Genomic DNA, 57362 nt, shown 5'->3' with positions numbered 1-57362 from the left:
CAGGTCGTGGAGTGATCCTCCTCCCGAAGCGATCTCGACCCGAGCCCAGTCCGCTTTTGCGACCGTGTTTGCGAGGATGTCGACAATATCGTCGCACGCGCGCTGGTCGGTGACGTCCCCCATAAACAGATTGACACGGTATCCTTCCGCGACAAGCCAATTCGTGAAAGCGGAGATCTTGCGGATGTAGTTTTCATAGATCGCGTCGGCATGAGACTCGCCGGGCTGCCATCCGCGATAACGCATGATGCCGACTCCAACGCACAAACCTTCACCGGCCGACTTTTCAGGGCCGCATGCGGGAAGTGGAAGGCTGAAGGCAATGTCCGGGTAGCGGTGATCGCGGGAAACGTCGACACCGAGTGACCGCATATATTCCAAAGAGTAATCGTCGCGATATGACCGGTATGAGGCCATCTTTGCCGCAGACACAAGAAACCATCGGCTGAGGCGGCCCTTTATCGGTCCCGCACCGATGCTGACGAAAGCGATCTCAGTTCGGCATAGCCGGGCGACGAGGCACCAGCAGAAGATCACGAACGGCCAGCCAAACGCTTTCTCCTGGAAATCATCGAGGATCCCGGTTCCTGGGATGATCATCAAATCAAACCCGTTCAGTTGTGCAATCGCGATGCCGAGCAACGCCAGCCGACGGGGCAGTTTCAGGAGGAGCCTGTCCAGCCTTCTGGCCCATGGAGCGGAAAGGGCGGGGCCGCCAACGCTCATACACCGTATATTATAACGTGCTTCAATGACGGCCGGGTTGGAGCAGATACATAAAAATTCAGCGTCAGGCCGCAACTTGCGCAAATAGATGAGCATCGCCTCCAATGACCCGTCATTGCCGGAGTTGCCGGATCCGAATTGCCCGAGCAGGCTGATCTTCATCTGGTCTTCCATGAGCGCGAGACTGCAGCCGGTGATACCGTCGCTTCTAAAGACACTGATATCGGCTCGACGAGTGCCTACACACATCGTAATTCGGCTGGAATCATCCCCCAAACGAATACCTGCTCTTGCAGCCATCCTTCTAAGGACGATGCGACTTAACCCAGCATTCGACTACCTCCAGACAGTCGGGGCCCTAGTATCCTCGAACTGAGCGGAAACGGTGCTTTCGATCATCCGGATGGATCGACCGTCGCTTCGCCTGCGATGAGAGAGGCCGTAGATGAAGCTTGCTTATTTCGTGCTTCCGCATGTCGGCGGAACCTATTCCGTTTTTAAACATCTGCGGGCTGGTCTGGCGGTATACGGGATCGATGTTCGGTGGTTCGGTACGTGCCGGCACGGATATGAGCTGCCGGCCGCGATGCGAGAGGAAGGCCCACTTGGATTGTTGCTGGAAATGCCAGCTTCTCTCACGGAAGGCGCCTGTGCCAAGCGAATGGCGGAAGCCATCGAAAGCGAGGGGTTTGACGGAGTCGTCATCAATGTCCTCGGCGACAGGCTGCAGACGAATATCGCCCGATACCTGCCGGAACACATCCTGCGCATTCTGGTCGTCCACAGCATCACCCCGGGCACCTATGCTGCCGCAAGGTCGATCCGCGATTTCGCGCATGCAACGATCGGCGTATCGGAGCGATGCCGCACCGACTTGGTTGAACGTCACGGCTTTCCGGCCGACCGAACCTACGCAATTCCGAATGCGGTCGATACGGCCGCCTTTCGCGAGCAGGAGGGCCGTCGTGTGCGTGCTGGACCGGAATTGCGTGCTCTCTTTGTCGGACGGATCGAAGATACATCCAAAGGCGTCCTGTGGCTCCGTGAGATTCTCGATGGGTTGCCGGAGACGGTATCCCTGACGGTGGTCGGTGACGGACCAGATATGCCGAAGCTCAAGCGACGTCTTGCCGGGCATGCGGATCGCGTGCGCTATACCGGAACGATGCCGCTTGCTCTGATTCCGTTGGCGATGGCGGAACATGACGTTCTCATCATGCCCTCCCGTTTCGAAGGCTTCGGACTGACTTTGATCGAAGCAATGGCGGGAGGATGCGTCCCGGTCGTGTCCCATATCCGAGGTGTCACGGATACGATCGTCGAGAATGGCAAGAACGGTATGCTTTTTCCCGTCGGAGACTATACCGCGGCTGCGAATGCCGTAACACGCCTCCATCAAGATCGCGATCTGCTTGAGCGCATGTCGTTTTCGGCGCGCGCAATAGTCCCGGAGCGTTATAGCATCGAAAGAATGGCGGATCGCTATTACGACGTCATAAGCTCGGCGATGACCGGCTGGCCGAAGCTGTCGCCTGTGCTGGATATTGACGGCTGGTCGATCCCTCCCGGACTGCGGCCAGGGTTGCGCACTTATATCCCCCTGCCGATCAAGAATTGGCTGCGTGTCGTACGTGAGCGGCTGTGATACAATGAAACGCCATCTCCTATCCTCCGGGCGCCGCCTTCAGAAAAGACCGGCGAACGACGGCCGAATGCGCTCCTTGATAAGGATGTCCATCAGCTCCTGTCTGCTGTTCATGCTCACGTCTTCCTCCTTTGCCGAGGGGGTCGAATTTCCGCTGCGAACGGCACAGGGTCGTCATTATCTGGAAGACAGCCAGGGCCGGCCATTTCTTATCTCGGGTGACAGCGCTTGGTCGCTGATTGCGGATCTCTCCCTGAACGACGCGGAATTCTATCTCGATACGCGAAAGCGGCAGGGCTTCAACACCGTCCTGGCATCACTGATCGAGCACAGGTTCGCGCATAATGCGCCGGCAAATTTTTACGGTGAAGCGCCATTTCTCGGCCCCGCCTTCGAAGTGCCGAACGAGGCCTATTTCCGAAGGGCCGAGATGGTCATCCAGGCCGCCGCCGACAGAAATCTCCTCGTCCTCCTGTGCCCGGCCTATCTCGGGGCCGGCGGCGGGCCGGACGGCTGGTATCTGGAAATGGTTGCCGCAGGGCCGGAGAAGTTGAAAGCCTACGGGCGGTACATCGCCCGCCGCTTCACCAAGTTTTCAAATATCGTTTGGGTACAGGGCGGTGATTACGATCCCGCCGACAAAGCTCTGGTGACGGCGATAGCCGAAGGGATAACCGATGTCGCTCCCGATGCGCTTCAGACCATTCACGCCAATCGCGACACGGTCAGCAGCGTCTATTGGCAAGGGGCGGATTGGCTCGATATCGATACTGTCTACACATACGACGATGTCGCCGAGGCAGTTTCCGCACGCCATCGATCCGGGCCTCGGAGGCCTTTCTTCTTTATGGAGGGAAAGTACGAGGGGGAGCATGGCGTTGACGAGCGTGAAGTCCGTTTGATTGCCTACAGCGCACTCCTTTCAGGCGCTGGCGGCCAGATGTTCGGGAACAATCCCGTTTGGCATTTTTCCGGCCCCGGTCTCTACGGCTCCTCGGAAACCTGGCAGCAGGCGATTTCGAGCCGTGGTGCTGAAAGCCTGAAGCATCTCAATACATTCTTCGACGGACTGGAATGGTGGAAGCTGACGCCGGATCAGGGTTCCTTGCTAAAAGGCGCGGAAGGCATGGGCCACCGCAAGATATCGGCGGCGCGCAGCGTGGATGGCTCCTTTGCCGTGATCTACGTCAGCGACGCCACCACGTTGACGATCGATCTCGGCAGCCTGGCGAGAGGTGACAAGCTACTTCGATGGTATGATCCATCCAGCGGTGTTTTCATAGAGGGTGATGAGCGGCTTGGCGCGGATGGCGTGAAAGAAATCGCCGTCCCCGGGATGCCAAACGATTCCGGCTTCCACGACTGGGTGGCTGTCTTGTCTGACGACGAGGACGTCGCTCGTCCTGCTCAGCATTTGATGCAAACACCTCCAAAATCTCTCGCGGACTAGGTGCCAGGGGGGCGCCAGAAGCTCGCTCGCCTACGCCTTTCGAGACTGGCACCGCCATAGGGGTTAGAGGGGTAGGTATCCGCGGCAATACCACCTTCCTATGTCGGAGAGCTTTGCTCCCTTTGCTCGCGTACCGCCCTCTGCCGAGGTTTTTTAGAATCATGTCGAAGGTCGGCGTAATCGCTCGACCAAAGCTTACGCTCCTCCGTGGCAAGGGAATTCGAGATGTCCGGACTATTTGTCAATACGATCGCAACATTCATCCTGAGCGTCTCATTGATCGTTGGTCTGCGCCGTCTGGCCGTGGCCTTTCAGCTTGTCGATCGCCCGGATACCGTCAGGAAGCGCCATAGCGGTGCCATTCCGCTTTGCGGGGGGATCGCCGTATTCTCCGCCTTCGCCATTGCCACCTTCTTCGGAGGAAGGCCCGATCTACTCGGATTGAATTTCTGGCTGGGACTGCTGATCATCACGTTCATTGGTGTCGTTGACGACCGCCTGCCGCTTCCCGCCATCGGCCGTCTCGTTCTGCAGCTGTCGATAGCGGTTGCCCTCGTTGGCGGTACCGATATCGGTTCATTATCGGTGGGGGCTCTGCTTTCCGAAGATACCGCACTGTTCCTGCCATTCTTTTTCTTTATTGGCGTTCTGTTCGTCGCAGGGCTTGTGAATTCGTGGAACATGCTCGACGGGGTCGATGGGCTTGCGGGTGGCGTGGCGGCTGTTTCCCTGATCTGGTTGATCGTCATCGCCGGATCGGCAGAAATGACGGAGTTCATTGCGTCGATCGAGACGCTTTTGATCTGCCTCTGCGCGTTCCTGGTGTTTAACATGAGAAGCCCCTGGCGCATGCGTGCCAGCGTGTTCCTCGGCGATGCGGGCAGTACGGCTCTCGGCGCGACAATCGCCTATGTCATCCTTCTACTGGCGACCAGAAGCAGTGCGGTTTCCTTTCCCGCATTGTTGTGGGTCGTGATCGTTCCGATCGTCGATACGCTGAGCCTGATCGCTCGCCGGCTGCTTGCCCATCGCAGTCCGATGTCGGCCGATCGCTGGCATCTCCATCATCTGCTGCTCGACCATGGCCTGGGTCATGCTGCGACAACCAACACCGTGATATTGGCGTCGGCGATCTGCGGCGGGATCGGCTATGCAGGAATTCGGGCAGATGTGCCTGGCGAGATCATGGCAATCGGGCTCATCGTGCCGATTGCCATTCACACGATGTTCGTTCTTGCCGCAAGTGGCTACCGAGTCAAAGTGCAGCCCGACGGAAACGGGGCGGGATTGCGATCAAGCAGAACGGACGTGCTCGGCGGCGCCACGAGCAGTATGGTTTTCAAGGGGGCGGCAAAGCCGGTCTTGAAAGATGAGTGATTGTTCCTCGGTGACGCTGCACCTTCGGCCGAAACCTGCCGGGACATATGTGCCGCCCCTCATCAGGGCTCAGCCCTTTGGGCGGTTGGCTCGCATCTTGGCCCATCTAGGTGCCGTGGTCGCCGGTATCCTTGTGCTTTATGGCCTGGCGCTCATTTCCGCAGGTTCGTTGCTGATGGCGCGGGACGTTCTCGCGAACGCCGATATCATCGTGGTGCTGGGAGGCGACGGGCCGCCACGAGCAGCGCGAGCGGCGGCACTCTGGCATCAGAGAAGGGCACCACTTGTGCTGGTCACGGGCCGCGGCGACTGCAATTTCATTCGCCAGCTGCTGATTGAGGCCGGCGTGAAGCCCGAGGTGATCACGACGGAGTGCCAGTCCGCCAGCACATGGGAGAACGCCACGTTCTCGCAGCCTATACTCATCGGCATGCAAGTCCGCAGCGCGATCCTGGTGACGAGCTGGTTTCACTCGGGCCGCGCGGTAAAGCGTTTCCGCTCTCTAATGCCGGACATCCGCTGGATCTCGGTACCTGCTGAAAGGGAGAAGTCTTATTGGAGGCTCGTTTTTGATATCGACGGCGTCCAGATCGTCAAGGAATATATCAAGACCATTGCCTACGACGTAAGGGGCCAAATCTCCGCTGCCGCTGCTCCCAAAGCGCTGCTGCTGGCCAACACGGATGCCGGGCGATGAACATCTTCCTGGTCTTCTGTCTGATCGGCGTCGTGCTCCTGCTTCTCGGATGGGGAATGTTGCGTCCTGAAAGGATCTACGAGTTCCCATTTCTCACCGGAGTCATCACATTCAGCTTCATCCTTCCGCAGGTTCCGGGTCTGGCGACGGACAGCTTTCTGCCGGAGACGGCATTCGCCAGGACGATCGCGTTCACGATAGTCTGTCTTTTCATGTGCTGGTGGGGGTGGAGCCAGAAGGCACGGCCGTTGGCATTTTTCCGTCTCGACTTTGATGAAGGCCGCCTCCTGATCATAGCGGCTCTGCTTTCCATTGTCGGTGCCTATTTTTATTTCAAGCTCAGCCGTCTTCCCGGTGAACTCACCATTGCAGTGCAGATGACCGGTACTCCGGTCATGTATATCTTCTTCTCGCGTCTGTTGAGTTATGGACTGGTCATCGCCGCACTCTGCTTCGCGCGACGTTTCTCCTGGTGGGCCGCCACCATCATCGCTTTCGATCTTGTCTTCTATCTCGATCGGATCGTGATCACCGGCAAACGCGCAGAGACGATCGAACTGATCATGATCTTCATGCTTGCATGGTGGTGGTACAAAGGCCTGGCCATTCCACGCACCCTCATCATCGTCGGGGTTTTACTTGGCACGCTGCTGATGAACAGCATGGGGGACTATCGCACGATAACCAAAGCGAATTCTGCGCCTGTGTGGGATGAAATCAAGAGAATCGACGTGGTGGATAATCTGTCGAAAGTCTTGAGAGATGGCGGAGAAGAAATGCGCAACGCCATCGTTCGGATCCATCATGCCGCCACGACCATGCAATTCGATTACGGCAAATTCCATTGGAACAGGCTCGTTTTCAGTTTCGTGCCGGCTCAGGTTGTTGGCGTTGAGGTCAAACAGTCTTTTATGTTGCCCGTGCCGCCACAGGCTCGGGACTTTAATCCGGTCGTCGGCACGACCGAAACCGGCATGGCAGATGCGTTCGAATCCTTCTGGTATCTTGGCGCGTTCAAGTTCTTCATTCTCGCTTACCTTCTCCGCCGCATCTGGGTCACGGCCAATAGTGGGGAATTCGCCGCGCAATTTACCTATGCGCTTTCGATCATTCCTTCGATGCATGCGATTTCCCATCAAACCGACTGGGTGCTGATGGTCTGGGTGCACATGCTGATGTTTGCTGCGCCGGCTTTGGCTTTTGCGATCATCCCTTACCGTCGCCGCAACCGGTATGAGATGCATCCTCCCTCGCTTGCGGCCAATGGATAGGTCATGCTGTCAAGATACGACGATCCGACCTTCAAGCACGCCGCCATCCCTTTGCCGCGGTTTGGAGGGCCGACATTCGCCCTGCGTTTCCGGCTGAAGCGACTGGTCTGGATGACGGCTTGGCGTTTTCTCGCCTCTTGGACACCGCCGCCATTGCGACGCTGGCGCAATCTTCTTTTGCGTATGTTCGGGGCAGACATTCACTCGACCGCGATCGTCCACGCAAAGGCAGTGATCTGGTGGCCGGGACATCTCGTCATGGAACGTTACGCCTCGATGGGACCGGGCGTCATCTGCTACAACGTCGACAAAATTACAATTGGTGAGTTTGCCTCCGTCTCGCAGCGGTCGCATCTATGCACTGGTTCGCACGACATCCAGGACAGCGCCTTTCCGCTGATTACCCAACCCATTACGATAGAGGCTAACGCCTGGATCGCGGCGGAAGCCTTCGTAGGCCCAGGTGTCGTGATTGGAGAAGGGGCTGTTTTGGGGGCGCGGGGCGTTGCCGCTAAATCGCTGGCGCCATGGACGATCTATGTCGGCAACCCGGCAAAACCGGTCGGACGGCGGCGATTGGAAGCTGCGGCTTCCTATGCGCTCAAGCGGTAGCTGCGCAATGTCGTGTCGGCAATTGCCGGCCAGGTGAATTTCTCCAGAACCAGCCGCCGTCCATTCTGCCCCATCGATTGCGCTCGCGCGCGATCATCAAGGATCGCCGCCAGAGCTTTTGCAACCTCTCCCTGGTCGAGCGAGACGATGATCCCGGCGTCGGCCGCGGCAACCTCCGGAAAATGGCATTGATCGGTGATCACGACAGGGGTGCCGCAGGCGAGCGCTTCCGTGATCGCCATGCTGAAACCTTCCTGCCTGCTCGGCAGACAGAAGCAGTCGGCATCCACCATCGCCTCGACCTTGGTCTTGCCATAGAGCGGGCCTGTAAGATGTACCCGATCCTCGATGCCGAACTGCCGGACCAGGGATATGAAATCCCCTTCCGCCCCTCCCGCCGGGCCTGCGACGACCAGATCGACATCGGGATACGTTTCACAGATTTCGGCGAAAGCTTTGGCGAGAATATCCAGGCCTTTCTTGAAGTGCAGGCGGGAGAGAAACAGGATGTAGCGTCGGTTCGCCGGAAGGGCAATTTGGGGGCGGAAAAGCCCTTTGGGTGGAAGGGGATCAAATTCCTCGGCAAATACCCCGTTCGGGATGATGAAGTTCGGGGCCTTGAATTCAAGCGGCTTGATTGCCGATGCCTCGTCCACGTTCAGGAGATGGAGGAAGGCCGCATCATTCAGCATCCTTCTGTAGCAAAGGCCCAAGGCGATCTTCTTTTTCCATGATTTTTGCTGGAGGCTCCAATGGTCGAGCATTCCGGCCGGGCAGACGCAATAGGGGATGCCGTCCGCTTTCGCCAATTTCGCAGCATACAGGAGGAACGGTTCCCAAATACCATGAATGTGCATGAAGGATGCTTGTTCAAGGACCCTGCGAAGCATTCTTCGGCCCTTGAAGCAAAAGAGCCTCTCAATCCTGTTTGCGTCCGGGAGGATATGCCAGTGGATCTTGGAAAAGCCTGGTATGCTCTGCCCGATCTCCATTACCTGCGTGTTCACCGCTGTGTTCCCATAGGTGACGATGTGGACGTCGAGGCCCATGGCCCCTTGCGCAGCGGCGATGCGCATCGCGACTGCCTGCAAGCCGCCGTTTTTGGGGTCGATCGACGCGATTACGTGCACGATCTTCATCGGAAAAATTGCCGTTGAACTTGCGTTTCAGGAACAGTTCTTGTTCCGGTTGGAACGTCTGGCTGGTTTCCATCCGAAATCGACAAGGCCGCAAGCAGTCGCTTTCCGTAAGCTTCCACAGTGAAATCAGCCGCGCGATGCAGTGCGTTGGCGGACATCAATGCCCGCAGCCCGTCATTTGCGGCGAGACGCTCCACCGCCAATGCGATTGCCTCGGCATCGCAAACAGGCACGATGAACCCTTCTATGCCATCGCGCACGACAGTACCGCTATTCTCTGTCGTGATGACGGGCAGGCCGGCGGCGAGCGCCTCATAGGCTGCGGTGGCCGATCCTTCGCAGAGCGACGGAAGGAGGAAGACATCGGCCCAGCGAAATTCATCGGCGACCTGGGACCGGGGAATGATGCCGCGAAGTTCCACCCATCGCGAGATGTCCTGCCGGACGGTTTCGGAGATACTGAGGCGGCCGGCCATCCGGAATGTCGCGGCCCCTCCTACCAGTCGCGCGGCCTCGGCAACATAGGGGGAGCCCTTACGTAGCCCGACTTCTCCGACCGTCAGAACCCGTAGAGGTCCGGGCGATCGTCTTCTCCGGTCGATAGTGAAAGCCGAATTGACGCCGTAGGGCACGACGATGCAGCGTTCACCGGGACCTCCGCAGGCGATGACATGTTGTCGGACGAAATCCGAAGGACAGACGATGTAGTCGGCGAGAGCCCACTCTGCCCTTTCCCGGTTGGCGAATATGCGGGCATAAGGGTTGTGGCGAGGCAGCCCGGCCCACTCCGGAAAGCGATGCATCTCGCGATCCACGAGTGTTTCCACCACGTCGCGCGGCGCAATCATCTGTTCGACTGCGGTCCATAGCCCCCGCCGCTTTGCGGCGTGCATCTGTTCGAGCGCATCGCCGCTGAAGGCATAAAGTCCTGCGGCATCATGGAATCCATTTCTCGCAACCATCCGCGAGAATGTCGATCCTGCCCATACCGCGTGGCCGGTCTCCTCGATGGCATCCTTGATCCGCATCCGGCGCAGTGCCGAGCCGATTCCGAAGCCTGAAAAGACCGTGGTGAGCTCTGCTGGAACGCCCCTGGGGTGGCGACCGGCAAGGCGTTTGAGGGGCGCAGGAAAAAGACCGGAGGGCAAATAGTTGACTAATCTTGGCCAGCCCTTCGTCGCGCAGATGTCGGTGTAGAAATGGGCCAGCCGATCCTGCGATGCGAATATCCTGGGCACGGCATAGTGCATCCGGGCGCCGAGTTGGCTGACGACGACCTTTCCGTTCATGGCGAAACACCCTGCGCGATGGGAGAGACGGACGGACTGGCATTCCGGATCCGCGTGATCAGCGCGCACCAGGCATCGATCGCTTTCTCGCGCGAATATTCTTTCAACAGGAGCTGACGAGCCCTTTGCCCCATCTCCGTGCGGAGTTCGGGACTATTTCGCATGTCGCATATGGTTGCCGTGAGGTCATCGACTGCGCCGATCTCGACACTTCTTCCGCACCCGGTGGAAGCGAGCACGCGGGGTACTTCGCCATCCGGATCCCCGATGAAGATTGTCGGGCGACCGGCCGCGAGGATGCCGTAGAACTTGCTCGGTACGATGCAATGCTCGAGTTCGGGCAGCAGCGACACGAGGTGCACATCTGCAGCGTTCAGGCTTTCGGACAGATTTGCGATAGGCTGCAACGGCTTGAAGATCATGTTGTCCAGCTGGAGCTGCCGTGCGGCCTCCATGACGGCAGCATGCTGATATCCGCCTCCGATCAGAAGAAAGCGGATGTCGTCCCGGTCTTTCAGTCGCCGTGCGGCATCGATGATCGTCTGGAATTCATGCGCTCTTCCAAAATTACCGGAATAGCCGACCACGAATGTGCCGTTTAATCCCCATTGGCTGCGGAGCCTGTTTCGGGACGGTGGGATCGGATAGATCTCCTCGCCATCCGACCAGTGGTGCATGACGACCAGCTGATCTCGCGGAAGTCCCTGTTGTTCGATATAGGCCGCCATCCTGCTCGTAGAACAGACTGCAATTCCGGGCGAGTTCAGTGACCAGTTGCGCGCCTTGCGAGCCAATTGCATGGGTAGCCGCCAACGCCGGAAAAACCCGAGTTCGACTGCGGTTTCCGGAAATAGATCCATGATCCAGTTTACCATGATCCCGCCCTTCAGGCGCAGCGCAACGGCACTCGTCACAGACAGGAATGGAGGGTCGGTGCATACCACCGCCATATCGCCCGCCGAAACATTACGCAGAAGCCAGAAGAACGCGAGGACGTGAAAGCAAAGATAGTCGATCGCCCTGCCGACCACCGTGTGCCGGCCAAAGCGGAATGTGGCAAGGCGCTTGACCTGCACACCCGCAATGACCTCGTCTGCAGGCAGGTCGGTGGTGCGCTGGTTGTGGATTTCGCGGCTGGCGACAGCCATCACATCGAATCCACGTTGCACCAGTGCGAGCGCAATCGAAGTGGTCATGCGGCTGGTGGCCGACTGATCCGGGAAGAAATAGCGGTTGATGAAAATGATCTTCATGCCGTGCCCCCGCAAGCCACCCAGGGCTTACCGGAGCAATCTTGGCAAGCCGGAGCAAGACCGCAAGCTGATCGAAGGTGATAGGGCCGTCGGAATCATACCTACTGCGATCAGTCAGGCGTATGTCGCAGAGCGTAAAAAGCGGCCCGCCGGCTTGCCCCAAATATTGTTCGAGGGGGTGAAGTGGGCGGCGACTGACCGTCGACGAGTGGCGCTCAGGAGACATGGTCACTTAAGGCATTGCGCAGGTCGCAACGCGGATGTCTCGTCGAAAATCGGAAGGTGACATTCCAGCAATATGCCGGAAGGATTTATTGAAGGCGCTGATCGAACCGAAGCCGCTGTCCATCGCAACCTGCAGCACGTTGGCTCCCTCCTGCATGAGAAGGGCCTGGGCACGCGATAGCCGCAGCAGATTGACGTATTTGCCGAGCGTCATCCCGGTGGATTTCCGAAAGATGTTCATCGCATATTTGGGGTGAAGTTCGGCGGCACGGGCGATGTCGATCGTGTCGATATCCTGCATGAAGTTTGCCGCGATGAAATCGCACATGCGTGCGACGCTTCTCGCTGATTGCGCATAGGGCTGGTCGGAGCTGATCGGATCGGCTCCCGATAGCGCATCAGGGACCATGCAATAGGAATCGAGGACAATACGCTCTATCCGCAAGAGCAGTTCATCGACGGCATGTTGCCGTTTGAGGGGATTGCCTGAGGTCACATATTCGAACCAGCGCGCGAAATTCTCCCTGTCCGCCGCGTCTGTGGCGGATGTCAGCAACGTCGCGCCGTGCATCAGTTGCCTGGAAACGTCGCCTGGCAACCTCAAACGGAAGAAATGCACCAGCGGCAGATGGGCGCCGGCATAAAGCGAATCGTCGGAGGACTCGTCCATGCGATGCGGCTGGCCTCCCCAGAAGAGGCACATCTGCCCGGCGTCGAGACGGATGTCGTGTTCCCCCATGCGGTAGCGAACCGTACCCCGGATCACGTAATTTACCTCCACCTGTGCGTGCCAGTGCGGCATCAGCATGATCGGCGGATGGGTGAAGAACATCTGCAAGGCAGTCGGCAAGCCCTCGATGCTGCTTGCCCCGGGTTGATAGATCGCTCTCGTGGCCACCTTACTTTCCGCCAAATTCATGTTCCCTTTGTCGGAGACAGACGTTTCGCAGACGATAATTTAGGCACGTTTCCGAAGGGACAGCAATTGAAAAGGGAGGATTTTCAATGCGCTTCAAACTTGCAGGGGCGACGGCTGTTGTCGCGTCGCTCATGTCCGGTACTGCTTTTGCGCAATCTGGCGAAGTGACCATCTGGAGCTGGAATGTCGCCGCCTCGGCGCTCAAGGCCACGCTCGAAGGTTTCAACAAGAAATACCCGGACATCAAGGTCACGGTGGAGGACCTTGGCAACGATCAGGTTTACGACAAGACGCTGGCAGCCTGTGCGGCAGGAGGAGAGGGCCTGCCCGATATCGTTTCGATCGAGAACTTCGAGGCAGAGGTCTTCTGGAACCGTTTTCCGGATTGCTTCGCCGATCTGAGCGAAGTGGGATATACACCGGAAATTCAAGCCCTGTTCCCGGAATTCAAGCGGACGGAACTCGAGGTGGATGGCGTATCCTATGCCGTACCATGGGATTCCGGCCCCGTTGCCGTCTTTTATCGACGCGACTTCTACGAAAAGGCGGGCGTCGACCCTGCAGCTATCAAGACGTGGGACGATTTTATCGCTGCCGGCAAGAAGATCATGGAAGCCAATCCGGGAACGGTGATGGCCCAGGCCGATTTCAACGGAGACAGCGAATGGTTCCGCATGATCTCCAATGAACAGGGATGCGGGTATTTCTCGACCGACGGCCAGACCATCACCATCAATCAGCCGGCCTGCGTTGCAACGCTCGAGAAGATCAAGGAGATGAAGGATGCGGGGCTGATCACGGCCGCGATCTGGGACGAAAAGATTCAGTCCAACACTGCAGGCAAGGCCGCCAGCCAGATGTACGGCGCCTGGTTCGAAGGTTCGATCCGCTCCAACTCGCCCGATCTCGCAGGAAAATGGGGCATTTATCGCATGCCGAGCCTGACGTTCGACGGGCCGCGTGCCGCAAATCTCGGTGGTTCTTCGTTGGCGATCAGTGCGGCTTCGGAAAACAAGGAGGCAGCCTGGAAGTTCGTTGAATATGCGCTCACCACCAACGAGGGCCAGGTCACCATGCTGAAATCCTTCGGGCTGGTTCCGTCGCTGCTGTCGGCGGTGCAGGACCCGTTCGTAAAGGAGCCGCAGCCCTATTGGGGCGGCCAGGCGGTCTGGGCGGATATCCTTGCCACTTTGCCCCAGATCGTGCCGAGCCGAGGCACGGCTTTCCAGAGCGATGCGGATGCGATCTACCAGGCGACGCAGACGAAGTATTTCGCCGGCGGCTATCCGGATGCCAAAGCCGCGCTCGATGATGCCGCAAAGCAGATAGCGACTGCAACGGACCTGCCGGTTGCTGAATGAGAAGATATCCGGGGAAGGTCTGGCGCTGCCCGGCCTTCCCCGGTCGGCAATCCCTGACAGGAGTACGAAATGCCTTCGAGGAATAGGATGGCCTATGCCTTCCTTGCTCCCTATCTGCTGATCTTCGCGACGTTTTGGCTCTGGCCGATCATCAACTCGCTGCTGATCTCGTTCCAGAATACCCGCGTCAATCCGTGGCGTTTCAGTCTTTCCACCAACTGGGGACGCCTGTTCGGCGATCCGGCATTCTATAACGCGCTCTACAATACGCTGATCATACTGGTGATCCAGGTCCCGGCGATGATCGCGCTTGCCACCGTCATGGCAGTTCTTCTCAATTCACCGCTTTTGAAGGCGCGCCCCCTCTACAGGTTTGCCTTCTTCGCCCCGGTGGTTGTGGGCGAAGTAGCCTATGCAGCAGTCTTCCGGCTCATGTTCAGCGCCGACTTCGGCATCATCAACAAGTTGATTACATCGATCGGACTGGCCCCAGTCTCCTGGTTCGACAATGCCAATGCGGCGATGGCGCTGGTGATCATCGCGATCACCTGGCGATGGGCAGGCTATAACGCCATCATCCTTCTTGCCGGACTGCAATCGATCCCGGACGATGTCTATGAAGCCGCGACACTCGATCGGGTCGGCAAGTTCCAGCAGTTCATTCACATCACGCTGCCGCTGCTCAAGCCGATCATCAGTTTCTGCGTCGTGCTTTCGGTCATCGGCACCATGCAACTCTTCACCGAACCCTTCCTGATCACCAATCGTGGGGGGCCGGGCGGCGGGACGGAAACACTCGGTCTGCTTCTCTACCGGCAGGGCTTCACCTCGCTCAACTTCGGCTATGCCTCGGCAATAGCCTACACGATCGCGGGTCTGGCTGTGGCGATTTCGCTCCTCAACCTGTTCTTCGGGAGAGAAAGGAAATGAAATCGAAATCCCGCTCGTTCCTGATGCGGAAGATCGCGCTGCACGCAGCGTTGACGCCGCTTGCGATCCTCTGGCTCTTCCCGCTCTGGATGATGTTTGTCTTCTCGACGATGCCGGATCATGGGATATTCAGCCCCGAGATCGTGCTCTGGCCATCCACGGACTTTGCCGCCAATTTTTACAACCTGCAGGCGGACACGAATTTCGTCCGGGCAATGTTCATCTCTATCATCGTCGCGGTCATCTACACCGTCTTGTCGGTCATGTTGACTTCAATGGCAGGCTGGGCACTGGCACGTTATCGCTTCGCGGGCAGATCTCTCGTGATTGCGATTATCCTGGGCACGATCACCTTGCCTTTCGCCGTGGTGGTCATTCCGCAATTCATCATGGTCGCGCGCGAGTTCAAGCTTGCCAACACCTGGGTGGCACTGATTGTTCCGCCTCTGTTCAATTCGCTCGGTGTGTTGTTCATGCGTCAGGCGTTCTCGATGATGCCGACGGAGCTTTTCGACGCGGCCAGGGTGGAAGGCGTGAAGGAGTGGCGGATATTCCTCCACATCGCCTTGCCGTTGGCGCGCCCGACAATGGCAGCACTTGCGATCATTCTGTTCCTCGCGTCCTGGAACAACTACCTGTGGCCGCTGATGATCAATTCGCGGCCGAACATGATGACGGCGCCGGTGGCACTGGGTACCCTGATCGGTCTCACGAAGGTCTCCTGGGGAGGAATCATGGCCGGTGCGGTGCTGCTCACGGCACCGGTCCTCGTTGTCTTCATTTTCCTGCAGCGCCATTTCATCGCCGGTATCTCGGCCGGTGCCGTCAAATAGTCGGGGAGGTCCATGGCAGAAATCGCTCTCGAAAATGTCGTCAAACGCTTCGGTGCATATGAGGTGGTTCATGGCGCCAGCCTGGAGATCGTGGATGGCGAATTCGTCGTCTTCGTCGGGCCGTCCGGATGCGGAAAGTCAACCCTCCTGCGTATGATCGCCGGGCTGGAGGAAATTTCCGCAGGCACGATCAGCATCGGCGGAAAAGTCGTCAACGACACGGAGCCGTCGGATCGCGGTATTGCGATGGTTTTTCAGTCCTATGCACTCTATCCTCACATGACCGTCCGCCGGAACCTTTCCTTCGGGTTGGAAATGAACGGCAATCCGAAAGACGACACGGCCCGGCGTGTCGCGCGGGCTGCCGATATATTGCAGATCAACGAACTCCTGGAGCGACGCCCCGGCCAGCTTTCCGGCGGCCAACGTCAGCGTGTCGCCATCGGACGGGCGATCGTCCGCGAGCCGCAGGTGTTCCTTTTCGACGAACCTCTATCGAACCTCGACGCCGAACTCCGCGTCCAGATGCGTGTCGAGATTTCCAAGCTGCACAAGCAGCTTGGCACGACCATGATCTACGTGACCCATGATCAGACCGAAGCCATGACGCTTGCCGATAAAATCGTCGTATTGCGGGCGGGGCGCATCGAGCAGGTGGGAGCGCCGCTCGACCTTTATGACGACCCCGCCAATCAGTTCGTCGCAGGTTTCGTGGGGTCGCCCAAGATGAACTTCCTGAGAGCCGAGGTGATGGACCGCAGCCCGAACGGGATCACCGTGGCCCTGGCCTCAGAAGGTCAGATAAACCTTACCATTCCAATTTCGTCCGGCGTCGCGCCCGGCAGTCCTGTAATCCTCGGCATCCGGCCGGAGCACTTCGTCAAGGCGGGAGAAGGTGACGCCGATTTGAGGGTTGCTGTCGAGGTGGCCGAGCATCTCGGCAATACCAGCTATGTCCATGCAAGTCTTTCCGGCGAGACGATCGTCATCGAGCAGCCGGAATCCCGCCACAACGGCGATAGCGAGCACCTGACCGTGGGCGTGTCCGCCCGACGCGTCTTTCTTTTCGACGAGACAGGCAATCGTCTCCGCTGAGCAATTTCATCATCCAAGGGAAAAGTCATGACCATAGAAAACAAAATCCGCTGGGGCATTATCGGGCCTGGCACGATTGCGCGCGCCTTCGCCGAAGGGATTACACATTCACAAACCGGCAAGCTCGTTGCCATCGCCACGCGCAATCCGGACAAACCCGGGCTTTCAGAGGCCTTTCCGGGTGCGAGGATCGTCGCCGGTTATGAGGCGCTGCTTGGTGATCCGGAGATAGACGCAGTCTATATCGCGGTTCCCCATACGGGACACGCGGAATGGGCGATCAAGTCCATCCGCGCCGGCAAACATGTGCTGGTCGAAAAGCCGATTGCGCTTTCCGCCTATGATGCCGACGTCGTCTTCTATGAAGCCGGAAAAGCGAAAGTTTTCGCCGGCGAGGCCTATATGTACCGTCTTCATCCGCAGACGGCGAAGCTCGTAGAACTGGTGAAGAGCGGCGTAATCGGAGACGTCAGGATCATCCGCTCGAGCTTCGGCTTCAACATGGGAGGCTTCAAGCCTGAACATCGCCTTTTTAACAACGACACGGCGGGTGGCGGAATTCTGGATGTCGGAGGCTATCCGGTCTCCATGGTCCGTCTGATTGCAGGAGCCGTCGAGGGCAAGGATTTTCTGGAGCCAAAGACAGTCGCCGGCGTAGCCCATCTCGGTCAATCAGGTGTTGACGAATGGGCTTCCGCCGTTCTCAAATTTGACAACGGCATCGTCGCAGAGGTCTCCTGCTCGATCATGGCTCAGCAGGACAACACGCTGCGTATCATCGGCTCCGAAGGACGGATCGAAGTCAAGGATTTCTGGTTCGCTTCGGGCCGACAAGGGGGTGTCGGGCGGATCGAGATCTTCAGAGGGAACGAGCGCGAGACGATTGAGCTTGAGGAGAGGCGGTATCTCTATTCCTTCGAGGTGGATGCGGCCGGCGCAGCTATCCGGGAAGGCCGGACCGAATTCGCCTGGCCCGGCATGAGCGCTGCGGATTCACTTGGAAATTTGCGCGTGCTCGATCAATGGCGGGCTTCGGTCGGCCTGGAATATGGCGTGGAGAAGGCTGCAAAGCGTCTCACGAACCTCGCCGGAGGGACCGTTCGTGCCGGCCGCAATGTGCCCAAGCGGCAGATTCCCGGCTTAGCGAAACCGGTTTCCGTCGTCAGCCTGGGGTTTGAGTTCTTCCCGAACTTCGCTGCGGCATCTTTGACCATGGATGCCTTCTATGAAGCGGGAGGAAATGTTTTCGATACCGCCTATGTTTACGGCGCCGGCAAGACGGAGAAGATTTTCGGCGACTGGCATACGAGCCGAAGGCTGCCTCGCGAGGATTTCATCCTGATCGGCAAGGGCGCTCACTCGCCGCTCTGCTATCCCGATGTGATTGCCAGGCAACTGGATCAATCGCTCGACCGCCTCAAGACCGACTATGTGGATGTCTATTTCATGCATCGCGACAATCCGGATGTTCCGGTCGGTGAGTTCGTCGATGCCATGGATGCGGAAGTGAAACGTGGCAGGATCCGCGGCATCTTCGGCGGGTCGAACTGGAGCCGCGAACGCATGGACGAAGCAATCGCCTATGCCCGCAAGAACGGCAAGGCAGTTCCCGGCGCCCTCTCAAACAATTTCTCGCTTGCCGAAATGCTCGACCCGATCTGGGCAGGATGTGTTGCCGCATCTGACGATGATTGGAAGAGATGGTTGATGGAGAGGCAGATCCCGAACTTTGCCTGGTCGAGCCAGGGGCGCGGCTTCTTCACAAGCCGGGCGGGTCGTGACAAACGCGATGACGAGGAACTCGTTCGCGTCTGGTATTCCGAACGCAATTTCCAACGTCGCGACCGGGCAATAGAGCTTGCTGAAAAGCTTGGGCGTCACCCGATCCACGTCGCATTGGCTTATGTCATCGCACAACCTTTCCCTGTCATACCTCTGATCGGGCCGCGGACCGTGGGCGAGCTCGAGGACAGTCTTTCGGCCCTCGATATCCAGCTATCGCCGGGGCAGGTGGCATGGTTGGAAAACGGATCATAATATCGAGCGCCAAACGGCTGGGCTTTCGGCTCGGCCGTTGCAAACTCGGGTCATGGTCATGAATGAAAGTCAGCGCCGCTTTGGTGGCTGTGTTTCCGTTCGCATATTCCGCTCATCCTGAGCAAGCTTACCTGCCGTGCTGCAGTTCGCCGGACGGCTAAATCCTAGAGCAGTCTCGTCTCCTGGATAGGCTATATCGATCTCTCTGATATCGATAACTTCTCGTCAACCAAAAAATCCTTGACGCGACTCGGAGAGGCGTTCAGCTTCCGTAACGGAATTGAGCGAATATTTTTCATTTCAGCGTAACCGGTGGTGGCCTCTGTTAGTTCGGTTGCTCAGCGTATAAAATCAGACGGGAATCACGTGCCCGGTCAAGCCGGCTTCATATCGGAGGTTTATCCTGCCTCTGGTCATCGAAGGGAGCAAGGCATGGCGGACACGAAGGGGAACAAACGCATGGCTGTATCGGCGAAGAAATCGGGAGCGGAGAGCACAGGAGCTGTGGTCGAGCCGCGCGTGCTCGCCGACGAGGCGATCGCCAGGGATGCGCGGGCGCTTTCCGAACAGCTGAAGGCGATGCGCGAGCGGCTCTTTCCCCCGGCCTCGATGAAATCGCTGCGTGCCTTTTCGTCCGGAGAGGCGGCAAAGCTAATCGGCGTATCCGATGGCTATCTCCGCCAGCTTTCGCTGGCAGGAGAAGGGCCACAGCCGGAGACGGGCGCCGGCGGCCGGCGCTTCTATTCGCTTGCCGACATCAATGCGCTCCGCCGCCATCTTGCCGAACAGGCGCTTGCCAAGGGGAACATCGCCAAGGCGCGGTCCTACCTGCCGCGTCGCGACGCGGTGCGCGGGGAACACCTGCAGGTGATTTCGGTCACCAACTTCAAGGGCGGCTCGGGCAAGACGACGTCTGCCGTGCATCTCGCCCAGTATCTGGCGTTGACCGGTCACCGGGTTCTGGCCATCGACCTCGATCCGCAGGCCTCGCTTTCGGCCCTCTTCGGCTATCAACCGGAGCTCGATCTCACCGGCAACGACACGCTCTACGGCGCGATCCGCTATGACGACGAGCAGCGTCCCTTGGCGGACATCATCCGGAGCACCTATTTTCCCGGCCTCGATCTCGTGCCGGGCAATATCGAGCTGCAGGAATTCGAGCACGTGACGCCACAAGCGTTGTCTCGCCGCCAGAACGGCGAAGACGCTGGGCCGCTTTTCTTCGCACGTATCCAGGCAGCACTGCAGACGGTGGAAGCCGACTACGACGTTGTCGTGATCGACTGCCCGCCGCAGCTCGGCTACCTGACACTCTCGGCGCTGTGTGCCTCCACCTCGGTCATCGTTACCGTGCACCCGCAGATGCTCGACGTCGCCTCGATGAACCAGTTTCTCTTCATGACGTCCGATCTGCTTGCAGTCGTACGCGAAGCGGGTGGTACGTTGAATTTTGATTTCCTGCGTTATCTCGTCACCCGATATGAACCGAATGACGGGCCGCAGGCACAGATCGTCGGTTTTATGCGCTCGCTCTTCGGGGATCGCGTGTTGACGGCTCCGATGCTGAAATCAACGGCGGTCTCGGACGCTGGGCTCACCAAGCAGACACTTTATGAGGTGGGCCGCGAGAATTTCACCCGCACCACCTATGACCGCGCTCTCGAGGCGATGAATGCCGTCAACGATGAGGTCAAAGCGCTGATACACACTGCCTGGGGTCGATAGAGGACGGAACTGAAGGAAGGTTTTGGGAATGGCGGGAAGCCGCAAGAATGAGTTGAGGGCATTGTTCGGGGGAGGGCTGGCACCGACCGAACCTGCCCGTGCGCCTGAGACGAAATCCATGCCCGAGGCTGAGGCCAAACCTGCGCCGGCGGGAGAGGGTGCCCTGCCGCCCCGCAGCGCATCGGGCGCCGTCAAGGCGATGGGGCTTTCCCTGGGAGCCATGACTCGCGAGGTCGAAGAGGCGCGCGCGCTTCGACAGGCATTGAGCGAAGGAGAGCGCGTCGTCACCATCTATCCAGACAGGATCGATTCCTCCTTCATCGAGGATCGGCTGATGCTCGATGGGCATGAGGATGGGGATTTCGCGGCGCTGGTGGACAGCATCCGCGAGAGCGGCCAGCAGGTGCCGGTGCTGCTGCGTCCGCATCCGGAAAAGCAGGGCCGCTACCAGACCGCCTACGGCCATCGCCGCGTCAAGGCCGCTGCTCGTCTCGGCATCGAGGTAAAGGCGATCGTCAGGCCGCTCTCCGACGACGAGTTGGTGTTGGCGCAGGGTAAGGAGAATGCCGAACGCCGTAACCTCTCCTTCATCGAGCGCGGGTTGTTTGCCAGGAATCTCGTGAGCCTCGGTTTCGACCGCAAGGTGGTCGGCGATGCACTGGCCGTGCAGAAAAGCGAGTTGTCACGCCTCCTGCAGGTGGTGGAAAGTGTGCCCGAACGATTCATCCGGGCTGTCGGGCCGGCACCGAAGGTCGGGCGCGAGCGCTGGATGAAGCTCGGCGAAATCCTCTCGCGGGAGGCCAAGCAGCATATCGCGACCGACGTGATCCATACCGAACGGTTCAAGGTGGCCGACAGCGACAGCCGTTTCCAGATATTGTTCGGACGGCTCGATGCGAGCATGAAGCCTGAGCCTGCCAAGCCGCAGGAGTTGAAGGATAGGAACGGTCAGGTCTTCGCCCGCGTGAGGCGCGAAGGGAAGACGAAGCGTATCGAATTTGCGGCGGATGTCGACGCGGCCTTTGTCGACGAGGCGGCGGCATTGCTCGTCGCCCGTTACGAGGAGTTTCTGACAGGTCGATCGGCCGGAAAGAGCTGAAAGTTGTCTTGCATGTTGCCGAAAGCGGAAATCGATTCTGGGCAATGGCATGCATAAACGGAAGTAGAAATGCCTTAACGGGCGTACAGGAACACACGGAAAGGAAGCTACGAGAGCAAGAAAAAGGCCCCCAAAACGTCACCGTCCTGGAAGCCCTCTTCAATCTAAGCAGTTCAAGAGAATCACTTCCATAGTCCAAAGTCAAGAGTCGGCGGCAGAAATGCCGTGTCCGAGCGTGGAAGATTTTGGCTGATTACGACGTTTCCGCGGGCGCTTGCCTCCGAACGGAGACGGATATGGTGGAAAGACTGGCAACGACGCCTTTTGGCGGCGCGCAATTTTCTGCGCGCAATTTTGCCCTCCGAGCCGAAATGGAGCGCCGGCAGGAACGTCTGCGCGCGGGCGAGGGTGGCAATCACACCGGTAAGGCCGAGAAATGGCAGCTTATCAGGGCGCTCACCGAGGCGAGGGAGGCCTATGGCCTCTCGGACCGCTCGATCACGGTGCTTGAAGCGCTGACGAGCTTTCATCAGGAACGCGAACTCGATGGCAGTGCGCCACTCATCGTCTTTCCATCGAACGTGGAACTGTCAATCCGCTCCCGCGGCATGTCGCCTGCGACGCTGAGGCGGCATCTGGCAGCTCTGGTCGAGGCAGGGCTGATCTTCCGCCGCGACAGCGCCAACGGCAAGCGTTTCTGCCGCCGTGATGGGAGCGGTCAGGTTGAGAGCGCCTTCGGGTTTGACCTGGCGCCCTTGGCGCTGCGGGCCGACGAGATCTTTTCACGCGCAGAAGCCGCACGGGCGGAGGCGAAGCGGATCGCCCGGGTCCGTTCGGAGATCACGTTGCATCTGCGCGACATTGCCAAGACCGTGGAAGCGGCGCTCAACGAAAGCAGGGCAGGGGACTGGATAGCCTACCTGGAGCGACTGCAGGCACTTTCCGGCCGTGTGCCGAGGCAGGCAGAGTTCGTGGAACTGGAAATCCGCTGCGACGCGCTGATCCGGTTGAGGGCTGAGGTGGAGACCGCTTACCTTAATAGCCTCACAGAACTGGAAATGAGCGCCAATGAGTCTGTTTTTGAGCATCATATTCAGAATTCAAACACAGACCCAAATCTTGAATTAGACGGCAATGAACATAATACCCCGGCGCCGCGAATGCCGGAGATCGCCCCGGAACGCAAATCTGTCGGGATTGGGCTGAAGGAATTCCTGAAAACTTGCCCGCAGATTGCCGATTATGCTCGCAGCGGGGTGAAGAACTGGCGGGATGTGGTGGCGGCGGCCGATCTTGTCCGCTCGATGCTGGGCATCAGCCCGAGTGCGTGGGCGGCGGCACGGGCTGCAATGGGAGACATTTCCACCGCAATCGTCGTCGCGGCAATCCTGGAAAGGGCGGAAGATATCCGCTCGCCGGGCGGTTACCTGCGCGATTTGACACGGAAGGCGGAAAAGGGCCGCTTCTCTGTTCATCCAATGCTGAACGCGCTGAAGGGATAGCGGCGGGTCGCTCGGGATGGAATTGAGGAGCGTCAGGATTCGCATGCCTTCCTTTGATGACTTTGATCCGAAAGGCTAATATTGACAGTGAATGTATACAGACTTATTGCTTCTGTAACGTCGCGATGGAGGATGGGAAAACTGACGGTTTCCGGAGTGGGGTCTGTAATTCCTTTTTTACGAATACCTTTTCTGCGCTTGTTATATCGCGCCATAGATTGGCCAGGTGCCGGATGAAATGTTCGGGAAATAGGGAGGCAGGGGCGGTGGTGTATACACGGTTTCGTGAGACCATCTCAGAAAGAGTCCCCAGATGATCAGAAAGCAGCGACCCAGGATATCGCGTCAATGAAAAAGGGAAATTGTGGGCCGGCAGATCATTTCAACTGGTTGACTGCTTGTTCTGCTGAACCTGATATGCTCTGCAAGCCGTGACGGGCCATGGCCGCAAGGAGGATGCGGCCTGTCACGCAAGCTTTGGAAATGATCATCTTTTTGAGGAGGAAAAGAAATGATTACCAGAAGGACACTGATGGCTGCGACCGGGATCGCTTTGAGCGGTCTTGTGGCTCTGCCGGCGGTTGCACAGGAGACAGTCAAGATCGGCCTCGTTCTGCCGATGACCGGTCCGTTTGCGTCCACCGGTCGCCAGGTCGAGGCCGGCGTGAAGGCTTACATGGCGCTGAACGGCGATACCGTCGCCGGCAAGAAGATCGAAGTTGTCCTTCGCGACGACGCCGGTGTTGCTGACCAGACTCGCCGTATAGCCCAGGAACTCGTCGTCAACGATGGGGTCAAGATGCTGATGGGCTTCGGCCTGACGCCGCTTGCCATGTCGGTCGCTCCGGTCCTTAACCAGGCGAAGATCCCGGCGATCATCACGTCGGCCACGACATCTGCGATCATGCCGCAATCGCAATATTTTGCCCGCACTTCGATGGCCGGCCCGCAGTCGGCTGTTCCGGTCGCCACTTGGGCGGTGCAGAACAACCTGAAACGCGTCGTCACCCTCGTTTCCGACTACGGTCCAGGTATCGACATCGAGCAGGGGTTCACCAACCAGTTCAAGAAGGAAGGCGGCACGATCGTCGAAGCTGTCCGTGTTCCGCTCGCCAACCCGGATTTTGCACCCTTCCTGCAGCGCGTGCGCGATGCCAAACCCGATGCGGTCTTCGCCTTCGTGCCGTCGGGTGTCGGCTCGCTGTTCATGAAGCAGTTCATCGAACGCGGACTGGCGGATGCGGGCATCAAGCTGATCGGTACCGGCGATATCACCGACGATGATCTTCTGAACGGCATTGGTCCGGCAGCCAAGGGGGTCATAACCGGCCATTTCTATTCGGCCCTGCACGACAGCCCGGAAAACAAGGCCTTCGTTGAGCAGGTGAAGAAAGACAACAAGGGCATGCGTCCGAACTTTATGTCGGTCGGTGGTTATGATGCCATGACGCTGGCCTATGCAGCCCTCAAGAAGACTGACGGCGACACGGATGGCAGCAAACTCATTGAAGCCATGAAGGGGGCATCGTGGGTAAGCCCGCGCGGCCCGATCACCATTGACCCGGCGACCCGGGACATCGTGCAGGACATCTACATGCGCGAGGTCAAGGAAGTGGATGGCGAACTCTACAATGTCGAGTTTGCAACCTATCCAAAGATCAAGGATCCGAATGTCAAATAAGGTGTAGCGAAACCCTCGGCAGGGGGTGGCGGGCGCGTGCCCGCCATTCTTGTTTTGTTGGGAGGCTTCTCCGATTTCTTCCGGTGGGAACATCCGGCAGCTTTCGCTTGAGCCTGCATTTCAGTTTCCGTACAAGGCAGCGCAATGAGCCTCTTGCCGACCGCACCCACGCCCAGGATACTGCAGCACAGCCTGCGGCACCTGAGGGCGTTTCTTGCGGTCGTTGATACCGGCTCGGTCACCAAGGCAGCGGAATTGTGCTTCGTATCGCAGCCCGCCGTGACGCAGGCGCTGTCGAAAATTGAGAAAACGGCTGGCATGCTGCTCTTTTCCCGCACGCCGCAACGCGTCTTTGCCAATACCGCCGGAGAAATGCTGGCGCGGCGCATCAGGCGCGCCTTCGGTTATCTCGACCCGTCCCTTTCCGAGCTCTCGCCAAGGCTCAAGGTGACGGCTACGACGGCACAGCTGAAATCTCTGATCGCCGTCCGGGAGACCGAGAACTTCACGCTCGCCGCGCGGCGGCTTGGCTTGAGCCAGCCCGCCGTATACCGCGCGGTCAGTCAGCTCGAACAAGAAGCAGCGCGGCCGCTCTTCGAACGCACGTCCTATGGGATTGTCGCGACCCGCCCGGCGCAGGTGCTTGCCCAGGCAGCAAAGCTCGCCTTCCTTGAACTCGAACAGGCGGATGCCGACATGGCCGAGCTCACGGCGGCTGAAGCCGGCCAGATCGTCATCGGTGCCACGCCTCTTGCAAAATCCTATGTGCTGCCGAAGGCGATCGCGAGCTTCCGAAAATTCCGTCCAAACCTTCCCATCCACATCCAGGAAGGTCCTTATCCTGACCTGCTCGGAGCTTTGCGCCGGGGCGAGATCGATTTCCTGCTCGGCGCATTGCGGGAGCCTGCGCCGATCGGGGACGTCGAGCAGAGGGTCCTGTTCTACGACACCGTCGTTCTGGTTGCGGGCAACGATCACCCCTTGGCCGGAAAGTCAGAAATCATGGTCGAGGAACTTGCCGCCTATCCCTGGGTCGTCGGCCAGAGCGGCACGCCAATCCGCCGCTACTTCGATGGCATATTCGCCAATGCAGCCAGCGGGTCGCCCAAAAGCATCGTCGAATCCGGGTCGCTCATCCTGATGCGCGAACTTTTGGACACGAGCGAGCATCTTGGGTGCACGTCAAGGCTTCAGGCGGAAGCGGAAATAGCGCGGGGGTTGATGCGCGCCTTGCCTTTCGATCTGAGCTACACGTCGAGACCGATCGGGGTGACGCTTCGCAAGGACTGGCTGCCGACCGCCGCCCAGCAGACGTTTCTGGAACTTCTGCCGACACGGCCCGATCGGCCGCTATAACGAGAACTTATGAGCACGGCAGACGATCTGATAAACATCTGGTCCGCGTCCGGTCTAATAGTGGGAGCTGGAGCATGCCCCGGGAGAGATTGCAGCTTGAAGCTTACGCCACAGGCGGAAACGAAAGCGAAAATAATGGGGCATCAAAGTACCGTAGCCGGTTGACGACTATGTATACATTCATCGATATAGGCGACAGATCGTGAGGATTTGCCGCTTCGGTTGAAAAATCGGCTGGCTGGCAAGAGGCCGATAGACATAATCCGCACCCTGAGGAGGAGACTCATGCTGAAGAGAAGAACATTGGTGGCTGCCGCAGGCGCGGCGCTTGGCTGCCTTGCCGCATTTCCGGTGGCCGCGCAGGAAGTTGTGAAAGTTGGCCTTATCCTGCCGATGACGGGACCGTTTGCTTCCACCGGACGCCAGGTCTCGGCCGGTGCAAAGACCTTCATCGAAACCCATGGCGATACCGTCGCCGGCAAGAAGATCGAGCTCATCATCCGTGACGACGCAGGTGTTGCCGATCAGACCCGCCGCATTGCGCAGGAACTGGTGGTCAACGACGGCGCCAAGGTTCTCGCGGGCTTCGGTCTCACTCCTCTTGCCATGTCGGTCGCGCCGGTCGCGACCCAGGCGAAGGTTCCGGCGATCGTGATGGCTGCCGGCACGGCATCGATCACCAAAGCCTCGCCGTTCATTACCCGTACCTCTGGTACGCTGCCGCAATATTCGCTTCCGGTTGGTACCTGGGCTGCCCAGAATGGTATCAAGAACGTCGTAACGCTCGTATCCGACTACGGACCGGGCATCGACGCCGAAAAATGGTTCACCAAGGAGTTCAAGGCCAAAGGCGGCGAGGTCACCGAGGCCGTGCGCGTTCCATTGCAGAACCCCGACTTTGCACCTTTCCTGCAGCGCGTGCGCGACGCCAAGCCGGATGCGGTCTTCGTTTTCCTTCCGTCGGGCGTCGGTTCGCTGTTCATGAAGCAGTTCTCCGAACGCGGGCTTGCCGATGCCGGTATCAAGCTGATCGCCACCGGTGACGTCACCGACGACGACATCCTCAACAGCATGGGCAAGCCGTCGATCGGCACCATCACCGGTCATTTCTACGCAACCGCGCACGACAGCCCGGAAAACAAGGCCTATGTCGAGGCTTTCAAGAAAGCCAACGATAACATGCGCCCGAACTTCATGTCGGTTGGCGGCTATGACGGCATGGCGCTGATCTATGCCGCGCTTGAAAAGACCAAGGGCGATGCGAGCGGTCCCGCCTTCATGGAAGCCGTCAAAGGGCTCTCCTGGACGAGCCCGCGCGGTCCAGTCTCCATTGATCCCGAGACCCGCGACATCATCCAGAACATCTATATGCGCGAGGTCAAGGAAGTGGACGGTGAGTTGCAGAACGTCGAGTTCCAGACGTTCGAGGCACTCAAGGATCCGGAAAAGGCAGAAGCCAAGTAAAGACTGGATACCCCCTTACCCCGCCTCGCAAGCCGGCAGCAGCTCCTCGCTAGCGGAGAGTTGGTGCCGGCAGCCGGGTGAGGAGTTATCTGGCAGCGCCCCTTAGTCACAGGAAACTCGGGGCTTGAGCCGCCTCGGTTTCGAGGCAACAATGCCGGGAGGCATCATGGGTGCAGTAACCAGGAATTCAGGGCCCTCTAGAGAAGATTTCGCATGCTGACCATTCTGTTTGACGGCGTAGCTTACGGCATGTTGCTGTTCATCCTCGCCTGCGGGCTGACGGTGACGCTTGGCCTCATGAACTTCATCAACCTGGCGCATGGCGCTTTCGCCATGGCCGGCGGCTATGTGACCGTCATCATGATGAACCGCTACGGCATTTCCTTTTACTGGTGTCTGCCAGCGGCCTTCCTCGCGTCGGCGCTGATCGGCCTCGTCTTGGAGCGCACGCTCTATCGGTGGCTATACCAGGCGCCGCACCTCGACCAGGTTCTCTTCTCGATCGGTATCGTCTTTATGGCAATCGCCGCGACGGACTATTTCATGGGCGGTCAGCAGCAACTCATTAATCTGCCCCCGGAACTTTCGGGTCGGATGGATGTCTTCGGTGTGGGTGTCGGCCGTTACCGGCTCTTCACCATCGTCGTCTGCGCCCTGCTTGCGGTCGCGCTGCAACTCATCCTGTCGAAAACCCGCTTCGGCAGCCGGCTGCGCGCCGCAGTCGATGACCGGCGTGTGGCAATGGGGCTCGGCATCAATGTGCCTGTCGTCTTCGCACTGACCTTCGCCTTCGGTTCGGGTCTTGCCGGCCTCGGCGGGGCGATGGGCGCGGAAATCCTCGGGCTTGATCCGAACTTCCCGCTGAAGTTCATGATCTACTTCCTGATCGTGGTATCCGTGGGTGGCACTTCGACTGTTTCGGGCCCGTTCCTCGCCGCCCTGCTGCTCGGTATCGCCGATGTCGCGGGTAAGTATTATGTTCCCGCCATCGGCCCCTTCGTCATCTATGCGCTGATGATCGTCATGCTGATCGTGCGCCCGAACGGACTGTTCGCAAGGGGTGGCCGATGAGCGCTGTTCAACAGGAAACCACAGTGACGGCAAACCCGACCGCCGACGCCGAAAGCCGCGCGACCAGGCTGATGAAGCGCAGAAGCCGCGTTCGTTTCTACGAGATCGTCATCTGGCTTGCCGCGATCGCAGCTTATTTCGTGTTGCCATCGAAGATGCTGATCCTCACCGAGATTGCCATCCTGGCATTGTTTGCCGTCTCGCTCGACCTGGTACTCGGGTTTGCAGGGATCGTCTCGCTCGGTCACACCGCCTTCTTCGGATTCGGCGCCTATGTCGCCGGCCTGCTGGCCCTGCATTATATCGCCGAGCCGGTGATCGGGCTGATCGTGGCCGGCATTCTGTCCGGTGTGCTGGGCCTGCTGACCAGCTTCCTCATCCTGCGCGGTTCGGACCTGACCCGCCTGATGACCACGCTCGGCATCGGCCTGATGATGGCGGAACTGGCCAACCAGATGGCCTGGCTCACTGGCGGTGCCGACGGGCTGAGCGGTTTCTCGCTCAATCCGGTCCTCGGACTCTTCGAGTTCGATCTTTTCGGCAAGACCGGCTACCTTTATTGCCTTGCCGTGCTCTTCATCGGAACGATGATCATGCGCCGCATCGCCTTTTCGCCTTTCGGCCTGTCGCTGAAGGCGATCAAGGGCAATCCGATGCGAGCCGCCATGATCGCGGTACCAGCGCGCAAACGCATCGTCACAGCCTATACGATTGCCGCTGTCTTCGCCGGTATGGCGGGCGCCCTGCTCGCCCAGACGACGAGTTTCGTCTCGCCGGACGTGCTCGCCTTCCACCGCTCGGCCGACGTGCTTCTCGTGCTCGTCATCGGCGGTACGGGCTATCTCTACGGCGGCATTTTAGGGGCCGTGCTGTTCACGCTGGTGAAGGACTGGCTCTCGGTCGTCACGCCGCAATACTGGATGTTCTATATCGGTCTGATCCTGGTCGTGCTCGTGTTGATCGGCCGTGACCGGCTGGCGCGCTGGATCGAATATCTGCCGGAACGCTTCTCGAAGTCGAAGGAGGAGGGCCGATGAGTGACATCGTTCTTGAAACCAGGAACCTGAAGCGCCATTTCGGCGCCTTCCTTGCCACCAATGACGTGAGCCTGAAAGTGGAGCGCGGCGCCCGCCATGCGCTGATCGGCCCGAATGGCGCAGGCAAAACGACGCTGATCAACCTTCTCACCGGCGTTTTGCCTCCTTCGGAAGGCAAGGTCTTCCTGGAAGGGGAGGACATCACCTCGATGGCGTCCTTCCGGCGCGTCAAGCGCGGGCTTACCCGCACCTTTCAGATCAATCAGCTCTTCAGCGACTTCACGCCGCTCGAAACCGTGGCGCTGGCGATTGCCGAACGAGAAGGCGTTGGCCACAATCTGTGGCGGTCGATCGCCGGCTACGGGAGGGTCGTCGACGAAGCGGCAGCCCTTCTTGCCCGCTTTGGGCTTGCTTCGGTGATGGCCGAGCGCACCGTCATCCTGCCTTATGGCAAACAGCGTTTGTTGGAGATCGCACTCGCCTTCGCGTCCAAGCCTCGCGTGCTTTTGCTCGATGAGCCGGCCGCCGGCGTCCCGGAAGACGAGCGGCACGAAGTGCTGTCGATCGTCTCGGACCTGCCTGCGGATGTAACTGTGCTGTTGATTGAGCACGACATGGATCTGGTCTTTTCGTTTGCAAATCGGATCTCGGTTCTTGTGGCCGGCGCGCTCTTTACCGAAGGCACGGTTGCCGAGATTTCCGCCGATCCGCGCGTAAAGGCCGTCTATCTCGGAGAAAATGCATGAATACCCCGGTTCTGGTCACCGAAAAGCTGGTGGCGGGCTACGGCGAGGCGAGTGTATTGTCCGGTATCAGCCTGACTATTCAGGAAGGCCGGACGCTGGCTCTGCTTGGCCGCAACGGCACGGGCAAGACGACCTTCGTGAATACCCTGGCCGGCGTGACAACCTACCACGCCGGTTCGATCCATCTGATGGGCCGCGATATCACCAGGCTGAGGGCCGACCGCCGTGCGGCGGCGGGTATCGGCTGGGTGCCGCAGGAGCGCAACATCTTCAAATCGCTGACCGTCGAGGAGAACCTCACCGCTATCGCGCGGCCGGGCGTCTGGAACCTGGAACGCGTCTATGGCATGTTTCCGCGCCTTCAGGAGCGGCGGAAGAACCTCGGCAATCAACTCTCGGGCGGCGAACAGCAGATGCTGGCGGTCGGACGTGCGCTGATGGTGAACCCCAAGTTGCTGTTGCTCGATGAGCCGACTGAAGGTCTCGCGCCGATCATCGTCGACGAACTGCTTGCGGCAATCCGCCGGATCGTCGAGGGTGAGGGTATGTCGGCGATCATCATCGAGCAGAAGGCGCGGAAAGTCCTGCCGTTGACCGATGATGCCGTGATCCTTGACCGAGGTGCGGTGGTTTATCAGGGGAGCAGCGCGGAGCTTCTTGCCGACGAGGCGATCCTTGGCCAGCATCTTGGAGTGGAGAAAGGCGCGCGGCACTGACGCGACTTGCTACAGATTTGGCCTCACCGACTTCGCACCGATAGGGTGGGTGAGGGGCGTCGGGACGCAATGTCCTTCCCGCACGGATGAAACGGAGGGAGGGATGGGGCACCATCCCTCCCTCTTTCGTTCATTGCTTCGGAATTCCAGCCTTCTCGATCACATCCGACCATTTCCTGATGTCGTCCGAAAGCCGCTTGCCGATCTCCTCCGGCGTGCTTGAACGAGCTTCGACACCGAGGTCCGCAAATCGCTTCTGGATCGCCGGATCGGCGAGCACTTCGACGAGTGCGGCATTGAGTTTCTTCACCACCTCCGGCGGCGTGCCGGTCGGTGCGAAGATGCCGTTCCATGACGTCACGTCGAAACCGGTGACGCCCTGCTCCTGTGCGGTGGGTACGTCGGGCAGCAACATTGAGCGCGTCGGGCCGGAGGAGGCGACTGCAGTCGCCTGTCCCTGGGTGAGGGCCGCCTTCAGCGCAGTCTGGCTGTCTACGATCACGTCGAGTTCGTCGCCAAGCAGGGCAACGAGAAGATCGGGCGTCGCCTTGTAGGGCACGATGGTGAAATCGATCCCCGAGGTCGACCTGAAGAGTTCGGCGGCGAGATTCTGGCTGCTGCCGACATTGATCGTGCCGACATTCAGTGCCCCCGGATCGGCCTTCGCCGCATCCAGCACATCCTTGAGTGTCTTATATTTGCCGCCAGCCTTGGTGACGAACACGAAGTCGAAATAGGCAAGGCTTGATATCGGCACGAAATCCTTGACCGGATCGAACTGCAGGTTCTTGAAGAGCGGCACGCTGATAGCCGTCCCGTTCGAAAGCAGGGCAAGCGTGTATCCGTCGGCTTCGGCGTTAAGTGCGGCCCGCGCAGCGGTGGCGCCGCCGGCGCCCGGCTGGTTCATGATGACGATCTGCCTGCCAAGCTTCTTGCCGAGCGCATCTGCCACCACGCGCGACGTGATGTCGGCAATTCCGCCAGGACCGAACGGCAGCACAAGGGTGATATCCCGCGAGGGGTAATCCTCCTGCGCAGCGGCGGCAGCGGGCGCGACGATCGCCAGGGCGAGCGCGGGCGCCAACCATTTCATGAATTTGCCGGCCCGCCGAAACAGCCCCGGCGGTTTCTGTGCAACATCGAATGACATTCTCTCCTCCTCTTTTTGAGACCGTTCAGGCCACGAAACCGTAAAGACGCGCGGGATTGTCGACGAGCAGTCGCTGCCGATCCTCCGCACGGATCGCAAGGCGCGGGACCAGATCCACGAGATCGGCCTCGTCCACCGGCTCCTTGAGATTGGGATGCGGGAAATCCGTGCCCCACAAGGTCCGTTCGGGGCTCGCTTCCACAAGCGCCCGAGCGAACGGCACCGCTGCATCGAACGGGAACCGCGAGATGCGCTCCGAGCCACAGACCTTGATCCAGCAATTTTCCCGCCGGACGAGTTCGAGAAGTGCCTGGAAGGCCGGCTGCTCAGTGCCGAGTGCGGTATCGACACGGCCCATGTGGTCGATAACGAAGGGAAGCGGCAGGCTACGGATCATGTCGGAAAGCGGGACGATATCAGCGCCGTCGAGATGCAGAACGACATGCCAGCCGCGGCCCTTGATCCGGTCGATCACGCGGTTGAAGGCGTCCATGTCCGGCGCCCCGCCGAGATGGCGAACGAAGTTGAAGCGCACGCCACGCACGCCGCCGTCATCGAGCGCCTGGTAGGCCCCATCGTCGAATGTGTCGTCGACGATGGCGACGCCGCGATAGCGGTCCGGACGCCAGGCGATCGCGTCCAGCATGGCGCGGTTGTCGGTCCCATGGCAGCTCGCCTGCACGATCACGGCGCGATCGATGCCGAGCCGGTCATGAAGGGCGGCCAGCGCCTCCCTGGGCGCATCGTCAGGTGTATAGCGGCGGTCCGGTGCGTAAGGGAAAACGGCACCCGGACCGAAGACATGGCAATGGGCATCGCAACTGCCGGCAGGCAGTATGAAATCGGGCTTGCGCCGCTTTTCGCCTGCATGGAGGGCAGGGGTCATCAGTTCTTACCTTTCATGATCGATGATTCAGGTGCGGCAGCTTCCGCGGGGAGACTGCGGAAGCTGGCATAGCTCGCCTCGACGATCTGGTTGACGGCAGCCTCCCGGTCTTCTCCGTCGACCGCTCCTCCCGAAAGACGCGTCACGCGCTCCGGGTTGATCAAGGCATAATAGAGTGCCCCGAGCAGGAATTGGCTGCGCCAGACAACGCCTTCCAGTGGCGCGCCGGGCACGCAGTCCGCCAGGGCTTCGATGAAGACGCGGCTCGTTTCGTCGAAGGCGTCGGCGATGATCTTACGAGCATCAGGATTGCCCTCTGCCGAAAGCACGGCGCGCATGCGCGTGAACTCGGCCCCTCCGCCGTCACTTTCGGTGGAGGACGTGAAGGCCGGAACGACATAGGCTCTCAGAACCGCCATCAGCCGCTCGTCCGGATTGCTGATCCGCCGCGCTTCGCCGAGCAGTTCGAGGCGGCGCGCATTCATCGGCTTCGTGTGGCGCTCATAGATTTCTCTGAGGAGATTGGCCTTTGAGCCGAAGTGATAAGTGAGGCTGCCGACATTCGCACCGGAAGCCTTGGCAATGTCCCGGAGCGACACGGCGTTGTAGCCGCTGCGGGAAAACAGCGTCACGGCATTGAGGAGAAGCGTTTCCCGCAGGCTTGGGCGCATACCGGTCCGAAAGTCGATTGTCCTTATAATTTGTACAAGTGTACAAATTGGCATCCGAAGTCAACTGAAAAAGCAAGGAGGGGCAAGCTGGCTCGTAGCTGGCTGGAGAGTAAAGTGGTAAGCCGGCTTCTGCGGGAGGGAGGCCGGAAACGATATGAATAGTTTCATTTTTAACACCACGCCGTCGCTGATTTTCAAGGCAGGTGCTGCGCGCGAGTTGGCAGATCATGTGAGGTCGCGGCTCGGCAACGCCGTTCTGTTCGTCACGGATCCGGGACTGAGAAAGCTCGGGCTCTGCGATCCGGCACTTGTGTCGCTTTCCGACTCCGGTGTGAAAGTCGAAGTGTTCGGGGAGGTGGAGGCCGATCCGTCGCTCTCTACTGTCATGAGGGCAGTGGAGGCTGGAAGGACCGCCGGCGTGACCGGGGTAATCGGCTTCGGCGGCGGCTCTTCGCTGGATGTGGCGAAACTCGCGGCACTTCTGCTCGGTTCTGGCGAGGATATCGATAGCGTCTGGGGTGTCGGAAATGCAAAAGGGCCACGTCTGCCCCTGGCGCTGGTGCCGACCACCGCCGGCACAGGTTCGGAAGTGACGCCTGTCTCCATTATCACCGTGGGTGAAGAGGAAAAGCGTGGCGTCTCCTCGTCCATCAACCTTCCTGATGTCGCGGTGCTTGACCCGGAGCTCACGCTTGGCCTCCCGCCGGCGATCACCGCTGCGACGGGGATCGACGCCATGGTACATGCGATCGAGGCCTATGCCTCGAAGAGTGCCAACAACAACCCGCTCTCGAAAATGCTGGCGAGACAGGCGCTGCAATTGCTGGGCGCAAACATCGAGGCGGCAGTGTCCGATGGGCGCAACATGGAGGCGCGGGGCGCGATGCTGCTCGGGTCTATGCTGGCCGGGCAGGCTTTTGCGAACTCGCCCGTCGCGGCAGTACATGCGCTCGCCTATCCGATCGGCGGCACATTCCATGTTCCGCACGGACTATCCAATGCTCTGGTGCTGCCGCATGTTCTGCGTTTCAACATGTCCGACGCGGCGGATCTCTATGCCGAAATAGCCGCTGATGCCTTCCCACATCTTGTCCGGGAGGAGCAGGTACCGATACGGTGCGCGGCCTTTATCGAAGAACTGGCCGCACTTTCGGAGCGGCTCGGCCTGCCTTTACGACTGCGTGATGTCGGGATCGGCGAAGCCGACCTGCCGAAGCTTGCCGCCGCCGCGATGAAGCAGCAGCGATTGCTGGTCAACAACCCGAGGCGCATGGCCGAAGAGGATGCGCTGATGATCTACAGCACCGCATGGTGACGCCTTGAGATTACTTCATTGCAGAGAGGAATGAATTGTTTTCATTATCCGATGGACAGCGACCAAATGTCTGCGGGAGATTTCCGGATTTGACGTCGGTCAATGAGGGGCATAGACCCTCCGCTTAAGCGGGTTCGTCTGAAAACGCTGCAGCATCACCTCTTCAATGGTTAGAATGTTCCCCATGCTCGAAACCCGTATTCGTCGCCCATCGCTCCTTGATCGCATCACCACCCCCCAGCAGGCTGCCGCTCTAATCAAGGATGGCATGATTATCGGCATGAGCGGCTTCACCCGTGCCGGTGATGCCAAGGCGGTGCCGATCGCCATGGCGGAGCGGGCGAAGACCGATCCGTTCAAGATCACGCTGATCACCGGCGCCTCGCTCGGCCACGACATCGACCGCATGCTGACTGAAGCCCATGTGCTCTCCAGGCGCATTCCCTTTCAGTCGGATGCGACGCTGCGCGCCGCGATCAACCGCGGCGAGGTGATGTTCGTCGACCAGCATCTTTCGGAGACCGTGGAGCATCTGCGTTCCAACCAGCTCGGCCCGATCGACTACGCCGTCATCGAGGCGGCGGCGATCACCGAGGATGGCGGCATCGTACCCTCCACCTCGATCGGCAATTCCGCGAGCTTCGCCATTCTTGCGAAGAAGATCATCGTCGAGATCAACCTCAGCCAGCCGGCCGAGCTCGAGGGCCTCCACGACATCTACATACCCACGAAGCGCCCGTCGCGTGTGCCGATTCCGGTTGTCGCCTGCGACAGCCGCGTCGGCTTTCCCTATGTGCCGATCGACCCCGAAAAGATCGCTGCCATCGTCGTGACCGATGTGAAGGACAGTTTCTCAACCGTCGAGCCGGCGGATGTCGACACGAAGGCCATTGCCAGCCATCTCATCCACTTCCTGGAGCAGGAGGTCGAAAAAGGTCGGCTCGATCTGACGCTGCAGCCCCTGCAAGCGGGGATCGGCACGATCGCCAATTCCGTGCTGACCGGGCTCTCGGATGGGCCTTTCCATCATCTGCGCATGTACAGCGAGGTGCTGCAGGACAGCACGTTCGATCTCTTCGATGCCGGGAAGCTAACCTTTGCCTCGGGTTCCTCGATCACGCTTTCGGCCGCCTGCGCTGAGCGGGTTTTTGGCCAGTTCGACAAGTACAAGGAAAAGCTGGTCCTCCGTCCGCAGGAGATCAGCAATCATCCGGAGGTCATCCGCAGGCTGGGCGTGATCGGCATCAACACTGCTCTGGAAGTCGACATTTACGGCAACGTCAATTCCACCCATGTGAACGGCACGCATATGATGAACGGTATCGGCGGCTCGGGCGATTTCGCCCGCAACGCCTATCTGTCTATCTTCGTCACCAAGTCGGTCGCCAAGGGCGGCAAACTTTCCTCGGTGGTTCCCATGGTTCCGCATGTGGATCACACCGAACATGATGTGGACATCATCGTCACCGAAAACGGGCTTGCGGACCTGCGGGAGCTTGCACCCCGCGAGCGCGCCGGGCAGATCATTGCCAACTGCGCCCATCCCGACTTCCGCGATCGTCTGGCCGACTATTTCCAACGTGCCTCAGTCCGCGGCGGGCAGACGCCTCATCTGCTCGAAGAGGCATTTTCCTGGCATGAGCGGAGCCGGCAGACCGGCACCATGCGGCTTGGCTGAGCGAACGACTGTTCCTACCACCATTTGTGAAAATGCTGCACGGGACCGTGGCCGGTTCCCACGGTGAGCGTGCCGGCAGCCGCGATGGCGCCGGAGAGATAGGCTTTGGCGATCGCGACGGCCTCGGCCGGTGAGGCGCCCTTGGCGAGTTCCGCGGCGATCGCGCTGGAAAGCGTACACCCGGTGCCGTGTGTGTTCTTCGTCGCCACGCGATTTCCCTCGAACCAATGGATGCCGGAGGCATCGGCCAGGACATCCGGGCTGTCACTACTTTCAAGGTGACCGCCCTTCACCAGTACCGCCTTCGGACCGATTTTACGCAGGCGTTCGGCCTGATCGGCCATTATCTGGCGGGTGGTGGCGAGGGGTTCGCCGAGCAGGGCGGCTGTTTCCGGCAGATTGGGTGTGACGACGGTGGCAACCGGCATCAGCCGATAGGTGACGGCATCCATCGCCTCCGAAGCAAGCAGCGGGGAGCCTCCCTTGGCGATCATTACCGGGTCGAGCACGATCGGCAGGCTATCGCGATAGGGCTTGAGCACATCCGCAACCGTTTCGGCAATCTCGGTATTGGCAATCATGCCGATCTTTACCGCATCCACCCGCACATCCGCGAAAATGGTGCGGATCTGCTCCGCGACGAACTCGGCAGGCACCGGATGCACACCCGTGACCCCTTGCGTGTTCTGCGCGGTCAGCGCCGTCAGCACGGCCATGCCATAGGTGCCGCGTGCCGAAAACGTCTTGAGGTCGGCCTGAATGCCGGCGCCGCCGGAGGGATCGGAACCGGCGATGGAAAGAATATTGCGGATCATGCGCGTGCCCTTTCGATTTCCTCGGCAATCCTGCGGGTGGCGGCTTTGGGGTCCGGCTGGCCGCAGATCGCGGAGACGACGGCGATGCCTCTCGCGCCGGCGGCAAGTGCTGGGCCAGCATGCTCCGCCTTGATTCCGCCTATCGCAACAGCCGGCACGGGGGCTGCTGCGACGATGCGGGCAAGTCCGTCGAAGCCGATCGGCTGCTTGTGGTCCGGCTTGGTGACGGTCGCAAAGACCGGGCCGATGCCGACATAGTCCACGACGGAGGTATCGATGCGTTGCGCCAGTTCCTCGGTTTCGACCGAGAGACCGAGGATCATGTCCCGGCCAATGCGCTCGCGGGCGATAGCCGCGACCATGTCGCTCTGACCGACATGCAGGCCTGCGGCACCGATTGCGATCGCCGCCTCGACATCGTCATTGACGATCAGTGGCACTCTGGCGCCGGCAAGCGCTGCCTTCAGGGCACGGCCGGTCTCGATGATCTGCGCCGTATCCGCGTGCTTGTCGCGGAGCTGCACGATCGTAGCGCCGCCCTCGACGGCAAGCCGGGCAGTCTCCACCATGCCGATTTCGCGGCAGAGATCGGGATCGAGGACGAGATAGACGGAAAGGTCGAAATTCTTCATGCGCTGACGATCCTGGCTTTGGTATCGAGCGTCTCGGGCGAAAGTGTTGCAAGGCGATCGAGAAAGAGGGGCAAGAAGGAGCCTGGTCCGGCGGCACTGATAGCCGCTTCCTCGCCAGCGACCGCGAACATGGCGAGTGCCGCCGCCGTCGCCTCGAACGGTCCTTCCGGGTTTGCCGCCGCAAAGGCGCCAACGAGGCAGGTGAGCGAGCAGCCGAGGGCAGTGACGCGTGGCATCAGCGCTGAACCGCCCATGATGCGAACCGAGTGCTGGCCGTCGGTGACGAAATCCACTTCACCGGTAACCGCGACGATGGAGCCGCTCTGCCGGGCAAGCGCGATCGCCGAACCTTCCGCCGCCTCGGTCGGATCGCCGCTGTCAACGCCGTGGCCGCTCGACTGGCTGCCTGCCTGCGCAATGATCTCGGAGGCATTGCCACGCACGATCGTGGGTTTCAGCTTCATGAGTTCGGCGACAGCAGCGCGGCGGTAGGCGGTGGCGAAATGGGCGACCGGATCGAGCACCCAGGGCTTGCCGGTTTCGCCAGCGGCTTTCGCAGCTTCCTTCATGCCAGCCAGGAAATCCGGCGAAAGCGTTCCGATATTGATCGTCAGCGCAGATGCGATACTGGCAAATTCGCCGGCCTCCTCTTTCGTATGCACCATGGCGGGCGAGGCGCCGGCAGCGAGCATCACATTCGCCGCGATATTCATCGCCACGAAATTGGTGATGTTCTGGACAAGCGGATTTTTCGCACGCATCGCAGTCAGCAATTGGCCTGGAGTCTGTGTGGTCTGCATTCTCGCCTCGTTCGGCGGGGCAGACGCATGGGTTCTTCTGATCGAAGAACCGAACGACTCCCTCCGCCAGCATGATCTGGTTCAGGTTCAAAGGGTACTTCTCAGCCCAGCTTTACGCCGGACGCCCCTGTCTGGGACAAGGCTTACCGCAGATCGGCCTGCGACCGCCAGCGAATTTTTCTGAAAAATACCCTTGAAGCTCTAGTGGCTGGAGGTTGTAAGGAAGTGCTCGATCCCGAAAGGAAAGAGAAATGGCAGCGACAAATCAGGCTCGGTACAAGGTTGGCGGCATGGATTGCGCAAGCTGTGCGACCAAGATCGACACGGCAGTGCGTCGCATGCCGGGCGTCGAGGATGTGTCAGTATCCGTCGGCGCCGGCACGATGACAGTGAGCCATGACGAAACGAGCGATCTGGGCGCGATCGAGAAAAAGGTGACCGGGCTTGGTTATTCGCTGCGGGCGCTCGGCAGGAAGACGCCATCCGCGACGGTGCATGAGCATGATCACAATGGCGGGCACGATCACAGCCATGACCATAACGACCGCAGCCACTCCACACATGGCGCCAGGGAGATTGAAGGCCTTCATGGTCACGACCACGGGCCGACGGAAGGACCGTGGTGGAAGAGCGCCAAAGGCCGGCTGACCATCGTTGCCGGTGCGGCGCTCGCAATTGCCTACGGGCTCGGCCATGTGGTGCCGGCCTATGACACCTATATATTCACTGCTGCGATGCTGATCGGCCTCGTGCCGATCGCCCGTCGCGCCGTCATGGCAGCCCTTGCCGGCACGCCGTTTTCGATCGAGATGCTGATGACCATTGCCGCCGTCGGAGCGGTCGTCATCAATGCCTCGGAAGAGGCTGCCGCCGTCGTCTTCCTCTTCCTCGTCGGCGAGCTTCTGGAAGGGGTCGCAGCCGGCAAGGCGCGCCAGAGCATCCGCAGCCTCACGGCGCTGGTCCCGAAGAACGCGTTGCTGGAGGTGAACGGGCAGACCCGTGAGGTGCCGGCCGAGAACCTGGCGGTTGGCTCCGTCATCCTCGTGCGGCCAGGCGACCGGATTTCGGCGGATGGCGTCATCGTCGCCGGCACGAGCGCGGTCGACCAGGCGCCGGTGACGGGGGAAAGCACGCCGGTCGTGAAGGGCGTCGGCGATAAGGTTTTCGCCGGCACGATCAACGGCGATGCGGCGTTGCGCGTGCGGGTGACGGCTGCCGCGGAGGACAACACGATCGCCCGCATTGTCCGGATGGTCGAGGAGGCGCAGGAGAAGAAGGCGCCGACCGAGCGTTTCATCGACCGTTTTTCACGCTATTACACACCCGGCGTCGTGGTGGTCGCCGCTCTGGTTGCCATCCTGCCGCCGCTTGTGGCCGGTGCCGCCTGGGGGGTGTGGATCTACAAGGGCCTGGCGATCCTGCTGATCGGCTGCCCCTGCGCGCTGGTCATCTCGACGCCGGCTGCGATCGCTGCTTCGCTTTCCTCCGGTGCCCGTCGCGGCTTGCTGATGAAGGGCGGTGCCGTTCTGGAAACGCTCGGCAAGCTGACGGCCGTGGCGCTCGACAAGACCGGAACGCTGACCGCCGGCAAGCCGCAGGTGACCGATGTGATCGCCTTCGGCCACAATGCCGAAGACGTGCTGCGTTACGCCGCGGCGCTTGAAACCGGCTCGAGCCATCCGCTGGCCGTCGCGATCCTCGCCAAGACGGCGGAGGATGAAGTGGATATGCCGGCTGCGACGGATGCCAAATCCCTGAATGGCAAGGGCGTCGCCGCCACGGTCGAAGGCCAGGAAGTCTTTCTGTGTTCGCCAAAGGCGGCGGCCGAACGGGTATCGCTGCCGATGGCCCATTCCCGGCGGATCGCCGGCCTCAACGACGAAGGCAAGACCGTGTCCGTGCTGATCGTCGGTGGCGTCCTGGCCGGCGCGATCGCCATGCGCGACCAGCCACGCCCCGACGCCATGGCGGGACTGAAAGCACTCTCTGACGCCGGCGTGAAAACCGTAATGCTGACGGGCGACAATGCCCGCACGGCGTCTGCAATCGGCAAGGAACTCAACGTCGAGGTGCGAGCCGAGCTGATGCCGGAAGACAAGAGCCGCATCGTCGGCGAACTGAAGCGTGAGGGTTTCGTGGTCGGCAAGGTCGGTGACGGCATCAACGATGCACCGGCGCTTGCTGCTGCGGATGTGGGGATTGCGATCGGCGGCGGCACGGATGTCGCGCTTGAGACTGCCGGTGCGGCCGCGCTGCATGGGCGGGTCCTGGACATCGCCGACATGATCGAACTCTCGAAGCGGACGATGCGCAACATCTACCAGAACATCACCATTGCGCTCGGCCTGAAGGCGGTGTTCCTGATGACCACGATCCTCGGCGTCACCGGGCTCTGGCCCGCAATCCTTGCCGATACCGGCGCGACCGTGCTGGTCACCCTTAATGCGCTTCGTCTGCTGCGGATCAAAGCTGTCTGACGTTGACTGAGGAACATCGGTACATGCCGAGGGTTATGGTCTGGGAAACCGAAGACCATGAGGAGGCCCGAGATGAGCAGCAGACTTCCCCCTACACCCTCCGATAACCTGAGCCACAAGGGGCCTGGCGAACAGGCCCATGCAGAGACCAGGCGCGGCACGATCAAAGCCGCCAATGATCCCGGCAAGCAGGGCCAGCAGGGCAATACGAAGATCAACACGACCCATCAGGGCTATCAGCAAGACCGATAGGAGTTGTTCCATGTCCACATCGCAGAAGACCCCGGCGAGCATCCGCCAAGGTGGGCCCGGTGCTTCGCATAAAAATGCCAAAGCGCCGGTGAGGGCTGAGAAACCATCGGCGGATGACGACCGGCAATTCCGGAGTCGGGTTTCCGGCGGTGGCGGGGAACGCGACAGCCACCATGCCCACGACGCGGAAAAGAAGGGCGGCGGCACCCGTCCGGCCCATTGATATGCAACATTGGATGAACACCCTCTTCGCGGCTGCGCGGAGAGGGTGATGCTCTGGTGTCGGACGCTCCTCATGCCTCGATGGCTTCGCCAGGGCCGGGACCTTCGAAACCGAGAGGAAGCGAACCTCTGTCGCGCTTTTCGTCAGGCTCGATATGCCAGGAGCGTGTGCAGCGGGCGATGCCTTCCCTTTCGTCCATCAGGCAAAGCTCATAACCGTCCTCGTCCAGAAAGAAGGCGACGCAGGCCTGACGCGCGCTGCCGCCCGGAGCGAGGCAGAATTCTTCGAAGGGTTCATCGTCCGGTTCCTGCGCTGCAGCGGGAGTTGTGAAAGGCTCGGCCGTGGCCAGCACGAGGAGGAGGGCGATGAGACCCGGAATACGCCTGTGCCTCATGTCAGATCGGGATTGCATCGCTCCCTCCCTCAACGTTCGAACAAGCGGGTGCGCGTGTTGCCACGCGGGCCTGTGCGTGTAACGGAGCAGGACTGATCAGGCCGGCTGCAATTGCGGACCCGCGATGTCGTATTGCCACGCGGACCGACGACCTCCCGTGTCGCCGCGCATTCACCACCGCTGCAGGTACGGGTATGGGCGGCTGAGCCGCCATAGATGCCGGTAGTCGATCGGGTCGCGGTGCAGGCTCCATTTGCGCAGTTCACCGACCGGTCGAAAGAATTCACCCGTGGTGCCGCGACCGGCGGGTGATAGCGCCAGGTATGATACCAGGGATAGCGAACGTAATAGCGGTCCCAATAGGCGCGGTTGTAGCCGACCACGACGATGCCGATACGGGGTGCAACGACCGGAGTCAGCACGACGGGCGCGCCGCGATAAACGACCTGGATGTAATTCGCCGATACCCAACCCCGATAAACACCAAGCGAGATATCGCACCAGCTATAACCTGCGACGCATCCATAGGTCGTGATGCGAGCGCCGACCGGCACGACGGTCACGACGGGATAGGCGGTCGACGGCCCGGCTCTCAGGTTGACGTTGCCGGTCGCGACCGCGGCGGTGGCAGCTGCGGCGACGGACGACATGCCCGCCAGCATTGCCAGCGCGAAAAGCAGTTTCCTGAACATGGTTCTTCCTTTCAGAGCGTTTGGTCAGCGCAGCGCCACGTCTGCGAGCGCCGTGCGGCAGGGCGAGGAAAGCTTCTCGGCATTCTGTCTAAGGCAGGCTGCGATACGACCTTCACCCCTCTCGACACCGTTGCAATAGGTCTTGAGATCAGTGCGGCAGGCGCGTGCGACCGCAATCGCCATCTGGCGCATCTCGGGCGAGACCTGCGTCTGGGCGGATGCCGTACCGGCAAGTGTCGCGAGGAACAGGGCGAGAAGCGTCGGGGTGAACAGGATTTTTCGAATCATCGGGATAGTCCTTCGGTTCTGGTGATGGAGCTGGTTTCGGGCGGCAGACTGTCATTGACAGCCGGCGGCGGCTTGGGCGAAGTGCTTGGTAGAGGGCCGACCGGTCCGAACAGCACGCGGAGCTTCTTGCCTATATTCGGCGCCTGGCAGACATCCCGCCAGAGCATCGCCCATTCGCGGAGAGCGATCCGGCCGGGATGGAGTGATGGCGGGCGGCCACGCAGGCCATAACGCAGCGGCTCGGTCGCCGGCGCTTCCGCGAATGTGCCGAACAGGCGATCGAAGACGATCAGGATGCCGCCGAAATTCTTATCGAGGCAGCCGGGATTGGAAGCGTGGTGAACGCGGTGATGCGCCGGTGTGTTCAGCACCCATTCGAGCGGCCCGAGGCGGGGCGAAAGCTCGGTATGAATGAAGAACTGATAGGCGAGATTGAGCCCCATCATGGCGACGATACCGAACGGATGAAAGCCGACAAAGGCAAGCGGCAGGAAGAAGAGGAAATTGCCGGAAATGCTGCCCGTCCAGCCGAGCCGGATCGCGGCCGTCAGGTTGAGCTTCGTCGGTGAATGATGGACGGCATGGGTCGCCCAAAGCCAGCGGATATGGTGCGAGGCCCGATGGTGCCAATAATAGACGAGATCGACCGCAAGGAAGAGCGCCAGAGCGCCGGCGGCGCCGGTGATGTCGATATCGAACAGGCGATGCCGGTAAGCGAGCATGAAGGGCGTGGCGACAATCGCTGCTTCCACGGGGCGGAGAATGCCGTGAATGAACGCGACGCCGAAGGAGGCGGCGGATTCCTTCAGGTCATGGATATCATGCTGCGCCAGCCTGCCGATGAGGTATTCGAGCAGCATGAAGGATGCCGCGACGACAAGGATACCGCCGCGCACGGACGGATCGACGATGCTCTGGAACATGGAAGAACCTCGCTTGGTCAACAGGAACGCCCGGCGGCCTGAGCCAGGGGGTAGGAAGCCGCCGGGCGCCTGCTCAAGTCAGTAACGATGGAAACTGCCTGAGCGGGTAACGGTATTGCCGCGCGGACCGGTTGTGGTGCGCGAACCGGTGCAAGTGCCGCCGTTGCAGGAGGCAGAGCCGCTGCGCGACATGCTGTAGCCATAGGGGCCGGTGCGGGTGATGCTGCGCGAGCAGGAGTCGGATGTGCAACTCCCGCTTGCATGCACAGAGCTGGTTCCGCGCGGGCCGCTCACCGAACCGTCGCGGGTCCAGGCATTCGCCTGACCGACCGAAAGAAGCGCGAAAGTGCCGGCAAGCAGGCCGGCGGCGAGTGTCTTGGTCATCGTTCCATCCTCGTATGGTTTGGATCGTCACATCAATGGTCGCAGGGAATCGGCCGGTGATGCGAGGGCAAGGATGGTTTGCTGATGTATGCCGGTTTTGTCGTGCAGTTCTCAAAACGTAAGCTTTTGTTCTTCGCTTGTAGCATTTTGTATCGGCGGCCCGGTGCCGCTTGATTTCGCGAAACCGCTTCGCCATGGTCTCGATATGGACCGACCCGTGCCCACCATCCTGATTGTCGATGACGATGCCGAGATAAGGCAGCTCGTCGGTGATTTCCTGTCGCGAGAGGGTTACGCCGTGGAGACGGCGGAGGATGCCCGCGCCATGGACGAAATCCTCCGCCGCCGCGAGCCCGACCTGATGATCCTCGACCTTATGATGCCCGGCGAAGACGGCCTTTCAGTTTGCCGCCGCGTTCGCGCCACGCGGCCGCTGCCGATTTTGATGTTGACGGCGAAAAGTGACGAGACCGATCGTGTCGTGGGTCTGGAACTCGGTGCCGACGACTATCTCGTCAAGCCCTTCGGCCCGCGCGAGCTCCTGGCGCGCGTCCGGGCGCTTCTGCGACGGGCTTCGCCGCAACCCTTCCAGCCGCCGAGCCGTCGCTTCGCCTTCGACCGTTTCGTCGCCGATCTCGATGCCCGGCAGCTTGAAGCGGAGCCAGACGGTCTGGTGCCGCTGACGAGCGGCGAATTCGAGCTTCTCTCCTGTTTCGTGCTGAGGCCGCGCCGGGTGCTCTCGCGCGACCAGATCCTCGACTGGACCCATGGCCGTACGGCCGATCCTTTTGATCGGACGGTCGACCTGCTCGTCTCGCGTCTGCGCAGGAAACTGGATGCGGCAAGTCCCGGCAGCAATCTCATCAATACGGTTCGCAACGGAGGTTACCTGCTGACGGTGCCGGTGCGTCAGGTGACGTGATGTTGGGCTTAAGCCTTTCCCGGAGGTTGATCGCGATTGGCGGCGCAGGCTTGCTGGCCCTGTGGATCGCGTTGATCTCCTTTTATTATCTGGCGAATGGCCTCAGTCGAGCGACTTCCAATCCTCCGCCCGGGCAAATCGCAGCGATTGCCACGCTTCTGAAGAGTGAGCCGGAGGATCGGTGGCCCTTGCTGATCGATGCTGCGAGTTCACCGATCCTCGATGTGCGGATCACCGGGACCGACTTGCCGCCCGGAGAGACTACCGATCTGTGGGACAATACCGAATATCGGATCTATCGCGAAGTGTTGGGCGAGGATCTTCTTTCGATCCGCCTCCTCACGCCGGGGCGTCGGATCAGGCGGCCGCTTCTCTTCAAGCGCGTGGTGAACCCCATCCAGTTCCGTGTCCGGCTTTCGCCGGAGCGGGTCTTGGTCATGGAGACTCGCACGCCCTTCATCGTTACGTGGTTCGGCCTGCCGGTGGGGCTCGGCGCCGGCCTGATCGGTACGCTTTTCGGACTCGTGGCCATGATCGCCCTCCACCGTGAGATCCGCCCGCTGACGCGGTTGGCCGCAGCCGTCGACCGGATCGATCCGACCGGTACTCCGGTTCCCTTGCCGAAGCTGAAAGGCGCCGCACCCGAAACGCGAGCACTGGTCAATGCCTTTGAGCGGCTGCAGACGCGGCTTCATGCGATCGTCAGGGCAAGGCTCGCTCTGATTGGCGGCATACAGCACGACGTTCGGACCTTTGCGACGCGGCTCAGGCTGCGACTGGAACATATCCCGGACGAAGTGGTGCGGGAGAAAGCCGTGGCCGACATAAACGACATGATCGAACTGCTCGACAACGCAATGCTTGCCGGTCGTGCCGGAGTCGGTGCATTGGATGAGGAGCTTTTCGACATCGTGCCGTTACTGGAGGCAGAGGTTGCCGACCGCCGGGCAACGGGAGGGCGCGTCACCTTGGCTGTCTTGCCAGCCGAGGCTGCACCGGAGACTGCAGCCGAAACCGCACTTCTGATAGGCGACCGGCTGGCACTCAGGCGCATTTTCGCGAACCTGATTGACAACGCACTGAAATATGGCAGCGCGGCGCATCTGAGGCTGATGGTTGAAGGAGAATGGCTGCGGCTGACGATCGATGATGAGGGGCCAGGCATTCCGAGCGACCAGCGGGAAATCCTGATGGAGCCTTTCGTTAGGCTCGAAACATCACGCGCTCGCAAGACCGGTGGGGCCGGCCTCGGCCTTGCGGTGGCCCGCAATTTGGTGGAGGCGCATGGCGGAACACTGGCGATCGACGATGCTCCGGTCCGCGGAGCGAGGATCATCGTGCGGTTGCCGCTGTTTCGGAGCTGAAGCCTGCCTTGATTGTCAAGACCGTGCAGCTCAGAGTGGGCAGAGGGTTTTGAGACAAGCATAAACGCCCCGCGCCGCCATAAGCTGAACTGCGGCGCGGGGCGTTCTCCGTCGGATCGCCGGCATGGCAGAGTTCGATTGCGGGCAGCGATCAGTCGAGCTCTGCAGCCCGGGCAAGAGCCGTGCTGCCTTGCGCGAGGTCCACGCTTGCGATCACCGACATGCCGGGGACGAGCCTGTCGGTCAGCGGCTGTTGCGGCTCGATGGCGATCCGGACCGGAATGCGCTGGGCCACCTTGGTGAAATTGCCGGTGGCGTTGTCGGCCTTGATGACCGAGAATTCTGACCCGGTGGCCGGCGCGAAACGTTCGATCCGGCCTGCGAATTTCTGATGCCCGAGAGCATCGACGGTGAAGACGACTTCCTGCCCCGGCCGCATGCCAGCAAGCTGGGTCTCCTTGAAATTGGCGACCACCCAGACATGATCGGGCACAACCGAGCCAATCTGCGTGCCGACCGAGACGTACTGGCCGATCCGGCCCGTCATCTCGCCGAGCGTGCCGTCCTGCGGCGCTGTGATGCGTGTATTGGCCAGATCGATCTCCGCGAGCTCCACAGCGGCCTTGGCGCTTTCGACGCTGGCCTCAAGCGAACGGCGGCTGACGACGATCGTGTTCAGATCCTGTTCTGCGACGAGCTCGGCGGCTTCCGCCTGGTGCACCGCGGCCTGCGCCTGGTTGAAGGCCGCGCGGTTCTTCTCGGCTTCGCTCTGGCTGGCGATGTTCTTTTCCAGAAGGCCTTCGGTGCGCTCGTAGGTCGTCCGGGCAACCTCGAGAGCGGCATTGGCGCTTTCCACTGCCGCCTTGGCAGAGGCGATCTTGGCTTCCGCCGACTTGTGGCTCTGTTCGGAATTGGCGAGCGTGGCTTCGGCGGCTGCCAGCGTCGCCTTCGCCTGCTCAAGCTTCTGGGTATAGATGCGGTCGTCGATCCGGGCGATGAGGTCCCCTTTCTTGACCCTCTGATAGTCCTGCACGGGTACGTCCACGAGATAGCCGGCAAGCTGCGGGCTGAGCAATGTCACCTGGCCGCGCACATAGGCGTCGTTGGTCATCTCGACCGAGCCGTGAAATGGCGGCAGGTTCCAGGCGTAAAGCACGAGGAATACGCCGGCGATACCGGCGATCATTGCCACGTAGGTGGCGATGGAACGAAAAAGCTTGGTCATGGCAATAGCGTTCTGTTCTTCTTGAATGTCCTTCAGGCGGCTGCGGGCATCGGATTTGAATTCGGGAGGAAATGTTTGCGGTCGCGCCAGGCGACGTGAACGCCGAGGCAGCCGAGTGCCGCGAGCGACAGGTATGCGGTGAGCAGAAAGGAGTCGTTATAGGCGAGCGCATAAGCCTGTTGCTGCACCTGTCTTGCAAGGAGCGCAGTGCCCTGAACCGTCTGCTGGTTCGGGTCGGTCAGCACCTTGCCGTAGGCGCCGCCGAGCTGTTTCAACCGGGCTGCGACCAGCGGATCCGTGGACGTGAGCTGCGAGACGAGCCGGAAGGAATGGAACTGCTCGCGCCATTGCACGAACGTGCCGTAGAGCGCGCTGCCAAGATAACCGCCGATCTTCTGCGTGGCGAGGAAGACAACGATGAAAGAGAGGATATAGCTCGGGCCGCGCTTCAGCGCCGCGCCCATGCCTACGGCAAGCGCCGGCGGCAGGAAAAGGCCGCTTGCGAAGCTCACCAGGAACTGGCTCACATACATTTGCTCCGGCCGGGTGAGGGTCGTCGATTGGCTGTCCATATAGCTGCCGATGGCGACGAAGAGCAGCGAGACTGCATGGATCGCCGATGCCCGGCCCGGCTTCATGATCGCGGCACAGACGATCCCGGAGACGATCGAACCGGCGAGGATGACCCAATAGAGACCGGCCATCTGCTCGTTCAGCATGCCGGCATTGCGCAGGAAGTTGATCGCGCCGCTCGACTGCTCCGAAAGCGCGATACGGAAGACCAGCAATGCGCCGGTGAAATGCAGGATTTCGCGGGAGGTAAGCCAGCGGATGTCGACCAGATGGTTTCTCCGGTTGAGTTCGATCATTGCGAAGATGGCCGACGCGATGATTCCGGCGATGATCGGGAGGGCGAGCCAGTCTGTGGCCGTCCACCAGTAGAGCCGGCCGACCGTGAGGACGACCGCGAAGCAGCCAAGCGCAATCGCCAGGAAGATGTAGCTCACCACGTCGAGGCTGCTGATCACTTTCGCGCGGGGCGGGGAATTGAGCGGCAGGAGGTAGACGAGGCCGAGCGAGACCATGGCAAACCCCATCTCGACCACATAGAGCGCGTGGTAATCGCCAAGATCCAGCAGCGTCGGCGAGATGAGTCCGGTGATGGGAGCCGGGATGGCAAGCGCCGTCAGTGCAATGCACAGCCCGATGTTCATCTTCCTCGCTGGCGGAATGGCCTCGAGAATGTAGAGAAAGCCGAGCGAGGTCATGGGAGCCGCGGCGACACCCGCGAAGAAGCGCAGCACCAAGGCGCTATGATAGCTGTCCACCCAGAAGTGCGCGAGGCAGACGAGCACATAGACGACGACCGCCACCTCGGCGAAATTCCTCAGGCCGTATTGGGCGCGCACCTTGAAGAGCAGCAGCGTCAGGCTGGCGTTGGGAAAGAGATAGGCTGCCATCAGCCAGGTGGTTTCGACCTGGGTGAGGCTCATCGGGCCGGCGATCTGCTGCAGGTTGGTGGAGATGAAGCTCAACCCAAGTCCCTGGGTCAGCGCGATCAATGTGCCGGCGACGATGTAGGCGACCGTCATCGCGGGCGATTTCGGTACGAAGGCAGGGGGCGCAGCCGGCGCCGGAGCCACGGGGGACGCGGGAGCAGCAACCGGCTCCGACTGCGTTTCGGAGAGACGAGCGGGTTCGGCCGGTTTCGCGTGCCCGCTGAAGTCCGGCCGTATGATCACTGCATCCTCTTGTCTCGCTGCAACTTCACGCGGGGACATGGATATCGTCCATTTCCGCGACATTGGCCGAGATGCGTTCGAAAAGGGCAATGCTGGCACGCAGCTCTTCCGGGTCGATATCGGCAAAGACCTGCATGCGCAGGCCCTCGCCGATCGACTGCACGAGCGCGGCCTGTTCCTCGCCGTAGGGGGTCAGCACGATCAGCTTGACGCGGCGGTCGCTGGCGTCCGCCCGGCGTTCGATGAGACCGTTTTCCTCCATTCGGTCGAGAAGCCGCACCATGGTCGCCTGTTCCAGTTCCAGCTCGCAGGCAAGCTCGCTCTGGGTCATGTTCTGCTTCTTGGAAAGCCGCAGCAGCGTGCGGGCGCGGGGATAGGTGAGCCCATGCGCCGTGACCTGCTGATTGAAAGCCGTGCGAATCTTGCGGCTCACCTTGGTGAGCGATTCCAGGAACTCGGAGCTGATCGGATCGGGTTTCATTGGGCGCTTAATGTTAGTGTGCTAAGTTTCTGCTCAATACTTAGCATGCCAACTATTTCGTTTCAAGGGGAATTGGAAAAGGGACCCCATCGAAGATGGGAAGAGACGGTGAAACCGCGCCGTGAGGGAGCCAGGTCCTCGTCATGTTACTCTGCCGCTTCGGCTTCCTTGATCCGTTCTTCCGTGGCCTGCATTTTTCGCCCGGCGAGGACGTCGCCGGCGTTCTGCGGGAGCCGGAAGAAGGAAAAGCAGGACGAGGCCGAGATCGCCGCAACGATGATGAAGGCCATCGCGAAAGCGTGGTTCGTCAGTGTTTCCGAGCCGCCGGAATAGAATTGCAGCAGGATCGCCGAGATCGCGACGCCGACGCTCTGGGCGATGCGCTGCGCCATCTGCGAGAGCGAGGTCGCGTGGCTCATCTCCGCTTCGTCCGTTTCGGCAAACGCAATCGTGTTGAGCGCGGTGAATTGCAGTGCGCGGAAGAAACCCGCAATCAGAATGACGACGATCATGATTACCGGCGCAGTGCCGGGCGTGAAAAGCGCACAGAGAGCCATGGAGAAGCTGGCGATCAGCGCGTTCCAGAAGAGCACGCTGCGGAAGCCGAAACGGTGCAGGATGCGCTTGGTGATCGTTCGCATGCCGAAGGCGCCGATGGTCGAAACGAAGGTGATGGCGCCGGATTGCAACGGCGTGTAGCCGAACACTTCCTGCATCAGGAGCGGCAGCATGAAGGGTAGCGCGCCCATGCTGATCCGGAAGAGCGACCCGCCGGCAAGGCTGGCGCGGAATGTGGGATGGCGGAAGAGCTTCAGATCGAGGATCGGATCTTTGGTCCGGCGCGCATGCAGGATGTAGAGCGCGAGCGCGGCCAGGCCCGTCGCAGTCAGGATCAGCTGCCCGGCATTCATCCCGCGAGCGAAGGAATCGAGACCGAAGATGACCGCGCCGATGCCGATGCCCGTGAGGACAAAGCCGGTAAAATCGAAAGCGGTACGTTCGACCGGAGGGATTTCATCGATCAGCATCAATGTCAGCGCGATCGCGATGATTCCGACCGGCAGGTTGATCCAGAAGATCCAGTGCCAGGAACTGATGCTGATGATGAAGCCGCCCAAAAGCGGGCCGATCGCGGGACCGATCACGGCGGGCATGCTCATCAGTACCATGGCCGAGACGAGTTCTTCGCGCGGCACGGAGCGCACGAGGATGAGGCGCGCCGTTGGCAGCATCAGCGCGCCCCCGAAGCCCTGCAGCATGCGGGCAGCAATCAGCATTGCCAGGCTTGTCGAGGCGGCGCAGAGGAGCGAGGCAAGGGTGAAAAGGCCGATCGCCCAGCAGAAGACGATGCGGGCGCCGAAGCGGTCCGCAAACCAGCCGCTGACCGGCAGGAAGACACCCAGCGAAAGCATGTAGACGGTGATCGTCGAGTGGAGTGCGACCGGCGGTTCGCCGAGCGCATCTGCGATCGAAGGCAGGGCGGTTGTGATCGCGGTCGAATCGATCTGCTGCATGATGAGGGCCGACGCGACGATCAGCGGCACGGTCTTGCGCGTTTCCAATTGATTGTTCTCTTCTGCTTTAACGTCATCATACGCGCCGAAATGCCGCTTTGCCGGACCCTCAGGCTGCTCCCCCGCGGAGAATGCCCGCCTGCCTGAGCGTTCTTGCGTGTTCTTCTATATGGAACGACGGTCCATTATATGGTATTCCTTCATGGATCGGGCTGTCAACGGCATGTTCCGGACGCCTGCGGTGGAGTAGTGATGGGAGTGGCGATGGGAACGGAAATACCGGACGTGGACGAAGAAGGACAGAAGGCCCGGCTCTCCTCGGTATCGATGGCGATCCGGATTCTAAAAGCCTTTTCGGGCGACGATGCCGAGATTGGCATCAGCGAGCTTGCCAAGCGTCTCGGGATTGCCAAGAGCACCGTCCACCGCCTTGTCGTGACCCTGATGGCGGAGGATTTTCTCGACAAGAATCCGGAAACCGGTCGCTACCGGCTTGGCCTCGGGCTTTTCGGCCTCGGCTCGCTGGTCCGCCACCGCATGGATCTGTCGACGGAAGCGCGCACCCTGCTGGCGGATCTGCGCCAGGAGACGGGCGAAACGGTGCTGCTTGCGGTGCCGGCCGGGCGGGAGATCATGTATATCCGCACCCTGGCGTCCCGCCAGGCCGTGCGCATCAGTACCGAGATGGGCATGCGGGTGCCCTATCATTGCACGGCGGCCGGCAGGGCGATCCTCGCCTTCCAGCCGGAGAACCACGCCGCCACCGTCACGACGGCGCCGATGCCGGCCCGCACGCCGAAGACGGTCACCGATCCGGACAGGTTCCGGAAGCTGCTTGCCAACGTCCGCCGCCAGGGATACGCGATCGAAGACGAGGAAAGCGAACTCGGCATGCGCGCCATCGCAGCGCCGATCTACGACGCCCAATCGGAAGTGGTCGGCTCGGTCGCCATCGCAGGACCGGTCCAGCGTCTGTCGCTCAGGAACCTCAACGGTCTTGCCGAGCCGCTGCTTTCCACGGCGCGGGCAATTTCCGTTCGCCTCGGATACGGCGGTCCGTTCGGCTCTGATGAGTTCTGACCATTTACCTTCAAAAAGGGTTGTCGTCGGCTTCGAGTGCCCTAGGTGAAACGTTGAACCGTTCGGTTCGATCATCTCGGCGCACGTCTGTCCTGACGCGTCACCGACCTTTTCTTCCTGGGGAGGTCTCATGGAAACCCGCTGTCCCAAGCGCCCGACGCGGCGCCAATTCCTGTCTTCTGTCGCATTTACCGTTCTTGCCGGCTCCGCAGCGCCGGTGCTTGCCCGCAGCATTTCCGGCAGCCTGCCGTGGGAGGCGCGTTCCGCCGATCCGCCGGTACAGGTGAGGCCGGGAGGCTGGCTGTTCTTCACCCAGGAGGAGGTCGCAACCATGGAGGCGGTCGTCGATCGGCTGGTCCCGGCGGACGAGCTGTCGATCGGCGGCAAGGAAGCCGGATGCGTCGTATACCTGGACCGGCAGCTCGCAGGTTCCTATGGTGCGTCGAGCCGTCTCTACACCGGCGGCCCCTTTCTTCCCGGATTGCCGACCCAGGGATACCAGAAGCCGGAAACGCCGGCGGAACGTTACCGGGCCGGTCTTGCAGGCCTCAATGCCTGGACGCGGGACAACAAGGGTGGCAAGCGCTTCTCCGAGCTGTCGCCGGACGAGCAGGACGTCGTGCTCAAGGATCTCGAGGCCGGCAAGATCAGCATTTCCGAGCATCTGGACGCGAAGTCCTTCTTCAACCTGATGCTGAGCAATACGATGGAAGGCTTCTTCGCCGATCCGATCTATGGCGGCAACAAGGACATGGCTTCGTGGAAGATGCTGGAGTTCCCCGGTGCGCGATACGACTATCGCGACCACGTGACGAAACATAACCAACCCTATCCCTTGCCTCCGGTTTCAATCGCAGGCTCGACGGAATGGATCACCAGGTAGGGACGCGAAGATCATGACCACAATTCTGCCCCGCAAGGACGTCGTCATCGTCGGCCTTGGCTGGACGGGCGCCATCCTTGCCCATGAACTGACCGAAGAAGGACTTGACGTAGTCGCCATCGAACGCGGCCCCTGGCGCGATACGGCCACGGATTTCAACATCGGCTATGCCCAGGACGAACTGCGATACGCCATTCGCAAGGACCTCTTCCTGCAGCCGGTCGTCGAAGCGATGACCATGCGTAACAACACGTCGCAGACGGCGCTGCCGATGCGCGACTACGGCTCCTTCCTGCCTGGCAATGGCGTCGGCGGTGCCGGCGTGCACTGGAACGGCCATACGTGGCGGTTCTGGGATACCGATTTCCGCATCGCCGATCACCTCAGCGAGCGATATGGGGCCGGCAAGATCGCCGAACTGCAATTGCAGAACTGGGGCGTCACGGCGCATGAGATGGAGAGCGCCTTCGACCGCTTCGAATATCTCGCCGGCATTTCCGGCAGGGCGGGCAACATCAAGGGGCAGATCCAGGAGGGCGGCAACCCATTCGAGGACCCGCGCGCCCGCGACTATCCGCTGCCGCCGATGCAGATGACCTATGCGCCCACGCTGTTTGCCGAGGTCACCAGATCGATGGGCCTGCATCCGTTTCCGACGCCTTCGGCGAACCTGTCGCAGGATTATATCAACCCGCTCGGCATCGCCATGGGCCAGTGCACCATGTGCGGCTTCTGCGAACGTTTTGGCTGCGCCAACTATTCGAAATCTTCCGCCCAGACGACCGTCCTGCCGGTCCTGATGAAAAAGAAGAATTTCGAGGTCCGCACCGACTCGGAAGTGCTGCATGTCGATCTCGACGCTTCGAAGGCGCACGCCCGCGGCGTCACCTATGTCGACACGTCCGGTGAGGAATTCTTCCAGCCGGCCGACCTCGTGCTGCTCTGTGCCTACGGTCTGCACAATGTCCGGCTAATGATGCTCTCGGGCATCGGCCGGATCTATGATCCGAACACGGGCGAGGGCACGGTCGGACGGAACTACTGCTACCAGACCAATTCCGGTGCGCAGGTCTTCTTCGACGACAAGAACTTCAATCCGTTCATCGCCGCCGGCGCACTCGGCCAGACGCTGGACGACTACAACGGTGACGTCGTCGATCACGGTCCGCTCGATTTCGTCGGCGGTGCGGGCGTCAACTGCATCCCGACCAACGGGCGTCCGATCTCGACCCGCCCGACGCCGCCCGGCACGCCGCGCTGGGGGTCGGCCTGGAAACAGGCAACGGTAAAGGCCTACAAGGCAACGCTCGGCTTTTCGTCCCAGGGGTCGAGCTATCCGACCCGCGGCAACTATCTCGACCTCGACCCGACCTATACGGACCGGTTCGGACGACCGCTGCTCAGGATCACCTTCGATTTCCCGGATAACGACATCCGCATGTCGAACTGGGTTTCGGATCGGCTGGAGGAGATCGCCAAGACCTTCGGCGGGCGGCAATACGTCGTCAACAGGCGCAAGAAGGGCTGGGATTCGGTTCCCTACCAGAGCACCCACAATACCGGCGGGGCGATCATGGGGGATAATCCCGCAACCAGCGCCGTCAACAAATACCTGCAGAGCTGGGACGTGCCCAATGTGTTCGTCGTCGGCGCATCCGCCTTTGCGCACAATGCCGGCAAGAACCCGACCGGAACGGTGGGTGCGCTCGCCTATTTCACGGCAGACGCCATCCGTCAGCAATATCTCCGCAACCCGGGTCAGCATCTGGTGTCGGCATGAAGAAGATCGTCTTTACCTTAAGCCTTGCCGCCGGTGCGCTTTCCGCCGGTCTTGCCTTTTCCCAGGCACCCGACGATGCTTCCAAGATCATCCGCGGCCGTTATCAGGCGATCCTGGCGGACTGTGCTGCCTGTCACACCGCGCCGGGGGCCAAACCGCTTTCCGGCGGTCTTCCGCTCGAAACGCCTTTCGGGCAATTGATCCCGCCGAACATTACGCCGGACAAGGCGACCGGTATCGGCAACTGGACGGAGGAGGATTTCCATCGGGCGCTGAAGGCGGGCATCGGGCACGACGGCAAGAGGCTCTATCCCGCCATGCCTTATCCCGCTTATACGAAGATGAAGGATGAGGATATTTCCAGCCTCTGGTCTTATCTGCGCACCGTGGAGCCGGTCTTCAACCCGGTCGATGCCAACCAGTTGCCGTTCCCGTTCAACATCAGGCTTTCGATGCTGGGCTGGAACATGATCAATTTCGAAGGCGGCGCGTTCAAGCCCGACCCGTCGAAATCGCCGGAATGGAACCGCGGCGCCTATATCGTCCAGGGACCCGGCCATTGCGTCACCTGTCACTCGCCGAAGACATTTCTCGGCGCGGACAAGACCACGGAGGCTTTGCAGGGCGCTTCGCTGCAGGGATGGTATGCGCCGAACATCACCGGCAATCCCTATATCGGGATCGGCAGCTGGAGCGAGGATGAGATCGTCCAATACCTGAAGAGCGGGGCGAACGGCCATACGATTGCATCCGGTCCGATGGCCGAGGCGATCCAGGCCTCGACCTCGCTGATGACCGACGCTGATGTGAAAGCGATCGCGACCTACCTCAAGAGCACCGAGGGCGGCTCGGCCGACAAGCCGCAACCGGTCGCTGCCAGCGATCCGCATATGACGGCGGGTGCTGCGATCTACCACGACACCTGTTCGGCCTGTCACGGCGGCGGCGGGAAAGGCGCGCGCCAGCTTTTCCCGGCGCTGGCGGGAAGTGCGATCGTGCAGCAGCCGAGTGCGGAAACGCTCGTCCGCCTCGTACTGAACGGCAGCCAGGGGGTGCATACGCCGGAAGCAAAGACGCAACCGTCGATGCCGTCGCTCGGTTGGCGGCTGTCGGACCAGCAGGTGGCCGACGTGCTGACTTACATCCGCAACAGTTGGGGCAATGCCGCGCCCGCGGTGCAGGCCTCCGATATCGCCAGCCGTCGCTGAAACGCAACCAGGCGCCGGCGAGGCGTCAGAGACCGCTAACAACCCGCCACCAGTTTTCCACGTCATCCTTGTCTATGCTGGCCGTGTCGATTTGTTAGATTGAGGGGGTCGGGAGCGTACCTTGGTCATCTTTGGTAGTGAGAAACCGTGGCCGAGCCCGGTAGGCTGCCGTTCCGACTTTTGTCACCCGAACAGTTGATCGGGAGGCCGTTGGCGCGGCGATCCCGCAGGATAAGGACGGGCCTCATGACGATAGCATCTTGCATCGTCGGAATCGACGTTTCCAAACAATGGCTGGATTGCTTTCTTCATCCGACTGGCCGACGA

52 protein-coding genes and 1 riboswitch (1 of these 53 running past the window's edge) are annotated in these 57362 nt (G+C 60.6%); of the genes, 32 read left to right on the top strand and 20 right to left on the bottom strand.

Translation table 11 applies throughout. From position 1 onward, the window contains the following. Positions 1-888, bottom strand: the 5' portion of a protein-coding gene (locus tag ABK249_RS25545; protein ID WP_348864403.1) for a polysaccharide pyruvyl transferase family protein. Its footprint begins 324 nt before the window's first position; the window shows 888 of its 1212 coding nt (coding positions 1-888); its start codon is at positions 886-888; the stop codon falls past the left edge of the window. A gap of 283 nt (positions 889-1171) precedes the next feature. On the opposite strand from ABK249_RS25545, the gene ABK249_RS25540 reads away from it, so the two are divergent. The 6 genes from ABK249_RS25540 (at position 1172) to ABK249_RS25515 (ending at position 7778) form a co-directional block, all read left to right on the top strand. Continuing rightward, positions 1172-2371: a glycosyltransferase family 4 protein gene (locus tag ABK249_RS25540; RefSeq protein ID WP_348864402.1), complete on the top strand. Its 1200-nt coding sequence runs from the start codon at positions 1172-1174 to the stop codon at positions 2369-2371. Continuing rightward, entirely contained in the window at positions 2271-3821 is a 1551-nt protein-coding gene (locus tag ABK249_RS25535; RefSeq protein ID WP_348864401.1) for a glycoside hydrolase family 140 protein, read from the top strand. Before ABK249_RS25540 ends, ABK249_RS25535 begins: the two co-directional genes overlap by 101 nt. A 225-nt stretch (positions 3822-4046) precedes the next feature. Continuing rightward, complete coding sequence (locus ABK249_RS25530; protein WP_348864400.1) at positions 4047-5198, top strand: MraY family glycosyltransferase; 1152 nt, start codon at positions 4047-4049, stop codon at positions 5196-5198. 115 nt (positions 5199-5313) lie between these two features. After that, positions 5314-5895 (top strand): YdcF family protein, encoded by a 582-nt coding sequence (locus ABK249_RS25525; protein ID WP_348864399.1) that lies wholly within the window; start codon positions 5314-5316, stop codon positions 5893-5895. Beyond that, positions 5892-7166, top strand: coding sequence for a hypothetical protein (locus ABK249_RS25520; RefSeq protein WP_348864398.1), 1275 nt, complete (start codon positions 5892-5894; stop codon positions 7164-7166). The genes ABK249_RS25525 and ABK249_RS25520 overlap by 4 nt, the downstream gene beginning before the upstream one ends. A 3-nt stretch (positions 7167-7169) precedes the next feature. Then, a complete protein-coding gene (locus tag ABK249_RS25515) occupies positions 7170-7778 on the top strand; it encodes a putative colanic acid biosynthesis acetyltransferase (RefSeq protein ID WP_037145575.1) in 609 nt (202 codons plus the stop codon). On the opposite strand, the gene ABK249_RS25510 is transcribed toward ABK249_RS25515, so the two are convergent. The 4 genes from ABK249_RS25510 to ABK249_RS25495 all read right to left on the bottom strand — a co-directional run bounded on the left by ABK249_RS25510 (position 7760) and on the right by ABK249_RS25495 (position 12603). After that, the gene (locus ABK249_RS25510) at positions 7760-8827 is read right to left on the bottom strand and encodes a glycosyltransferase (RefSeq protein ID WP_348864433.1); all 1068 of its coding nucleotides are present in this window, start codon (positions 8825-8827) and stop codon (positions 7760-7762) included. The genes ABK249_RS25515 and ABK249_RS25510 overlap by 19 nt on opposite strands. 86 nt (positions 8828-8913) lie before the next feature. Then, entirely contained in the window at positions 8914-10206 is a 1293-nt protein-coding gene (locus ABK249_RS25505) for a glycosyltransferase family 4 protein (RefSeq protein ID WP_348864397.1), read from the bottom strand. After that, on the bottom strand, positions 10203-11459 hold the full coding sequence (locus ABK249_RS25500) for a glycosyltransferase family 4 protein (RefSeq protein WP_348864396.1): 1257 nt from the start codon (positions 11457-11459) through the stop codon (positions 10203-10205). Before ABK249_RS25500 ends, ABK249_RS25505 begins: the two co-directional genes overlap by 4 nt. Positions 11460-11691: 232 nt before the next feature. Next, on the bottom strand, positions 11692-12603 hold the full coding sequence (locus ABK249_RS25495; protein WP_348864395.1) for a helix-turn-helix domain-containing protein: 912 nt from the start codon (positions 12601-12603) through the stop codon (positions 11692-11694). Positions 12604-12689: 86 nt separating this feature from the next. Between ABK249_RS25495 and ABK249_RS25490 the strand changes: the two genes are divergently transcribed. The 15 genes from ABK249_RS25490 to ABK249_RS25420 all read left to right on the top strand — a co-directional run bounded on the left by ABK249_RS25490 (position 12690) and on the right by ABK249_RS25420 (position 31256). Continuing rightward, positions 12690-13964, top strand: a complete 1275-nt coding sequence (locus ABK249_RS25490) for an ABC transporter substrate-binding protein (protein ID WP_348864394.1) — start codon at positions 12690-12692, stop codon at positions 13962-13964. A gap of 69 nt (positions 13965-14033) precedes the next feature. After that, on the top strand, positions 14034-14894 hold the full coding sequence (locus ABK249_RS25485) for a carbohydrate ABC transporter permease (protein ID WP_227705875.1): 861 nt from the start codon (positions 14034-14036) through the stop codon (positions 14892-14894). After that, a complete protein-coding gene (locus tag ABK249_RS25480; protein ID WP_227705876.1) occupies positions 14891-15727 on the top strand; it encodes a carbohydrate ABC transporter permease in 837 nt (278 codons plus the stop codon). Before ABK249_RS25485 ends, ABK249_RS25480 begins: the two co-directional genes overlap by 4 nt. A 12-nt stretch (positions 15728-15739) precedes the next feature. After that, positions 15740-16822 (top strand): ABC transporter ATP-binding protein, encoded by a 1083-nt coding sequence (locus tag ABK249_RS25475; protein WP_348864392.1) that lies wholly within the window; start codon positions 15740-15742, stop codon positions 16820-16822. A 27-nt stretch (positions 16823-16849) separates the two neighbouring features. After that, positions 16850-18859 (top strand): aldo/keto reductase, encoded by a 2010-nt coding sequence (locus ABK249_RS25470; RefSeq protein WP_348864390.1) that lies wholly within the window; start codon positions 16850-16852, stop codon positions 18857-18859. 459 nt (positions 18860-19318) lie between these two features. After that, entirely contained in the window at positions 19319-20584 is a 1266-nt protein-coding gene (repA, locus tag ABK249_RS25465) for a plasmid partitioning protein RepA (RefSeq protein WP_037146098.1), read from the top strand. Positions 20585-20612: 28 nt separating this feature from the next. Beyond that, positions 20613-21683 carry a plasmid partitioning protein RepB gene (repB, locus tag ABK249_RS25460; protein ID WP_037145585.1) on the top strand — a complete coding sequence of 357 codons (1071 nt, stop codon included), beginning with the start codon at positions 20613-20615 and terminating at the stop codon, positions 21681-21683. Positions 21684-21979: 296 nt separating this feature from the next. Next, positions 21980-23185, top strand: coding sequence for a plasmid replication protein RepC (gene repC / locus ABK249_RS25455; protein WP_348864389.1), 1206 nt, complete (start codon positions 21980-21982; stop codon positions 23183-23185). A 511-nt stretch (positions 23186-23696) separates the two neighbouring features. Continuing rightward, positions 23697-24866: an ABC transporter substrate-binding protein gene (locus ABK249_RS25450; protein ID WP_037145589.1), complete on the top strand. Its 1170-nt coding sequence runs from the start codon at positions 23697-23699 to the stop codon at positions 24864-24866. 144 nt (positions 24867-25010) lie between these two features. Beyond that, entirely contained in the window at positions 25011-26222 is a 1212-nt protein-coding gene (locus tag ABK249_RS25445) for a LysR family transcriptional regulator (RefSeq protein WP_348864388.1), read from the top strand. Between the two features lie 285 nt (positions 26223-26507). After that, a complete protein-coding gene (locus tag ABK249_RS25440; protein WP_037145591.1) occupies positions 26508-27686 on the top strand; it encodes an ABC transporter substrate-binding protein in 1179 nt (392 codons plus the stop codon). Positions 27687-27899: 213 nt separating this feature from the next. Beyond that, positions 27900-28757, top strand: a complete 858-nt coding sequence (locus ABK249_RS25435) for a branched-chain amino acid ABC transporter permease (protein ID WP_037145592.1) — start codon at positions 27900-27902, stop codon at positions 28755-28757. Further along, the gene (locus tag ABK249_RS25430) at positions 28754-29794 is read left to right on the top strand and encodes a branched-chain amino acid ABC transporter permease (RefSeq protein WP_227705282.1); all 1041 of its coding nucleotides are present in this window, start codon (positions 28754-28756) and stop codon (positions 29792-29794) included. The genes ABK249_RS25435 and ABK249_RS25430 overlap by 4 nt, the downstream gene beginning before the upstream one ends. Next, positions 29791-30540: an ABC transporter ATP-binding protein gene (locus ABK249_RS25425; protein ID WP_348864387.1), complete on the top strand. Its 750-nt coding sequence runs from the start codon at positions 29791-29793 to the stop codon at positions 30538-30540. The genes ABK249_RS25430 and ABK249_RS25425 overlap by 4 nt, the downstream gene beginning before the upstream one ends. After that, positions 30537-31256, top strand: coding sequence for an ABC transporter ATP-binding protein (locus tag ABK249_RS25420; protein ID WP_037145594.1), 720 nt, complete (start codon positions 30537-30539; stop codon positions 31254-31256). Before ABK249_RS25425 ends, ABK249_RS25420 begins: the two co-directional genes overlap by 4 nt. 130 nt (positions 31257-31386) lie before the next feature. Here ABK249_RS25420 and ABK249_RS25415 read toward each other — a convergent pair whose 3' ends face one another. The 3 genes from ABK249_RS25415 to ABK249_RS25405 all read right to left on the bottom strand — a co-directional run bounded on the left by ABK249_RS25415 (position 31387) and on the right by ABK249_RS25405 (position 33963). Then, positions 31387-32349, bottom strand: a complete 963-nt coding sequence (locus ABK249_RS25415) for a Bug family tripartite tricarboxylate transporter substrate binding protein (protein WP_407722194.1) — start codon at positions 32347-32349, stop codon at positions 31387-31389. 82 nt (positions 32350-32431) lie between these two features. Beyond that, on the bottom strand, positions 32432-33292 hold the full coding sequence (locus ABK249_RS25410; RefSeq protein ID WP_037145595.1) for an amidohydrolase family protein: 861 nt from the start codon (positions 33290-33292) through the stop codon (positions 32432-32434). Beyond that, complete coding sequence (locus ABK249_RS25405; protein ID WP_037145597.1) at positions 33292-33963, bottom strand: TetR/AcrR family transcriptional regulator; 672 nt, start codon at positions 33961-33963, stop codon at positions 33292-33294. Before ABK249_RS25405 ends, ABK249_RS25410 begins: the two co-directional genes overlap by 1 nt. 154 nt (positions 33964-34117) lie before the next feature. Between ABK249_RS25405 and ABK249_RS25400 the strand changes: the two genes are divergently transcribed. Then, on the top strand, positions 34118-35278 hold the full coding sequence (locus tag ABK249_RS25400; protein ID WP_348864385.1) for an iron-containing alcohol dehydrogenase: 1161 nt from the start codon (positions 34118-34120) through the stop codon (positions 35276-35278). Positions 35279-35462: 184 nt separating this feature from the next. Continuing rightward, the gene (locus ABK249_RS25395; protein WP_348864384.1) at positions 35463-36956 is read left to right on the top strand and encodes an acetyl-CoA hydrolase/transferase family protein; all 1494 of its coding nucleotides are present in this window, start codon (positions 35463-35465) and stop codon (positions 36954-36956) included. Between the two features lie 14 nt (positions 36957-36970). On the opposite strand, the gene thiD is transcribed toward ABK249_RS25395, so the two are convergent. From thiD to thiM, 3 genes are read right to left on the bottom strand one after another with little or no spacing between them, the layout of a single operon-like run. Beyond that, on the bottom strand, positions 36971-37771 hold the full coding sequence (thiD, locus tag ABK249_RS25390) for a bifunctional hydroxymethylpyrimidine kinase/phosphomethylpyrimidine kinase (RefSeq protein ID WP_348864383.1): 801 nt from the start codon (positions 37769-37771) through the stop codon (positions 36971-36973). Continuing rightward, a complete protein-coding gene (gene thiE / locus ABK249_RS25385; protein WP_348864382.1) occupies positions 37768-38403 on the bottom strand; it encodes a thiamine phosphate synthase in 636 nt (211 codons plus the stop codon). Before thiE ends, thiD begins: the two co-directional genes overlap by 4 nt. Next, on the bottom strand, positions 38400-39203 hold the full coding sequence (gene thiM, locus ABK249_RS25380) for a hydroxyethylthiazole kinase (protein WP_037145605.1): 804 nt from the start codon (positions 39201-39203) through the stop codon (positions 38400-38402). Before thiM ends, thiE begins: the two co-directional genes overlap by 4 nt. Before the next feature lie 41 nt (positions 39204-39244). Continuing rightward, positions 39245-39342, bottom strand: a riboswitch (TPP riboswitch). A gap of 112 nt (positions 39343-39454) precedes the next feature. Between thiM and ABK249_RS25375 the strand changes: the two genes are divergently transcribed. From ABK249_RS25375 to ABK249_RS25365, 3 genes are all read left to right on the top strand, one after another. Next, positions 39455-41680 (top strand): heavy metal translocating P-type ATPase, encoded by a 2226-nt coding sequence (locus tag ABK249_RS25375; protein WP_348864381.1) that lies wholly within the window; start codon positions 39455-39457, stop codon positions 41678-41680. Positions 41681-41752: 72 nt separating this feature from the next. Beyond that, positions 41753-41932: a hypothetical protein gene (locus tag ABK249_RS25370; protein ID WP_037145609.1), complete on the top strand. Its 180-nt coding sequence runs from the start codon at positions 41753-41755 to the stop codon at positions 41930-41932. Between the two features lie 10 nt (positions 41933-41942). Then, the gene (locus ABK249_RS25365; protein WP_348864379.1) at positions 41943-42155 is read left to right on the top strand and encodes a hypothetical protein; all 213 of its coding nucleotides are present in this window, start codon (positions 41943-41945) and stop codon (positions 42153-42155) included. 70 nt (positions 42156-42225) lie between these two features. Here ABK249_RS25365 and ABK249_RS25360 read toward each other — a convergent pair whose 3' ends face one another. From ABK249_RS25360 to ABK249_RS25340, 5 genes are all read right to left on the bottom strand, one after another. Next, on the bottom strand, positions 42226-42567 hold the full coding sequence (locus tag ABK249_RS25360) for a hypothetical protein (RefSeq protein WP_210051807.1): 342 nt from the start codon (positions 42565-42567) through the stop codon (positions 42226-42228). An 11-nt stretch (positions 42568-42578) separates the two neighbouring features. Beyond that, positions 42579-43241, bottom strand: a complete 663-nt coding sequence (locus ABK249_RS25355) for an SH3 domain-containing protein (RefSeq protein ID WP_348864378.1) — start codon at positions 43239-43241, stop codon at positions 42579-42581. Between the two features lie 24 nt (positions 43242-43265). Then, positions 43266-43529: a cysteine rich repeat-containing protein gene (locus ABK249_RS25350; protein ID WP_348864377.1), complete on the bottom strand. Its 264-nt coding sequence runs from the start codon at positions 43527-43529 to the stop codon at positions 43266-43268. Beyond that, a complete protein-coding gene (locus ABK249_RS25345; protein WP_348864376.1) occupies positions 43526-44452 on the bottom strand; it encodes a sterol desaturase family protein in 927 nt (308 codons plus the stop codon). Before ABK249_RS25345 ends, ABK249_RS25350 begins: the two co-directional genes overlap by 4 nt. A gap of 78 nt (positions 44453-44530) precedes the next feature. Continuing rightward, positions 44531-44836, bottom strand: a complete 306-nt coding sequence (locus ABK249_RS25340; RefSeq protein ID WP_348864375.1) for a hypothetical protein — start codon at positions 44834-44836, stop codon at positions 44531-44533. A 205-nt stretch (positions 44837-45041) separates the two neighbouring features. Here ABK249_RS25340 and ABK249_RS25335 point away from each other — a divergent pair, with 205 nt between their 5' ends. Further along, positions 45042-45758, top strand: coding sequence for a response regulator (locus ABK249_RS25335; RefSeq protein ID WP_227705300.1), 717 nt, complete (start codon positions 45042-45044; stop codon positions 45756-45758). Continuing rightward, positions 45758-47122 carry a sensor histidine kinase gene (locus ABK249_RS25330; RefSeq protein WP_348864374.1) on the top strand — a complete coding sequence of 455 codons (1365 nt, stop codon included), beginning with the start codon at positions 45758-45760 and terminating at the stop codon, positions 47120-47122. The genes ABK249_RS25335 and ABK249_RS25330 overlap by 1 nt, the downstream gene beginning before the upstream one ends. A 151-nt stretch (positions 47123-47273) precedes the next feature. Here ABK249_RS25330 and ABK249_RS25325 read toward each other — a convergent pair whose 3' ends face one another. From ABK249_RS25325 to ABK249_RS25310, 4 genes are all read right to left on the bottom strand, one after another. Then, positions 47274-48347, bottom strand: a complete 1074-nt coding sequence (locus ABK249_RS25325) for an HlyD family secretion protein (protein ID WP_348864373.1) — start codon at positions 48345-48347, stop codon at positions 47274-47276. 32 nt (positions 48348-48379) lie between these two features. After that, complete coding sequence (locus tag ABK249_RS25320; RefSeq protein WP_348864372.1) at positions 48380-50128, bottom strand: efflux MFS transporter permease; 1749 nt, start codon at positions 50126-50128, stop codon at positions 48380-48382. Next, positions 50115-50570: a MarR family winged helix-turn-helix transcriptional regulator gene (locus ABK249_RS25315; protein ID WP_037145627.1), complete on the bottom strand. Its 456-nt coding sequence runs from the start codon at positions 50568-50570 to the stop codon at positions 50115-50117. The genes ABK249_RS25320 and ABK249_RS25315 overlap by 14 nt, the downstream gene beginning before the upstream one ends. Before the next feature lie 146 nt (positions 50571-50716). Continuing rightward, positions 50717-52132, bottom strand: coding sequence for a DHA2 family efflux MFS transporter permease subunit (locus ABK249_RS25310; protein WP_348864370.1), 1416 nt, complete (start codon positions 52130-52132; stop codon positions 50717-50719). Positions 52133-52348: 216 nt separating this feature from the next. On the opposite strand from ABK249_RS25310, the gene ABK249_RS25305 reads away from it, so the two are divergent. The 4 genes from ABK249_RS25305 (at position 52349) to ABK249_RS25290 (ending at position 57035) form a co-directional block, all read left to right on the top strand. Continuing rightward, on the top strand, positions 52349-53164 hold the full coding sequence (locus ABK249_RS25305) for an IclR family transcriptional regulator (RefSeq protein ID WP_348864369.1): 816 nt from the start codon (positions 52349-52351) through the stop codon (positions 53162-53164). Between the two features lie 130 nt (positions 53165-53294). Beyond that, positions 53295-54047: a gluconate 2-dehydrogenase subunit 3 family protein gene (locus ABK249_RS25300; protein WP_348864368.1), complete on the top strand. Its 753-nt coding sequence runs from the start codon at positions 53295-53297 to the stop codon at positions 54045-54047. Positions 54048-54060: 13 nt separating this feature from the next. Further along, positions 54061-55827 (top strand): GMC family oxidoreductase, encoded by a 1767-nt coding sequence (locus tag ABK249_RS25295; protein WP_348864367.1) that lies wholly within the window; start codon positions 54061-54063, stop codon positions 55825-55827. Next, positions 55824-57035: a c-type cytochrome gene (locus tag ABK249_RS25290; RefSeq protein ID WP_227705307.1), complete on the top strand. Its 1212-nt coding sequence runs from the start codon at positions 55824-55826 to the stop codon at positions 57033-57035. The genes ABK249_RS25295 and ABK249_RS25290 overlap by 4 nt, the downstream gene beginning before the upstream one ends. The last annotated feature ends 327 nt before the right edge of the window (positions 57036-57362 follow it).

This window comes from Neorhizobium phenanthreniclasticum (assembly GCF_040066075.1).
Classification (GTDB): domain Bacteria; phylum Pseudomonadota; class Alphaproteobacteria; order Rhizobiales; family Rhizobiaceae; genus Neorhizobium; species Neorhizobium petrolearium.
Note: the sequence above shows the minus strand (reverse complement) of the source record. Positions and strands in the feature narration are given on the sequence as shown.

Coding starts and splice junctions, on each gene's coding strand:
- ABK249_RS25410 (WP_037145595.1), bottom strand. CDS start 33,292: ATGACCCCTGCCCTCCATGCAGGCGAAAAGCGGCGCAAGCCCGATTTC.
- ABK249_RS25435 (WP_037145592.1), top strand. CDS start 27,900: ATGCTGACCATTCTGTTTGACGGCGTAGCTTACGGCATGTTGCTGTTC.
- ABK249_RS25345 (WP_348864376.1), bottom strand. CDS start 44,452: ATGTTCCAGAGCATCGTCGATCCGTCCGTGCGCGGCGGTATCCTTGTC.
- ABK249_RS25395 (WP_348864384.1), top strand. CDS start 35,463: ATGCTCGAAACCCGTATTCGTCGCCCATCGCTCCTTGATCGCATCACC.
- ABK249_RS25450 (WP_037145589.1), top strand. CDS start 23,697: ATGATTACCAGAAGGACACTGATGGCTGCGACCGGGATCGCTTTGAGC.
- ABK249_RS25500 (WP_348864396.1), bottom strand. CDS start 11,459: ATGAAGATCATTTTCATCAACCGCTATTTCTTCCCGGATCAGTCGGCC.
- ABK249_RS25375 (WP_348864381.1), top strand. CDS start 39,455: ATGGCAGCGACAAATCAGGCTCGGTACAAGGTTGGCGGCATGGATTGC.
- ABK249_RS25540 (WP_348864402.1), top strand. CDS start 1,172: ATGAAGCTTGCTTATTTCGTGCTTCCGCATGTCGGCGGAACCTATTCC.
- ABK249_RS25530 (WP_348864400.1), top strand. CDS start 4,047: ATGTCCGGACTATTTGTCAATACGATCGCAACATTCATCCTGAGCGTC.
- ABK249_RS25355 (WP_348864378.1), bottom strand. CDS start 43,241: ATGTTCAGGAAACTGCTTTTCGCGCTGGCAATGCTGGCGGGCATGTCG.
- ABK249_RS25360 (WP_210051807.1), bottom strand. CDS start 42,567: ATGCAATCCCGATCTGACATGAGGCACAGGCGTATTCCGGGTCTCATC.
- ABK249_RS25470 (WP_348864390.1), top strand. CDS start 16,850: ATGACCATAGAAAACAAAATCCGCTGGGGCATTATCGGGCCTGGCACG.
- ABK249_RS25510 (WP_348864433.1), bottom strand. CDS start 8,827: ATGGGCCTCGACGTCCACATCGTCACCTATGGGAACACAGCGGTGAAC.
- ABK249_RS25365 (WP_348864379.1), top strand. CDS start 41,943: ATGTCCACATCGCAGAAGACCCCGGCGAGCATCCGCCAAGGTGGGCCC.
- ABK249_RS25315 (WP_037145627.1), bottom strand. CDS start 50,570: ATGAAACCCGATCCGATCAGCTCCGAGTTCCTGGAATCGCTCACCAAG.
- thiD (WP_348864383.1), bottom strand. CDS start 37,771: ATGATCCGCAATATTCTTTCCATCGCCGGTTCCGATCCCTCCGGCGGC.
- ABK249_RS25520 (WP_348864398.1), top strand. CDS start 5,892: ATGAACATCTTCCTGGTCTTCTGTCTGATCGGCGTCGTGCTCCTGCTT.
- ABK249_RS25420 (WP_037145594.1), top strand. CDS start 30,537: ATGAATACCCCGGTTCTGGTCACCGAAAAGCTGGTGGCGGGCTACGGC.
- ABK249_RS25290 (WP_227705307.1), top strand. CDS start 55,824: ATGAAGAAGATCGTCTTTACCTTAAGCCTTGCCGCCGGTGCGCTTTCC.
- ABK249_RS25515 (WP_037145575.1), top strand. CDS start 7,170: ATGCTGTCAAGATACGACGATCCGACCTTCAAGCACGCCGCCATCCCT.
- ABK249_RS25475 (WP_348864392.1), top strand. CDS start 15,740: ATGGCAGAAATCGCTCTCGAAAATGTCGTCAAACGCTTCGGTGCATAT.
- thiM (WP_037145605.1), bottom strand. CDS start 39,203: ATGCAGACCACACAGACTCCAGGCCAATTGCTGACTGCGATGCGTGCG.
- ABK249_RS25320 (WP_348864372.1), bottom strand. CDS start 50,128: ATGTCCCCGCGTGAAGTTGCAGCGAGACAAGAGGATGCAGTGATCATA.
- ABK249_RS25405 (WP_037145597.1), bottom strand. CDS start 33,963: ATGCGCCCAAGCCTGCGGGAAACGCTTCTCCTCAATGCCGTGACGCTG.
- repC (WP_348864389.1), top strand. CDS start 21,980: ATGGTGGAAAGACTGGCAACGACGCCTTTTGGCGGCGCGCAATTTTCT.
- ABK249_RS25480 (WP_227705876.1), top strand. CDS start 14,891: ATGAAATCGAAATCCCGCTCGTTCCTGATGCGGAAGATCGCGCTGCAC.
- repB (WP_037145585.1), top strand. CDS start 20,613: ATGGCGGGAAGCCGCAAGAATGAGTTGAGGGCATTGTTCGGGGGAGGG.
- ABK249_RS25490 (WP_348864394.1), top strand. CDS start 12,690: ATGCGCTTCAAACTTGCAGGGGCGACGGCTGTTGTCGCGTCGCTCATG.
- ABK249_RS25505 (WP_348864397.1), bottom strand. CDS start 10,206: ATGAACGGAAAGGTCGTCGTCAGCCAACTCGGCGCCCGGATGCACTAT.
- ABK249_RS25335 (WP_227705300.1), top strand. CDS start 45,042: ATGGACCGACCCGTGCCCACCATCCTGATTGTCGATGACGATGCCGAG.
- ABK249_RS25330 (WP_348864374.1), top strand. CDS start 45,758: ATGTTGGGCTTAAGCCTTTCCCGGAGGTTGATCGCGATTGGCGGCGCA.
- ABK249_RS25305 (WP_348864369.1), top strand. CDS start 52,349: ATGGGAACGGAAATACCGGACGTGGACGAAGAAGGACAGAAGGCCCGG.
- ABK249_RS25350 (WP_348864377.1), bottom strand. CDS start 43,529: ATGATTCGAAAAATCCTGTTCACCCCGACGCTTCTCGCCCTGTTCCTC.
- ABK249_RS25430 (WP_227705282.1), top strand. CDS start 28,754: ATGAGCGCTGTTCAACAGGAAACCACAGTGACGGCAAACCCGACCGCC.
- ABK249_RS25485 (WP_227705875.1), top strand. CDS start 14,034: ATGCCTTCGAGGAATAGGATGGCCTATGCCTTCCTTGCTCCCTATCTG.
- thiE (WP_348864382.1), bottom strand. CDS start 38,403: ATGAAGAATTTCGACCTTTCCGTCTATCTCGTCCTCGATCCCGATCTC.
- ABK249_RS25340 (WP_348864375.1), bottom strand. CDS start 44,836: ATGACCAAGACACTCGCCGCCGGCCTGCTTGCCGGCACTTTCGCGCTT.
- ABK249_RS25300 (WP_348864368.1), top strand. CDS start 53,295: ATGGAAACCCGCTGTCCCAAGCGCCCGACGCGGCGCCAATTCCTGTCT.
- ABK249_RS25400 (WP_348864385.1), top strand. CDS start 34,118: ATGAATAGTTTCATTTTTAACACCACGCCGTCGCTGATTTTCAAGGCA.
- ABK249_RS25295 (WP_348864367.1), top strand. CDS start 54,061: ATGACCACAATTCTGCCCCGCAAGGACGTCGTCATCGTCGGCCTTGGC.
- ABK249_RS25445 (WP_348864388.1), top strand. CDS start 25,011: ATGAGCCTCTTGCCGACCGCACCCACGCCCAGGATACTGCAGCACAGC.
- repA (WP_037146098.1), top strand. CDS start 19,319: ATGGCTGTATCGGCGAAGAAATCGGGAGCGGAGAGCACAGGAGCTGTG.
- ABK249_RS25325 (WP_348864373.1), bottom strand. CDS start 48,347: ATGACCAAGCTTTTTCGTTCCATCGCCACCTACGTGGCAATGATCGCC.
- ABK249_RS25415 (WP_407722194.1), bottom strand. CDS start 32,349: ATGAAATGGTTGGCGCCCGCGCTCGCCCTGGCGATCGTCGCGCCCGCT.
- ABK249_RS25495 (WP_348864395.1), bottom strand. CDS start 12,603: ATGAATTTGGCGGAAAGTAAGGTGGCCACGAGAGCGATCTATCAACCC.
- ABK249_RS25370 (WP_037145609.1), top strand. CDS start 41,753: ATGAGCAGCAGACTTCCCCCTACACCCTCCGATAACCTGAGCCACAAG.
- ABK249_RS25425 (WP_348864387.1), top strand. CDS start 29,791: ATGAGTGACATCGTTCTTGAAACCAGGAACCTGAAGCGCCATTTCGGC.
- ABK249_RS25440 (WP_037145591.1), top strand. CDS start 26,508: ATGCTGAAGAGAAGAACATTGGTGGCTGCCGCAGGCGCGGCGCTTGGC.